Origin of the sequence: Vibrio sp. Vb1018 (assembly GCF_033338775.1) — a bacterium.
In the GTDB taxonomy this organism is placed as follows: Bacteria; Pseudomonadota; Gammaproteobacteria; order Enterobacterales; family Vibrionaceae; genus Vibrio; species Vibrio alginolyticus.
In genome coordinates this window covers 1-57,671 of record NZ_JAWOTI010000018.1, presented here as the reverse complement: position 1 = coordinate 57,671, position 57,671 = coordinate 1, and the positions used below count along the sequence as shown (strand labels likewise).

The window sequence follows — 57,671 nt, the reverse complement described above, 5'->3', positions numbered from 1 at the left end:
TCCATGGGTGGTGTCGCTGGTAACCAAACCGTCGCACTAGTGATTCGTGGTCTTGCTCTTGGTCATATCGGTGACTCAAACAAACGCGAACTGTTAATGAAAGAAGCCTCGATCGGCTTACTCAACGGTATCATGTGGGCGCTGATTATTGGTGGTATTGTTGTTGCTTGGAAAGGTAACTGGATGCTCGGAGGAATCATTTCCGCCGCCATGCTGACCAACTTATTGGTCGCAGGTATTGCCGGAGTAACGATTCCAATCCTATTGAAAAAAATGAACATCGATCCCGCTTTAGCTGGTGGTATGGCATTAACAACGGTGACGGATGTGATTGGTTTATCTGTCTTCTTAGGGCTTGCCACAATACTGATTACCTAACAGAAAAAACGAAAAAGCCTGATGAACACATCAGGCTTTTTTGATTCTGAATTGCTAGAAAAGCTTATTCACCCGCCACTTTCATGCTATCCAGTAGGATAGAGCCCGTTTGGATTTGTGAGCGCGTTTCAATATCACTACCAACCGCCACAATCTTGGTGAACATGTCTTTTAGATTACCTGCGATGGTAATTTCTGATACTGGGTATTGGATTTCGCCATTCTCAACCCAGAAGCCTGCGGCACCGCGAGAGTAATCACCCGTTACCACGTTCACACCTTGTCCCATGACTTCTGTCACTAGAAGACCAGTACCGAGCTCTTTAAGCATTTGCTCGAAGTTTTGGCCTGTCGACTTCACGTACCAGTTATGAATCCCACCAGCGTGACCTGTCGGCGTCATCTTCATTTTACGTGCGGCATAACTGGTTAACAGATAAGTTGCTAGCACACCGTCGGTAATGATCTCACGGTCTTGAGTGTACACACCTTCACTATCGAATGGACTTGATGCCAAACCACGCAATACATGCGGACGTTCTGAGATATTGAACCAATCAGGAAGCACTTGTTTGCCTAGATGGTCAAGTAAGAAAGAAGATTTTCGGTACAGGTTACCACCGCTGATCGCCATAACGAGATGGCCAATCAAGCCTGTCGCAACATCAGCCGCAAACATGATTGGGTATTGACCTGTTTTTAGACGCTGCGCATCTAAGCGGTTAACCGTATTCTCTGCCGCCTTACGACCCACCGTTTCTGGGGTCCATAAGTCATCACGATGACGTGCCACGGTGTAGCTGTAATCACGTTCCATCTCGCCGTTTTGACCAACGCCAATTACACAACAGCTAGTACTATGGCGGCTAGACGCATAACTAGCTAATAAGCCATGGCTATTGCCATACACTTTCACGCCATAATGACTATCATAACTCGCGCCATCACTTTGCTTGATTGCTCTGTCATAACTTAGCGCTTCTTTCTCAGCGGCAATCGCCACATCGGCAGCATAGTCTGGATCGGGTGCGTCAGGGTGGAAAAGATCAAGCTCCGGGATCTCTTGCACCATGTATTCTTTTGCTGCAGGGCCTGCAAATGGGTCTTCAGATGTGTAATGTGCAATATCTAGCGCCGCTATAACGGTTTGCTCGATTGCCGCTTCACTTAAATCAGACGTGGAAGCACTGCCTTTGCGTTGACCTCGGTAAACGGTAATGCCCAGCGCACCATCGCTGTTGAACTCGACATTTTCTACTTCACCCATACGAGTTGAAACACTTAAACCAGTGCTTTTAGTAATTGCGACTTCGGCGGCGTCAGATTTTGCCGATGCAAGCTTTAAGGCTCTTGCGACGGCTTGCTCTAGCTCGGTACGTTGCTCAGCAACCTGCTGTTTAATATCCATTGTCTTTCACATCTTGTCTTTGATGAACAATAGGATAACAAGAATTTCGCTTTCTCCCCATGATTCTTGTTAAAATAGTCATAATATTAATCAAAACACAGGCAACTGAAATGGCACGTAAGAATCAAAAAGCGCCATGGGAACCAGAAGAAGAGATCATCTGGGTAAGTAAATCCGAGATGAAGCGAGACATGGAAGAACTGCAAAAGCTAGGTGAGGAGCTTGTCGGCCTCAAACCTTCAGTTCTAGAAAAGTTTCCATTGAGTGAAGATTTGCGAGAAGCAATTGCTGACGCGCAACGCTTTAAAAATGAAGCGCGTCGTCGCCAATTACAACGTATCGGTAAATTGATGCGTTACGAAGATCCAGAGCCAATCCAAGCCGCACTGGATAAAATTCGTAATAAGCACTCTCAATTAACGGCGGTATTCCACAAACTTGAAGCGTTGCGTGATCGCGTAGTGGAAGAAGGTGACAAAGCCATTGATGACGTAATGGAAATGTACCCAGAAGCGGATCGTCAGCGTCTACGCCAACTTGCTCGCCAAGCAGCGAAAGAGAAAAAAGCTGGGAAACCAGCAAAAGCGTACCGCGAAATCTTTCAGATCCTTAAAGGTCTAAACGAAGAAGAGTTTTAATTCGACGGCTCAAGCAATGAGCATTCGATTTAAACGCAAAAAGCAGACGTCAATGTCTGCTTTTTTTATCTTTGGTTTTACTGTCAGCGTTACACTAAGCGATTCACGCGGTCTCCGCGCTCGAAAGCGTTAATGTTCTCAATCAAGATTTCCGCTAAACGTTGGATAGATGAGTCGCTGCCCCATGCAACATGCGGTGTAAGTAACAAATTAGGTAAACTCATATTGGCAATCAGCGGATTGCTCTCATCAGCCGGTTCTTGTGTAAAAACATCAAAACCAGCCGCTGCAATTTCTTGCTGTTTTAAGGCATCCACCAGTGCGCTCTCATCCACCAAACCTCCACGCCCTGTATTAATCAAAATGGAGTTGGACTTCATTTGTTGCAACTCTGCTTGACCAATTAAATTCTGAGTATGATCGTTGAGCGGGCAATGCAAGGTCAGCGCATCGGAGCGTTTTAATACTTCCTCAAACGGCACATAACCAGGCCGACATTCTGCCGCCCCTTTACGCTCAGAAAACAACACGGTCATTCCTAACGCTTGAGCCAGATTCGCCGTCGCTTGCCCTAGCGCCCCGCTACCAACAACACCTAACGTGCTACCACCAATATCCCCGATTGGGTGCGTAAAAAAACAAAACTGCTGGTTACGCTGCCACTCACCTGCGGCAATATCTTGGTGGTACCCAAATAAATTCCGTCTTAAAGCGAATAACATTGCCATCACGTGCTCGGGCACCGAACGCGTCGCGTAACCACGTACATTAGCAACCGCAATATCATGATTAGCACAGTAGTTCACATCGACGTTGTTAAAACCAGTTGCGGCAACCGCGATCATCCGTAATTTTGGTAGTTGCTCTAATACATGTTGGTCAAGCAGGACTTTATTGCTAATCACGATATCGGCATCTGCTAACCTTTCTATTACCTGCTCAGGCGCAGTTAGGTCGTACTCACGCCAGTGGTGCGGAAAGCCAGGTCGTGGGACCTCAATATGTTCTGGGATGGTCGCTCGGTCTAAAAATACGATGCTTGGCAAAGACATAACAACTCCTTGTTCACGGCTGAAAGACAGGATACATCAACCACAGTAACGAAATAGCCAAAAATAGCGAACTAGAAAGAACTGCTGTTGAGTGCAATTGGCATTAAGGGTGTGGCAACGTTTTATAATCAGGCAATGTACGCTCTGGCGAAAAATAGTTAAAGATCATCGCCTCGGCTTCAGAATAAAAGTCACAGGGTACAAAAATACTGCTCAGCTGATCCGTAGCTGGATGATAAAAACTTAGCTCCGCAGCGTGCAACTCTAAACGTTCTGAAAACTGATACGCCTCTTCGCTTGCATAAAACTCATCACCCACAATCGCATGACCAATCGCCATCAAATGCACGCGTAACTGATGCGATCGACCAGTAATGGGGAGTAACCGCACAACGGTTGTATGGGTGCCATCAGGGTGCACTTCACGCTTCACTACTTGGAATAAAGTTTGAGATGGTTTGCCGTCGTCAAAACATACTTTTTGTCGTGGACGATTTGGCCAATCACAAATTAATGGAAGATCAATATTCCCTTCTTGCGGCTCAACATGCCCCCAAACACGTACGTAATACACCTTGTGAGTGAGGCGATATTGGAACTGCTTTTTTAATGCTCGCTCCGCGGGTTTGTTTTTCGCCAGCAACATCAACCCTGATGTCGACATATCCAAGCGATGCACAACTTGAATTTCTGGATGCAACTCTTTGAGGCGGCTCCACATGCTGTCGTAATGCTCTGCAAGGCGACCAGGGACAGACAGCAGCCCTGATGGCTTATTCACTGCCAGAATGTCGTCATCCTCAAAAACGATATCAACCCAAGGGTCGGTGGGAGGGGTATATTCAAGCATTGCCATGGGAGATCTCTACAAAATAAAAACGCCACGATTATATACCCAAATAGCACCCAGATGCAGGATTCTGAAGAAAAGTTCAACCCAATAAAACAAAGTCAATCCTTTAGCATAAAAACTAAAAATAGCACGTTGTAAATTTAGTTTGACAACAAGACGCATAACTGAATAGAGTGCTAGATGCACACAGCATGATATTCGCAAAGAATACTTAAAATAAATACACCAAAACACAGCATTTAAAAGACATTACCGTTGCGCAGTATAGGGCGTTCGCTCAGCTTGTCATGTACTGCGGTATGTATCTCTTTAGAAAGATACATAAGATAAAAAGGACAATAAGCAATGGACTCCGCCGTTATAGATAAACCCCAATCCAAACTTTCCTTATTTTTTCGTTCGCTAGGCCCCGGCATATTAATGGCATCTGCTGCGGTCGGTGGCTCTCACCTCGTGGCATCAACCAAGGCTGGTGCGATTTATGGTTGGCAATTGGCTGCACTGATTCTGCTCGTAAACCTGTTTAAATACCCTTTTTTCCGAGCGGGCGTACAGTACACCATGGGGACAGGGCTGACCTTGGTTGAGGGCTACGCGAAATTAGGTCGGCCTTATCTATGGCTATTTCTATTTCTGAGCGTGGTATCGGCCGTCATCAATACCGCCGCTTTGTTGATGTTTAGCGCTAGCTTGCTGGGCTACTTCATTCCGTTTTCACTATCAATGGCATCACTCAGCATCATTGTGATTGTCACCTGCCTGATCATATTATTTGCTGGCCATTACAAAGCGCTCGATACGCTATCTAAGGTGATCATGTCGGTGTTAACCATCGCGACTTTACTCGCTGTTTCTATCGCCTTTGGTAACCCTGTTGAGCAAGTAGCCAACTTCGAGCCGCCGTCACCTTGGTCTATTGCGGCTATTGGTTTTATCGTCGTGACAATGGGGTGGATGCCTGCACCGATAGAGATCTCCTGTTTAACCTCAGCGTGGCTAAAACGCCAATCAAGCCAGCAAGAAGTAACATACCGCTCTGCTCTATTTGACTTTAATGTCGGTTATATTGGCACGGCGTTTCTTGCCATTATCTTTGTATCGCTAGGCTCTTTGATGCTTTATGGTTCTGGCGTTGCGCTTGAAAGCTCTGGCGTTGGCTTCTCCCACCAATTGGTTGGCTTATATGCGGCAACGATTGGCGAATGGTCTCGTTACTTGATCGCGGTAATTGCGTTTTTCTGTATCTTTGGCAGCACGATTACCGTTATTGATGGCTATTCGCGCGTTATTTCGGATTCTCAACGCTTACTGCGCTCGCAACCAGACACTAACCCTAAAACCACTTCAGCGATCATGCTGGTAGTCTCCTTACTTGCATTGGGTATTGTGGTTTTCTGGGCTTCTGCGTTATTGCCTATGCTGAACTTTGCGATGATCCTCGCCTTTATGACCACGCCATTCTTTGCTCTGCTAAATTACACCTTAGTGAGCAAAACTGAGTTACCTGAGCCTTTGGCTGTTGGACCTAAACTAAAGTGGTTGTCGATTGCAGGCCTGATTTACTTGTTTGGCTTCTTGGCTGTATTTATCTGGTGGAAGTGGTTGATGTAAATGAGGTAGCTATCAGTGATTAATGCATTCCGCATAAAGAAACTAAACCGTAAATAAAGAAAAAGGTCTTCAACTGAAGACCTTTTTTAATGAGCAATAAATACTTACTTAGTTGTGGCTCACCACAATCAAACGCAGCGAGTCGAGCTGAACCTGAGCTTGGTTGATGTAACCAGTGAGCTCTTTAATTTGTGCGTCGATAGCTTCAATTTCTTCGTCACGAATATTTGGGTTCACCGCTTTCAGTGCTTGCAAACGCTCAAGTTCTGCATTCAAACTGTGCTGCATATCTTGATGAGCTTGTTTGCGTACTTCTTCAACCTTCTCTTCAATAAGAACATCACCGGCTTCAATTAAGCGGTGTACATCTTTCTGTACCGACGTAACCAACTTGCTACCTAAGTGACGGTTTACAGGGCTGAGCTGGCGGTTAAAGCTTTCAAACTCCACTTGAGCAGACAAATCATTACCACGCGAGTCCATCATTAAACGGATTGGCGTTTTCGGTAAGAAGCGCGCGATACCACTGCGTTTTGGCGCTTGCGCATCTACCGCGTAAATCAACTCAAGAAGAATAGTCCCGACTGGTAACGCTTTGTTTTTCAATAGAGATACCGCAGACGTCCCCACCCCTTCACTCATAAGAAGATCGATACCACCCTGGATCATTGGGTGTTCCCAACTGATAAAGTGCATATCTTCACGAGATAACGCTGTATCACGATCAAACGTGATCGTCGCTCCTTCGTATGGCAGACCTGGGTAGCTTGGCACCATCATGTGCTCAGATGGGGTCACAATCAGGGCGTTTTCACCTTTATCGTCTTGATTCAAGCCAATCGTGTCAAAAAGAGAAAGTGCGAAGGTGACCAGATTGGTATCGCCGTCGGTTGATTCAATTTTCTCAACGATTTGTTGTGCTTTTTCCCCGCCATTTGAATGCATTTCTAATAGGCGATCACGGCCTTGCTCCAATTGGGATTTCAGCTCTTTATTCATTTTTGCTGACGCTTCAATGATCTCATCTAGCGTGCTGGTATCACCAGAGGCAAGAATTTCAATCAGATCATCGGAGTACTTATCGTAAACAGCACGGCCTGTTGGGCAGGTTTCCGCAAAAGCGTTCAGGCCTTCATCGAACCAACGTGCTAGGATCGCTTGCGATGTGCCTTTCAGGTAAGGAACATGAATGTCGATATCGCGATTTTGACCGATACGGTCCAAACGACCAATACGTTGCTCAAGCAAGTCTGGGTTGAATGGCAAGTCGAACATGACAAGTTGGTTGGCAAACTGGAAGTTACGACCTTCAGAGCCGATTTCGCTACAGATAAGAACTTGTGCTCCACCTTCTTCTTGCGCAAAGTAAGCCGCCGCTTTATCACGTTCAAGAATCGACATACCTTCGTGGAAAACAGTGGCGCGGATACCTTCACGCTCACGCAGTGCTTGCTCCAATTGCAGCGCGGTACTCGCACGAGAAGCAATCACGAGGATTTTCTCGCTGCGCTTCTCTTTTACTTTTTCAAGCAACCAATTCACACGCGAGTCAAACTGCCACCAGCTCGCGTCATCGCCTTCAAATTCTTGGAAAATTTCTTCCGGGTAAAGGTTCTTCATCGCACGTGCTTCAGAACTCATCTTACCGCCAATCATCCCAGCAACACGCATTGATGTAGTGTATTGCGGTGGAATATCCATTGGCATCAGATGCACGTTACGCGTAGGGAAGCCTTTGATGGCCGCGCGCGTGTTACGGAACAGAACACGCCCTGTACCATGGCGATCCATCAAGTTATCGATCAGCTCTTGGCGTGCCGACGCTTTAGCTTCTTCGTCCGCTTCACTTTCGATAATGCGGAAAAGTGGTTCTACGTCTTGTTCAGACAATAACTCAGTGATCTGGTTTTTTGCTTCATTAGGTAGCTTTTCACCGGAAAAGAGTGAAGTAATCGCATCAGCTACGGGCGCGTATTGCTCTTCTTCCTCAACGAATGCTTCGTAATCATAGAAGCGGTCTGGATCCAACAAACGCAGACGAGCAAAGTGACTCTCACGACCAAGCTGCTCTGGCGTTGCAGTCAGTAGCAACACACCTGGAGTACGTTCAGCCAAGCCTTCTACCACTTGGTATTCACGGCTCGGTTTATCTTGGCTCCATTCAAGGTGATGCGCTTCATCAACAACCAGTAGGTCCCATTCACCTTCCAGTGCTTGTTCAAAACGCTTGCGGCTCTTGCGTAGGAAATCCAAAGAACACAGCACATATTGCTGAGTATCAAATGGGTTTTCTGCATCCGCAAAAGCTTCGATACAGCGCTCTTCGTCAAAGATAGAGAAATGCAGATTGAAACGACGCATCATCTCAACCAGCCATTGATGCTGCAGTGTTTCAGGCACCACAATCAAAATGCGTTCGGCACGACCAGACAGAACTTGTTGGTGGATGATCATGCCCGCTTCGATGGTTTTACCCAAACCTACCTCATCCGCCAACAAGACGCGTGGCGCGTGACGACGGCCAACTTCGTGCGCGATGTAAAGCTGATGAGGGATCAAACCTGCACGCATACCACATAGGCCACGCATTGGGCTCTTATGCTGCTCAAACTGGTTGGTTAGCGCACGGTAACGCAGAACAAAGTTGTCCATACGGTCGATTTGACCGGCGTACAACTTATCTTGAGGTTTGTTAAAACGAATTTGGTTGCTAAGGAAAATCTCACGCAGAACAACAGCGGTTTCTTGCGTGTCTTCACGAGTACCGAAATAGGTGTAAAGACCTTCATCTTCCAGTACTTCTTCTACTTTTAGAGACCAACCTTCTTGGCAATCGATGACATCCCCAACATTAAAGGTGACTCGGGTAACAGGTGCATCGTTACGTGCGTAAACTCGGTTTTCCTCTGACGCTGCAAACATCAATGTCACAGTACGAGCATCCATTGCTACAACGGTACCTAAACCTAAATCGCTTTCCGTATCGCTAATCCAGCGCTGCCCCAAAGCAAATGTCATGAATTGACTACCTCGTTATTAGTTCTTGATTCGTATTTCTTGTTGGTCTACTCATGCCCGTGGGCATGGATAATAGTTTAGATCTGATTCTGGCTTCTGCTATGCCGATAGCATTCGTCATTTCAGTATGAACTGAGTATTTTTTAAGCCAGCTCAACATGATAAATCGGACATAGCCTATACGCAGAAAAAGGTCGATAATCTTACTTGAAGCTGTGATTTAGGTCACGCCGAAACCGCACCAAGCAGAAACTTTTTTTCCCAAACTCTAAATGCAATCAAATTGTAAAATACTCATGCCAATTATTAAGTTGTAGAACGTAAATATTACGTATACTTCTAATGAGGGGCGTTTAAAACCATTGCATATGATTTAAGCGCGTTAGTACACGATTAGGATCAACACGGGTTTGCAGTAAGTTGTCTTGCTACTCGGTTGCACACTAGCCGACATCAGCCCGACAACCTCTATTGCAAGCAATCAGAGTTAGGTCACTTCACACCTATTTGGAAACGACCTAACAACTCGCATGCAGAGCCGTACTACGGCAAGGAGACGCTATGGGCGATACCGATCGGAAACTGTTTGTACTCGATACCAACATTCTTCTTCATGAACCCTTTGCCATCTTCTCTTTCCAAGAACACGATGTCGTTATCCCCATGACCGTGTTGGAAGAACTCGACCGAATCAAAGACAGTAAGCGCGACGTTGCAAGAGATGCGCGCGTGGCTATTCGCACCTTGGAAGATTTGTTTAAAGAAGCAACGCCAGATGAAATCTCTGAAGGCATTCCTGTTTCTAAAGACAACCCCGACCAAGGTACTATTTCCATTTTGGCGGATTTTGAACTGCAGGAAACTGTCAAAGCCTTCGCCGACAAAGCCGGTGACAACCGTATTCTCAACGCGGTGCTTTATCTGCAAAATAAACGTGCACCACGTGAAGTGGTACTGATCACGAAAGACATCAACATGCGTCTGCGAGCCAAAGGGGCTGGTGTACGCTTTGTTGAGGACTATAGAACCGACCAACTGATTGACGACATTCAATACCTAACCAAAGGCTTTCAATTGCGTGAAGGTGATTTCTGGAGCGGTATTGAGGAAGTAGAAAGCTATGCTCTGGGCGGAAAAACTTACCACAAACTCAGTCGCGAACCCTTCGACCCAACCTTTATCAACCAATACGTTATTGATGAAGACAGTGACTTTGCTGGTCGCGTAGAAACCATCAATGAAGACAAGCTAACGCTTCTCGACCTGAGCCGCGAACGTCTAATGCATCGTAAGGCTTGGGACATCACACCTAAAAATATCTACCAGGGAATGGCGTTAGATGCCTTACTCGATCCAGAAATTGACTTGGTGATTCTAACGGGTGCGGCGGGTAGTGGTAAGACATTACTGGCAATGGCAGCAGCATTGGAGCAAACCATTGAAAAAAGCATGTTCGATAAAATTATCGTAACACGTAACACGCCAGATATCGGTGAATCCATCGGCTTCTTACCCGGCTCCGAAGAGGAGAAAATGATGCCGTGGTTAGCGGCGGTGACCGATACCTTGGAAGCACTACATAAACACGATCACTGCACTGAAGGCTCATTGAAGTACATCTGCGATAAAGCCAACATTCAATTTAAATCGATCAACTTTATGCGTGGCCGTTCGATTCAAAATGCGTTTGTACTGCTTGATGAGTGTCAAAACCTCACTGCATCACAAATCAAAACCATCATTACCCGCTGTGGCGAAGGAACCAAAATCGTCTGCTCCGGTAACTTGGCGCAGATTGACTCTCATTACCTCACCCCAGTGACATCAGGATTGACGTACATGGTTGAGCGCTTCAAGAACTTTGAAGGCAGCGCAAATATTCACCTCAACGGCGTGGTTCGTAGCCGCTTGGCGGAATTTGCTGAAGAAAACCTGTAATTGACACCGACTCACAAAGCAAAAGAGCGCTCTAATGAGCGCTCTTTTTATAACGATTCGACTGAGTTACTCCGTGCCACCCACTGTCAGTGAGTCCAGCTTCAAGGTCGGCTGACCAACACCAACTGGCACACTTTGACCTGCTTTACCACATACGCCAACGCCCTTGTCGATACTTAGGTCGTTACCGACCATAGACACTTGCTGCATTGCTTCGATACCTGAGCCAATCAACGTCGCACCTTTAACAGGGCGCGTAATTTTACCGTTTTCAATCAAGTACGCTTCCGATGCAGAGAACACAAACTTACCCGAAGTAATGTCCACCTGGCCGCCACCAAAGTTTGGCGCATACAACCCTTTCTCGACCGTCGAGATAATTTCTTCTGGCGTATGTTCACCTGGAAGCATGTAGGTGTTGGTCATACGAGGCATTGGCAAGTGTGCATACGATTCACGACGACCGTTACCCGTTGGATTTACACCCATTAGCCGCGCGTTTAGCTTGTCTTGCATATAGCCTTTCAGCACACCATTCTCGATAAGCGTGTTGTACTGACCGTTTACCCCTTCATCATCCACATTCAGTGAACCACGAAGGTCTTTTAACGTGCCATCATCGACGATGGTACACAACGAAGACGTCACTTGTTGACCCATTTTGCCAGAGAAAACCGAAGATTCCTTCCGGTTAAAGTCACCTTCTAGGCCATGACCTACCGCTTCGTGTAGCAACACGCCAGGCCAGCCAGAACCCAATACCACTGGCATCATGCCAGCTGGTGCGGCTTCTGCTTCAAGGTTGATTAACGCCATGCGAATCGCTTCGTCTGCGTAATGAAAAGCTTGTTTCACACCATTGCTTTCCGTTAAAAAGAAATCGTAACCGAAACGGCCGCCGCCACCAGCACTACCGCGTTCACGTCGTTCACCTTTTTGTGCGAGCACGCTAATAGACAAACGCACCAAAGGACGAATATCGCCTGCATAAGTACCGTCTGTTGCCGCAACAAGCATCTGCTCATGCACACCGCTGATGCTGATCGAAACTTCTTTAATCAATGGTTCTTTAGTGCGGATGTAAGCATCTAGAGATTTGAGTAATTCTGTTTTTTGCTGCTTTTCCCATTCAGCTAGTGGATTCACAGCCGCGTAGTACGCTTGGTTTTCGGTGCGTTTAAACGCTTGGACTTTGCCATTTTGCCCTTGCTGAGCAATACCGCGCGCCGCCATTGCACTCTGCTTCAGGCCTTCAGGCTGGATTTGATCAGAGTAGGCAAAGCCTGTTTTCTCGCCAGTTACTGCACGGACACCAACACCACAATCAATGTTAAAAGAGCCATCTTTGATGATGCTGTCTTCTAGAACCAGAGACTCATGCCAGCTGGACTGAAAGTAAATGTCCGCATAATCGATCTGGCGCGTCGCAATGCTGGCAAGCGTGTCAGCAATGTCTTGTTCTGTCAGACCATTTGGGGCAAGGAGTGCCTGTTCTATTTGGTTTGTGCTCATAGTTAGCTCTTTTATTTCCGTCTCAATTCATTTTGAAAGCGACTGTGTTGAGTCAGCGGCATATTCTGCCTTACTTGTTGGCTTTGTGACAAATCTATCTCAGTCACCAATAAACCTACTTCATCCTGAAGCTGTTTATGGATACGTCCCCAAGGGTCAACGACCATTGAGTGTCCCCATGTTTTTCGTCCACATGGATGCGTTCCAGTTTGTCCGCTTGCCAAAACCCAACATTGTGTCTCAATCGCTCTAGCTCGCAATAATACTTCCCAGTGAGCTTGCCCCGTCACAGCAGTAAACGCAGCGGGCACCACAATGATATCCGCCCCTTCTTGACGCAATACTTTATAAAGTTCTGGGAAACGTAAATCATAACAAATACTCAATCCAACACTGCCGATATCAGTTTCCGCAACGACTATTTGATTACCCGCCATAAACGTATCCGACTCACGATAACTACCATAACCATCGGCTACGTCGACATCAAACATATGCAGTTTGTCATAGTGAGCAATGCATTTACCGTGCGGCGGAAATACAAGTGTTGTGGTGGTGACACCTTTTGCGGTTTGAATGGGCATGCTTCCGACAATTAGCGTTAACTGGTTCTTTCTAGCGATTTCACAGAGCCGCTGTTGAATCATGCCACTGCCAAGTGGCTCTGCATGTTGATGATAAGCTTCGCGACTGGAAAATAGCACTGTATTTTCAGGAGTAAGAACAAGTTTGGCACCTTGCTTGCTCGCTAAAGCACACTGTTTTTCAATGAAGTCCAAATTCGCGTTAATATCCGGACCCGAAGTCATTTGAATAATGCCAACACGCTCCATGTGTTTCCTCCCTATTCCATTATATTCGGTGAGTTATTTGGCCTGTTCACGCAGTTTTTCTGGCAGCTTGTATTCATCTTTACTTCGCGAAATTTCTTTCACCGTTGGTGAATCTAGTGGGCCTTTCACTTCATAATTGACTTGAGTGAAGACCTCAACCACCGGAGATATCACCGTAGAGATGGCCAAGACATACAAAGCAGTTTGAGGCGCAACGGCAAACGCGGTCAGCATTGGTAGGCCTGATGTGATGTCTGGTGTGAATTTCACTTCCGCATCAACCATTCTGCTGTTCATATTAGCGATGCCGCGGATTTGCATTTCCCCTGCTAACGCATCCATTACGATATCATTGGTGATAAACACACCGTCTTGGATTTTGCCCGTTCCCGTGATCGAGTTGAATGCCATGCCTTTATCGAATACGTCGGTAAAGTCGAGCTGCATCTTACGGATGATAGAATCCAAGCTAAACAAGCCTAACAAGCGTGCCGCACCACTAACTTCACTGATCACGCCTTTACCAAATTCCGTTGAGACGTTTCCTTGCAAGGTTTGTGTCTTCATTGACCAAGGTGCGCCGTCCCATTCCATATTGGCATTGATCTCAAATGGTGCTTGTTGAATGCCTGATGTAATACCAAAGCGCTCCATAAGATCGGTGTTGTTATCACCTTTCATTTTCATGGTTAAGTTGGAATGACTACTCTCTTTCGTCAGGTCCCACCAACCACTCATATCAATGCGGTTTTTGCCGCTACTAAAGGTGATATTTTTCCACTCCAAGCGGTTCTCGCGACGCTGCAAATCAACATTAACTTTGCCCACTTTGTAACCTTGCAGCCAAAAATCATCGATGTTCAAAGTTAAGTTTGGCATCTCTGCGTGAAACTTGCGGTCAAAATTGGTAATCAAAGGTGCGTTTTGATCTTCACTCGCAAAGATTGAACTGCGCTCTTTGGTCATCTCTTCAAACCCTGGGATGTACAGATGCAAGTGCTCTAGAGAGACCGATAGATCATAGGGTTTCAGATAGTTAGCTTTCCCTTTAACCTCTTGACTGTCCACATCGAGTTGCCAACTCAAATTTTTCTTGCTTGCTGAAAAATCCACATCATGAAACTCAATCCCACCGAGCCGTAAGTTTGGCGTTTCAACTTCAATGCGTGTCGGCAATGGAATGGTCGGCGTTTTCATGCTTGCCAAAACAGACGATGAAGGCTTGCTCTCAGAGACCTGCGCAAGCTCCGCCCATTGGTCTAAATTCAGTTCTTCGACACGCACCGAAGCATCGTGCCCGACAATAGGACTAATCCGGAAGCCACCTTTGCCAACCATTAAATGAGTCGCAGTCAGAACCGGGACATCGCCAGCGATATCTATCTCAGTTTGATACTTCACATTTGGGATCTGTAGTCGTGCTGAAATACTCTCTTGGTTGCCGGATGCTTGCAGTTTCGCTTGTCCAGACTCGCCAATTTGTTTAGCTAAAGGATAAGGATATTGACTAGCCAGACGATTTAGCTGCGCCAGCACTTCAAGCTGATAAGTGAAACCAACATCATTGAGTTGCAAGTCAATGTCCATTTGCCACGGCGCATGGCCCGAAACAAGGTTTAACCAACGCTCACCGACATAGGGTTTGAGAGGCTCGACATCCCAATCTCCTAATGTATTAATTGTCACGTTGTAGCCTTGCTCCGCACTCTCTCCATGGAAATCAAGAGAGATAGGCTGTTGTAATAATTCGGCCGACAAACCCGATGTGGTAACCACATCATTGTCGAAGGTGATACGCCCTGTGGCGTTTTCAAGCGTCATTGGCGGCGCTTCAATATCAACACGATTTTCTGTTAAATCTGCATAACCCCAAGCGCGAGACTCTTTCTCAAAATCAAACGGTATATTGAGTTGAAACTCAGAGTAAACGGGACCACTCACTTGCAGCGCTGTCAATGCGGCACCGACTGAATCCACTAATGACGTCGCCATCATGTAGTCACGGACTTCATTACCCGGCGCGCTTGCTTTCGCTTCAATCTCGATGTGTCCACCTTCTGCCAACTCAGGGATTCGCCCAGTGATACGCTTAGCATGAACGCCATTTAGTGTGGCTGATTTTGAATCCAAATACATGGCATCATTTTCAAACAGCAAGTCTAGCTGCAAATCCGTGATGGTTGGCCATGCCGTATCAAAGCTAAATTTCGCGTCTTTTAATCCAACCCAAGCTTGGAACATGCCATTATGTTCTTTGTAAGGAAAATCACCTAACTCGCCATACCACAACAATTTCGCTGTATTCACTTTTCCGCCCTGAATCGCGGTCGAAAGATAGTCGGTCAAGTCTTGTCCAAGTGCCAGAGTCGGTAGATAGCGCCATGTTTCACCCGCGTTGTAGAGATCCGCTTCGGCATAGAACGATAAAAATGGGCTTTGTTCTTTTGGAAAATCAAGACGGAATGCCCCCAAGACTTGAAGATCAGGCGTTGCTGCCGTCACTTTATCCGCCCACAAACGCCAACCCGCATCATCTTGCTGCCAGATAATATCGACTTCACCTTGTTTGATATTCAGCGGAGCTTGGAATACATCGCCGTACGGAAAGACATCATCAATGACGGTGACTTTTGCTTTAGCTTGATTCACATCCCCCGATACGCTGCCCTGTACGTGATGAAACCCGGGTAGGAGCTCCCATTGTGTCATCGCGAGTTCATCCAGTTCAGCCGAGTAGCGTAAGGTGTCTAAACCGCCGTTCATTGACAATCGGACATCTTCGACCCGACCTTTCGGTGCTAGTTTGTTAATAAGGTCACTGGTCGACTCTGACTCTGGAGCCAGCTTAATGAGCGGAATGAGTGCTTCAATGTCGAGTTGAGAGAGATTAAGCATCCAGCCGTTTGGTTGCCAATCAAACGCGACGTCTAGCTCTGGCCAAGGGGTATTATCGGTTCTGATCTGAAGTGAGTGGCCATTTACTTTCCAGCCTTGTTTATCTGGTCGAAGATTGAAAATTCCAGACTCAATAAACAGCTCATGATGTCCATCTTCATTCCACACCAACTCGGAAGGCAGCAATTCAACATAAGCATCATGCGGTTGGCTATGTTTGAGCGTTAGCCAAGTATTTAAGCTGACTTTACCCGACTCTGCTCCTGACTCTTCTTGCATGTAAGTGGTCAGCCAAGGTGTGACCGAGACATCTTGAGCACTCACGTAAAACTCACCAGATACATCGCGCAACGAGCCATGATCTTTAAAGTTAGCGCTTACTAACAACGAGTTCAGGCGAACATCGGCAATGCTAACCGTGCCTTCGGCTACGTGACGTTTCCCTTGATTGCTCCAACGAAGGTGCTCAATATCTAAACGGCGAGTTTCACCAGACACCGACTTATACCAAATCCGTGAATCGCTAATAGTGAAGTCTTCGAACTGACGTAAAAGAAGTGAGTCGAGTTGGTCAATGAGTTTCACTTCGCTCTTATCCACTTCAGGCTTCGATTCTTGACGATGAGAAGTCGGCAGAATGTCTACCGTGTGAATGTCTAAAGCGAGGTTATGAATGGTAAGGTCTGCAACTACAGGTTTAAGTTGAAAAAGAGATTGAATAAGGTCGAACTCAATTTGGACTTCTTCAACAGCGAAGCGTGCATCTTGCACGTTTGGTAGATTTGCCTCTAAACCCAGTAACGCAATTGAGGGATGATTATTGCGCCACGTCCCTGCGACATTGGCAATAGAAACGTCAAAACCTGTGCCTTGTTTGACCCAGGTTTTGATCTCATCTTGGAAATGGTTAAGTTGCGGCAGTGTGACGCGAAGCGTGGTTACTAATATGGCTAATAACACCAATACAGTAACTAAACTCCACGCACAAAAACGCCCAAAACGGTTAACACCAGAATTCACAAATGTTCCAAATTACATCATTACGACGTCAAACTGTTCCTGAATGTACAGGGGTTCAGCCTGAACTCGCACTTGCTTGCCAATAAATACTTCGAGCTCAGCCAGCGCATGAGACTCATCGCCCAATAGCGCTTCAGCAACAAACGGCGATGCGTACACGACAAAATTATCGGCGTCGTAAGCACGGTTCACACGAGTAATCTCGCGTAATATCTCAAAGCATACGGTTTCGACCGTTTTCACGCTGCCACGGCCTTCACAAGTAGGACAGCCAGAACACAAGATATGTTCAATACTTTCTCGTGTGCGCTTACGCGTCATTTCAACTAAGCCAAGCTGGGTAAAGCCGTTGATGTTGGTTTTTACTCGGTCTTTCGCCAGCGCCGTTTCCAGTGAGGTAAGTACTCGCTGACGATGCTCTTCGGATGCCATATCGATAAAATCAATAATGATGATACCGCCAAGGTTACGTAAACGTAGCTGACGCGCAATAGCTTGCGTTGCCTCTATATTGGTATTGAAGATAGTCTCTTCGAGATTACGACGACCAACAAATGCACCCGTGTTGATATCGATGGTGGTCATGGCTTCGGTTTGATCGATGATCAAATAGCCGCCCGATTTTAGCTCGACCTTGCGCTCTAAAGAACGCTGAATTTCGTTTTCAGTGTCGTACATGTCAAAGATTGGCTTGTCACCTTCGTAAAGCTCAAGCTTATCTGTTAACTCCGGTACATACTCAGAAGTGAATTCTTTCAGGTTTTCATATTCAAGGCGGGAGTCGACCATGATCTTATCGAGCTCTGTGCCAACAAAGTCACGCAGAATGCGTTGAGCTAAGCCGAGTTCACCGTAAAGTGTTGAACGCGTTTTGTATTTTGAGCGACGCTCCATGACTTTTAGCCACAAACGCTTTAGAAATGCCGCATCTTGAGAGAGCTCTTTTTCATCAGCGCCTTCTGCCGCGGTACGAATGATAAAACCACCGTGCTCATCGCAGTAATGGTTCACCACCTTTTTCAAACGCTCACGTTCTTTCTCACTTTCAATACGCTGCGAAACACCGACATGGCTGGCCCCCGGCATAAAAACAAGATAACGCGAAGGTAAGGTGATATCCGTCGTTAAACGCGCACCTTTCGTGCCGAGCGGATCTTTGACCACTTGCACAACAATGTCTTGTCCCTGGCGTACCAGTTCAGAGATATCACGGACTTGAAACTGCTGTTTTTCGTTTTCTGCCACACATTCGGTATGAGGAACAATATCTGACGCATGTAAAAACGCCGCTTTATCTAAACCAATGTCGACGAAAGCCGCCTGCATACCTGGTAACACTCGGCTTACTTTGCCTTTGTATATATTGCCCACAATACCGCGACGCGATTCGCGCTCGATATGTATTTCTTGTAGTACTCCACCTTCAATCATGGCCACACGAGTTTCACTCGGGGTCACGTTAAGCAGCAATTCTGCACTCATGTGCACACCTCAAAACAATTATAAAAATTCTTGAATTAGCTGATCGGTTTCGAACAAAGGTAAGCCTACTACAGCGTGATAACTGCCTTCGATTCGGGTGACAAATCGTCCTCCGAGTCCCTGAATACCATAACTTCCAGCTTTATCGCATGGCTCTCCTGACTGCCAATATTGTTCGATTTCTTCGTGAGTCAGTGGTTTGAACCACACGTCAGTGGTAACGACCACTGAATGTTGTTGTTCCGATGATACAACGCTCACCGCAGTCATCACTTGATGACGACGACCCGATAAGTCAGTAAGCATACGCTTTGAATCTTCAAAACTTTTTGGTTTTTCTAGCACACGGTCATCGCATACTACGACCGTATCAGAGCCCAATACAACGGAATCAGGCTTAGCCAACGCTAAGCCTGCCTGAGCTTTTTCCAAAGAAAGACGCAACACGTAATCTCGTGCTTGCTCATGAGCCTGTTTGGCTTCCTCAATATCAGGCAATACGATCTCAAAATCATAACCCAGTTGAGCAAGCAGCTCTTTTCTTCTCGGAGAACCCGATGCGAGAACGAGAGATAAGCTTTTCTTCACCGCTTTACCTTACGTGCCATGCACGACGAACTCGTCGCATTAATAAAAACATCCATGGCCAAAGTATACAGTTTATTGCCGCCGTCCACAGAGATAATGGATTAAATACTACGTCCTGGTTCAAATATTCCCCACAGAATATCAAAACTTCCAATAACGCAGTAAAAAAGGCAATTAAAATCGACTGTTGCCACAAAGCCATGTTGCGAATCAACAGGAAATTCAGCGCCACGAGGTAGATAACGATCGACATCATCATGCCACGAATTCCAAGCGTTGAGCCGATCAAGATATCCCACAATAAGCCCAACACTAGCGCAGTTCCGACGTTCACTCGGTGCGGTAGTGCCAACACCCAATAACACGTAACAAGGAACAACCATGAAGGGCGTAACACATCTAACACACCTGGCCATGGAATGGTTTGCAGTACCAGCGCAACGAAGAAACTGACGCCAATCACCATTCGGCTACTCAATACATTATTGGCCATCGGTTACCTCTTGTTCTTGCTCTAACCCTTCATCTACATTGGACCGCAGTACTTTGTGTTGACGGTCTTCATTCGGCCAAATCAGCAGTAGGTAGCGTAAGCGATCAAACTCCACAACCGGCTCAGCCTTGATTGAGGCGAACTCTTGACGCGTATCGTGATCCACATTGGTAACCGTCGCGACTGGATATCCCTCAGGGTAAATGCCACCTAAACCGGATGTCACCAATAAATCACCAACCTGAATATCTGTGCTGGTTGGAATGTGCTCCAGTTGGATTTCATCCATTTCACCATTGCCCGATGCGATCACTCGGATATCATTGCGGATCACCTGGACAGGAATTGCATTTTTCGCGTCCGTTAGCAGCAGAACACGTGCGTTGTGCGCTGCGACAAACGTAACCTGACCGACGATGCCTTTCTCGTTGATAACAGGCTGACCAACGTAAACACCATCAATACGGCCTTTATCGATCACCACTTGATGACGATAAGGTGAAGTATCCACCGCCATTACTTCTGTCACGACTTTCTTTTCATCACGGACAAATGAAGATCCTAACAACTTACGTAAGCGTTGGTTTTCTTCTTTATATTGGTCGAGCAAGATAAGCTCGCTTTTCAGGCGTAGCACTTCTCGCTTTAAGCTGCGATTGCCTTCAACCAATGCCTGATGAGAATTAAAACGTTCAAATACGCCATCGAACATACTACGAGGCAAATTCGCTGCGTACTGAATCGGTGCAACCATACTGTTTAGTAGGTATCGAACGTTGGAAAACGTATCTAGACGACTATCGGCCAGCATTAAGCTCGCCGACACGATGACAGCAAAAAACAGACGTAATTGCAGAGACGGACCTCTGCCGAAAATCGGTTTCATCTTGTTTTTGACCTGATTGCTTCCATGATTATTGAGCCTTACTTGGCAACCTAAAAGAACTTAACTAAATACTTTTAGGTATGGAGCATGTTTGAATTACAGAGAGAGCAGAAATGAAGGTGAAGCCCGACATGAGCTTCACCTAAACCTTTATTCTTCAGAGAACAGATCGCCACCGTGCATGTCGATCATTTCTAGTGCTTTACCGCCACCACGCGCAACACACGTTAGTGGATCTTCCGCGATAACCACAGGAATACCAGTTTCTTCCATTAGTAGACGATCGAGATCTTTCAGTAGTGCACCACCACCGGTTAGTACCATACCGTTTTCAGAAATGTCTGAAGCAAGCTCTGGAGGACACTGTTCTAGTGCAACCATGACTGCTGATACGATGCCAGATAGCGGCTCTTGAAGCGCTTCTAGGATCTCGTTTGAGTTCAAGCTAAAGCTGCGTGGTACACCCTCTGCAAGGTTACGACCGCGAACTTCAATCTCTTGAACTTCATCACCAGGGTAAGCAGAACCGATTTCGTGTTTGATCTTTTCAGCCGTTGCTTCACCAATCAAGCTGCCGTAGTTACGACGTACGTAGTTGATCACCGCTTCATCAAAGCGGTCACCACCGATACGTACAGACGATGAGTAAACCACACCGTTTAGAGAGATAACGGCAACTTCAGTTGTACCACCACCGATATCGACCACCATTGAACCTGTCGGCTCAGATACGCGTAAACCAGCACCAATTGCCGCCGCCATTGGCTCGTCGATTAGGTAAACTTCACGAGCACCAGCACCAAGTGCTGATTCACGAATTGCGCGACGCTCAACTTGGGTAGAACCACAAGGAACACAAACAAGAACACGTGGGCTTGGCTTTAGGATGCTGTTATCGTGCACTTGCTTGATAAAGTGCTGAAGCATTTTTTCGGTTACATAGAAATCAGCAATTACGCCGTCTTTCATTGGGCGGATAGCGGAAATGTTGCCAGGTGTACGACCAAGCATCTGTTTTGCTGCGTGACCGACTGCAGCAACGCTTTTTGCAGAACCTACACGATCTTGACGAATAGCAACTACAGAAGGTTCATCAAGGACAATTCCTTGCCCTTTTACGTAAATTAGAGTGTTGGCTGTACCTAAATCGATAGATAGATCGTTAGAAAACATGCCACGAAGTTTCTTAAACATACTCTTCGCTCATCCTGCAAAAATATAGAAGACAAAAATTGCTCTAAATGTACCAATGCCTCGCTGTCACAGCAAGGTATTGGTACACAAACATGAGCAGAAAGCCTCAATTTCTTGCAGTTTCCTAACTTAAGGGCAAAAACCTAAGTTGTTACTGTCCGGTTAACCCTGGCTCACCACGGTAAATCACGCGATCGTTACCACGGTGAATACCGAAGGTGACGACGGAGGATGGGTTTTCTTCGGAGCCATCATTGTCCCAGTCGTATTTGAGCCAAGGGAGGTTGTTAGAACCGCCTTCAAGCTGCAACCAAAGTCGAGATTGTTGACGTCCCACAGGGTTACATGTATTCGGATCTTGCCGAGCCGATAGCTCTCGCGTCGCACCATCTGTAACCGTGTCATTTCCTTCTAGCAAAATCGAACAATCGCTTTTGTAATCAGGCCAAATTGTCTCTGGATTTCCATCAAGCACTGAATAAATAACCGTTCCGTCATCATCTATATTTTGCACAAAGCGCTTACGATTATTATCCCAATACTCGACACGTAGTGGGATATATAGAGTCGTACCCTGATTACCACCGATATCATCTAGGTTAACGCGACCGAAACGTATGTCGGGTTGCTCAGAAAGAACTGGATCACCATATACCGCTATTGGGTCCGGCTCTATCGCTACACCAACTTTGATATCACTCGCCATTGTTCTGCTACCATATAGATTATATGGTCCATCTTCGTAACCTACAGCAGCGATTTTTTTCATCCAACATAAGCCTTCTATCGCATTACATTTACCACTTAATGGGGGAGTCAGTGTGAAGCGTTGAATACTTCCCAAAGCGTCTACCCAAGAAGGTGTTAAATTACCCTGAGCATTAAACCGATTCAACGAATCACTCAACTCAAAAGATGCTACATGTTCTTTGTTGAAGTATTTATAATTTTCTACTGATTTTGGAGCATCCCCACCAGTCAATACCTCTACTTCGTACCACATAGAATCAAAGTTTTGATTCATATAGTTAAAGCTTTGACTTCCTGCATAGTCCCAATGTTGCCCACGCAACTTGTAGAACTTCGGATAGAAACGCCCGAGAGTAATGGTCGCTGGTTGAATCAAGAATGAGCTCTTACCAAGGTAGAGAGACGTATTTTCAACATTACCTTCAGGAGCACTTATTGAAAATTTGAACGCACCTACCTCAGACACAGTTTGAGAAAATGACGTTTTGGCATCATCAGAGGCGATATGTTGATATGTATCTGTGAGAAGTTCTGCTTTTTTCCCGCCGGCGCTTATAGCAGGATATACTACTTCATTTGACACAACCATTTGTTCTTCTTTGTAATTTTTAGCTGGCATGCCACCTTTATCATCTTCACTATACTGAAAAGCAGTAATGCTTATAGTAAATTCCTTACCAGCGGCGATAAACCCTCTATCACACCCAGATTTACTACCGCACCACCCACTTGCCGTTGCTTGGAGGCGATGTGGATAGCTTACAAATGTGCCAACTCCTTTGGAGTCTTCGATTCCTTCAACAGATGCATTAAACGAAACTTTACCTACTTCAGGATAGGTAAACTTAAACTTAGCTCGACCATTATTATCAAAGTAAACATCTCTAAGATAGGCAGGATCATCCTCTGGGCCTGAAATAGTTTGGTCAGAGCTCCAAACAGGCGTACTATTCCCGTCGCTCTTTTTATAATTTAGCGTAACACTTGGTTGCTCTATAGGAGCAACGTCATACGTCATGCTCAACTTAATATCACGAGTAGTGTTTGTTGCTGAACTAGATGAACAAAATTCAAAATAGTTGCTATCTGAAGACTCCTTGTTAGCAATAACATCTTCAGCAACGATAGATAACGTATTACCATGGAATTCAATCTTACATTTTTCAGCCGAAAGCTCATCGCCATTAATTCGACAACGTGTATCCTCAAAACCGAACTGATGAACACCATGGGTATTTGCAATGCCGATGGTCACGAAACCCGCTTTTGCGCCTTGCAGCTGAAGGTGAGTTGACCCCTTAAAGCTAATCGGTGAACTTTGTACCCAATTAGCAACCTCATGAGCTGCACTAGGAGAAAGGGTCACTTGCAAATCTTCGGCATCGGTTATTGAACCAGGATAAAGCGTATCACAGTCTTTATCCATACATGCTCGTAGAATTACATCAGACGGCTGACATGTGCTGCCAACTCCAGAATAATCAAACTCAAAATGATGTATACCTTCTGTTAGTGGTTGGAACTCATCAGCACATATTTGAAAGTTATCAATTTCATGCACATTTTTTACTAACCCAGTAGAGCCCGCTACAGACACTCGAAATTCACTTGGAGCAGTCGATTGAGCAAAACCTTGCATGATATTGAAAGAATCAATAATGTCCTCCCAATTTAGGTTATCGCTTTTTAGTTTCCCTCTATCATCAACATCAACTTTGAGGTTACCTTGGTAGCTGGCTCTTTTGATAGAGACATAAACCCCGGCATCTCTACCATCGATAGCCCGTGAATCAATCGTCATCCGATAACGGTGAATTTCGTCCTTTGACTCATCATCGAGCCTGCCAACCTTACTGTTCTTTTTAATAAAGCGATATCCACCGAACCATCCTTCAGGGAACGTACCTATACGATGGTTGCTCGTATCAATATATTCGCCAGGGCCTTTTTTCTCACCCGAGCCTCGTATTGTTATTGAATGGTCATTCTGTCCCGGACTGCTATCAAGCGGATTTTTATCTTGATAATAGCTGCCTTCGTTAGAGAAATTACCATATTCATCAATACCAAAAGCAATCCATCCTCCAGCAAATCCTTCGATACCGCCGTCGTCAGGTTTCACTCCATACCCTAACGGCCCACCAAATGCACCAGTAGATGGTAGAACACTTGCATCCGAAAAAACAATCGCAACCCCGTCTGCACCAGTGTTGTTACGGTTACCATCGTACGCAAAATGGTCAAATTCAACTTCAACAATGTTGTTGCTTGATGGAAATATATAGTTGTATGCGCCAACCGCAGCTTGGCCCTGTACATTGTTGGTTATTCTCAACCGATTCTTGTGAATAAATGGTTTAGGCTCTGCACCATCCTGTCCATAATAATCACCGCTAAAGTAACCCATAGTTGCCCATTTTTGCTCAAGGTCATATTCTTGATCAAAGGCCTCAACATCAATACATTGTTTTGGATCGGGAAGTGGCTCTGGTTCTGGTTCTAGTTCCCAACCACAAATCGATTCAACATTTGAAACAGGGCACTTAGCAGGGGCATAATCGCAATCAGGTTCATCCACTCCACAATAAATGTCATTGTCGTTGACGTCGTAATCGTCAGATTGCGAGTTTACAGAACCACAAACCGTTGAACTTTTAACTGTAGCTTTTCCATGGGACTTAACCGCTTCAACAAGCGCATAAACACCTAGGTTGTCACCAAGTTTAGATTCAATCAACGATACCTCGTTATCTGTCGATTCTACCCGACCACAAACTAATGATTTTTTAATTTCAACTTTCTTTAAAGCGGAAATATTACCAATAATGGTATTCGTACCCGCATCGCCCTCGAGTTTTATCTCACCATCACTAGTTATTACATCACCTTCTACTGTGGTTTTTTTTAGCGTTATGTTCTCTTTGGCTTTCACATTACCATTGATGGTATTGGGGCCATCTTCGGTTTTTATCTCACCGCGACTGGTCACATCACCTTCAACTGTAGTTTGTTTAAACGTAATATTTCTGTCGGCTGTCACGTTACCATTGATAGTATTGATGCCAACTTCGGTTTTGATCTCACCGCTACTGGATAAGTTAATGGGAGCGTTTGAGTTGCCGACCTGACTATTATCTTTGAGTATAATCTGACCTTCTGCGCGAATAGTCATCTCACTATCAGACACAATGGTTCCGTTATTTAACGTGAGTCCATTCGGGCATACGTAGGTTGTAGGCCTAACAAAAAAATTAAATCGGTGTTGGTAACTACCGTTATCACACAAATACCTTGCATCTTCAGGTTCCCACCTCCACCTCCCCCGGTCCCAACTCGGCGTAATATCGTACTCTTTCGCGAGGACGTTAGCCGTACTCGTCATCCATATCAAGGCTAAGAAAATCAGTTTTTTCATTCTTATTATTACTCCCTTACCCAAATCTCTTGCTGTCGCTGAACTTTTGATAAGCCCGAGCCACAAACGGCCAGACTTCTAACAACATATAAACTTATATCTTTACCAATATTGGTATCCGGTAACTGACCAACAGGCTTGCATTTTAGAGTCGCCTCACATTTCGGATCTATCAGACTGCTAGGAATAGTGACACTGCCGCTACTTATAGCGGCACAGTTAACAGAAACCGCTGGCGAAAGACCCAGTGGATAAAACTTTGTTAACACCCAATCATTACTCGATTGGGCTGTAAACCATGCTTTTGTACCCAAAAAATCACGAGTTAAACCACTTTGGTTAGACCAAGTCACTTTCATTAGTGATGCCGCCAAATAACCCATTACGATAATGACAAAGAGCGTCACAATTAACACATTGCCTTTTTGCTTATTATGGAACATTCAGCACCTGCACATCTTGTTGATACACACTATTTTCACCGGACTGTTCAAACGCGAACCTCAGATGCACGAGCCCGCCTCGATGAAGCGATGTATCATCATATTTGAAATAGCTCTGAGATTGGTCATCAACATAAATAAGATTGTCGGCAATTATTTCGCCGTTACGCTGTATCTGTGTGCCTACAAAGCAATATTTCACTGACTTAGATGGATCATAGAGATAGTGTCGATTAGAAACGGAGCGACTAGTTACTGAACTAGCGCCGTTAATGATCTTGTATGATTTATTCGAATCTGGAGAAAGGGCTCCAACATCAACACTATGAGTGGATGAGGTTAAATCACTTAACCGTGTTGGGTTAATCACCATTTTCAAGCCACTATCAAATTCGGGAGCATTATTACCAAAAAAACCCACCACAAACTGTATATCATTACCAGAAATCGCATAAAAACCAGAGTGCTCTATAGGCATAAAAATCAGGCAGTTTTTCTCTTTCTCATCGATAAAAAAACTATTCGGCACCGCATGACGAATCTCTCGAGATATTTTCTCAATAACGAATTGCGCCTGAGTTTGTAGTCTCTGCCTATCAATAGTATCAGCATAGCCCTTTGCTCCTAACTGCAAATAACCAGCAATCCCGAGCATGATAAAACTACTAATCACAATAGTGATGACCATTTCTATTAAAGTGAAACCACAATTTTTCATTAGTAATTTCCCCTTATCGCAGACAGTGTTAAAGGCTGTGTTTGTCCGGCGTAAATAGTCATAGTGACTCGTTTATAAGGCGTGATATCTTCCTGTGAAGGATTATTGACACCCGTTCCATCTGATTCAACGTATTGCACTTTCACTTCAACTCGAAAGTTCTTGTAATCATTTGCCATAGACGTGCCAAGAACGTTACTCAGCTCGTATAACGGCGTAGAGTTACAGCTGGCCTTTGTACCTTGTGTATACCAGCAACCGATATAGTCATCGACATCATTAAAACTAGCTGGGTTTGATTCACCGCTATCTGCCCCAAGACTTGTGGAACAATCCTTACCACCAAGGACAGTCTCACTACAGCGTACTAAACCACCATCAAAGTCGCTGTTTTCATCGAAGCCTCGCGCCAATATCTGCGACATGAAACCTTGGCCTAATGCGGCCGCGCGGGTTTGATAATGAGGATTGGCAGAATCTCTAACCTGAGGGACAAGAAAAGAGGTGAATGCCACCATCGCTATGCCCATTAAGACAATCGCGATGATCATTTCAATTAAGGTCATGCCGCGAACTTTTCTCATAAGCATGATCCTTTGGAAACATAGCCTTGACTATTGATGTTTACTGCACAGCGGCTTTCGCCATTTTGGTCTTCAATTAAGATGTTTACTGCACCGCTTACAGGGTTACCTAACAGGTTAAACTCGATTGGGCTAGTTGCACCATTGATGATTGAAAACTTAGCCGACTTATCGATAACCACATCACTGCGAGCATCTTGTGCATTACCCGTCAATGAACATGCTGCTGTTGAACCAATACAAGCACTAGTTATTGATAAGCAAAAATTGGTATAGCTTGGATCTTCTTCTGATTTATAGCTACTTGGAAAGCATCGTTCTGGGTAAGGCTTATCAGGTATATCAATATTCGACTGCATTCGATTAACTTGTACCTGACGAATGACTGAGATGACTTGTTCCTGAAGTGCAAATGCAGAAAAACTGCCAGAGCCCACAAAACGGCTGGCTGCAAAAAGTGAAAGGATAGAGAGGAGAACAATCACGAGGATTAACTCCATTAACGTGAACCCTAATGCAGAGCTGCGAATTTTCATAACCCAACCTTAGGCTTAGAACAAGCGAGATAAGTATACGATGAAATTATGAGATTAATGATAGGTTTATAATTTTTCGATTCGAAGTGTGAACAGACGAACAAATAACCAATGTCTAGTTATTTTGCCCTTTTGAACGACCAATCTCTTCTTCAATTCGATCGTAAGTTTCTTTATTGCTCAGCGTTTCAGAAACGTGCTCAGCGGTCTGCTTGGTTTGCTCCCACTTCGCTTCGTAAGTTTCTGGCTCGAAGCTGATAAATCTTGGTAATACCACATAACCGATCACACCCAAGATAATCAGCACAACCACAAACTCTATTGCACTAAGACCCGATGATTTACGCATATGAACTATTCCGAGATTAATCAAAATAAAGAGATAAAGGCCAGACTAGCTGGCCTTCTTCATCTATTGCTTACAGTGAGTATCAGTTTCTGTTAGCTCTGCTTTACCCGCAGTATTTTCATTTGCAGCTCCGTAGTACACAACACATGCTTTCGTGTAACCTGCAATGCCCACGGCAGCAGCAGACACTGCTGTATCACCATTTGATGGAGTGTAGCTATCGATAGCTTTAATAAACTCAAAATCTTCATTTGAGCCTTTAACACCTAGACCTTCAACCATTCTCGTTAAGTTATCTACAGTTGGTGTCGGGTAGCCGTTTGAAGTATCAACATTACCACCAGCGGCACTTACAGGGCCAGATGACGATTCAATACCTTCAATAGCAGCTTTACCATAAATAATACCAGACGCGCCATTAATCGCACCAGCAAGCCCTTCTAAAGTTGCGTTGCGAGCATCATCTTGCAGGTTAAGGAAACGTGGTGCAGCAGTGACCGCTAGAATACCTAGGATTACAATTACCACTACCAATTCGATAAGGGTGAAACCACCTTGTCTTTTCATTGTTTACTCTCTCTATGTAAGCATGCAGTACAACTGCAAAGTTTTGTTTAGGTCACGCGACCATTTTGGATATTGTCAAAACGGTTTGGGGCAGCAACGTTCACTAAAACTGACCGTGAAGGGATACTGTATCTACCGCTTGAGCAGAATGACGATTCGCCATTATTCGGTTCATGCTGCAATGAGAAAAACACATTATTGTTTACCCACTATTACAGCCTGTTACTTATGGTAATGATTGCATTATACCGACTTTCAATACCAATTATAGTGATTAGGTGTCAAAAAATTCACTCCGCCGACATTTCGACGTCTATTTTCAGTTGATTAGCTGTTGAAATAACTACAATCGACTGACCATTTTCATAAGTGTATTGACAGACATAACGATCAGTTTTGATGACTCCACTGATATCTATTAACTTGTTGGTCATTATTTTACGTTGGGGGTAATGCACCGCTAGCCAATAACCACAATCTAATACACCTTGCTGAGTAAAGGGAGACACTAACCCGTCCTCAGTCATAGTAAGGTTAAAACCATCCATCAGCATATGTTCTGGCTCGCCTTGTACTAGCCAAGCTTGACGATAACGCTGAACACTATCTTGCATCCAAACTCTCGCTAACTTCGCTCCAGTTACTTGTGCTTGCTCGGTCACAGGACGTAATTTGACCGCCAAGCCAACAGCAATGATGGTAGCAATTACCCCAAAAACGATTAGCGTCGCCCGACTTTGATTTTCAACCACCTATTAGCCGCCTTTGATGATGTCGAGCATTCCCCACATTGGTAAGAAGATACCCAGTGCTAGCACCATGACCATGCCGGCGACAATCACCAAAAGTAGCGGTTCTATTCTTGCGGTTAGTGTTTTTAGATCGTAATCGACTTCTCGATCGTAAAAATCCGACACTTCTAGCAGCAGCTCATCAATACGACCGGTTTCTTCCCCTACTGCAATCATCTGAATCACCAAAGGGGTAAAGATTTTACTGTTGATAGCAGTCACTGAGATGGTGCTACCCGCTTCAATCGCGGATTTCATCTCAAGAATTCGATTTTCTAAAAAGCGGTTCCCCAGGGCTTCCCCGGCTAAAGCTAAAGACTGGTTAAGTGGAACGCCTGATTTCAGCATCAACGAGAAGGTTCTAGCAAAACGAGAAAGCTGCGCACGATTAACGATATCGCCTACAATTGGCAGCCGAAGCCGAAACTTATCGAACTTCTCCCGACCATCAGCCGTCGCCACCCACGCTCTGAACACCGTAAACGCGCCAATCATTGCTACAACCAGCAACACCCAATAATTAACAAAGAAATTAGAAGTCGCGATCAAAATACGCGTCGGCAATGGTAGCTCAACCCCAAAGCGCGTGAACATCGATGCAAACTCAGGGATCACCAAGATATTCAATACAAACATGGCGATGGTGATAAAGATAATGACAAACGTTGGATAACGCATCGCCGCTTTAATGCGTTTGCGAGTCTCAAGTTCCTGTTCGTAGTAATTCGCCAGTTGCAATAGCGCTTGGTCAAGCCGACCCGTATTCTCACCGACGTTGATCATAGAAACGAACAGTGGGCTGAATACTTTACTGTGTTGCTGCATCGCAGAAGACAAACCTCGGCCATTACTCAGTTCAGAAACGACATCTTCTAGCGCCTCTTTGAGCTGTTTGTTTTCGCAATTTTGCAACAAGCCACGCATAGAGCGCAGCAAAGGTACGCCAGCTTTAGTCAAACTAAACAACTGACGAGAGAAAAGAATAATTACTTCCAACGGAATAGCAGGCACAAACAGCTTAGATAAGCTCACTTGGCTTTTTGCCGACTCTTTCTCTAAACGTACATTGAGCGGGATGACCCCTTTGTTCATCAATGCTTCCGCCGCAGCTTCTGAGTTCACTGCTTCGATTTTGCCGTTAGTGGATGAGCCGTCTAGCGTGCGGCCTTGATAACGAAAAGTTGGCATTCACTTACCTATATGAAAATGGGATCAGTCTTACCAGAAGCATCACCCTCACCTAGGGTCATCACTTCGTCCAAACTGACGGTGCCTTGTAGCGCCAGTTCCATTGCAGAAGCAAGCAGTGGCTTATAGTTTTCTGAGCGGCGCGCGGCTTGCGCAAAGCCAACCGCATCATTAGCGCGCAATTTATCCATCATCTCTTGCTCAAGTTCGAGCATTTCAAACACACCGATTCGGCCTCGATAACCAGTCAAGTTACAGTTTTGGCAACCTGCGCCTTTATAAAAAATGGTGCTAACTTGATTTGGGAAACGCCCAGCTAACCACTGCTGGCGAGACTCATCTAAGTGGTCTTCTGTTTTACAATCTGGGCAAACTCGGCGCACAAGACGCTGCGCCACCACGGCTCTGACCGCACTAGCAACCAAGTAACCCGGCGCCCCCATATCGATCATGCGTAACGCACTGTCGACAGCATCGTTGGTGTGGAGAGTGCTCAATACTAAATGCCCCGTTAGTGCAGCTCGCAGACCAATTTCTACCGTCTCTTGATCACGCATCTCACCAACAAGAATTATGTCTGGGTCTTGACGTAAAAAGGTTCTAAGAACACGCGAGAAAGTTAGATCGATCTTACTGTTAACCTGTACCTGAGTGATGCGAGGCAGACGATATTCAACCGGGTCCTCTGCTGTAATGATCTTTTTCCCAGGTTCGTTGAGCTCACTCAATGCGCCGTAAAGCGTGGTGGTTTTACCTGAACCTGTCGGCCCGGTAACCAAAATCATGCCGTGCGGACGCGCCAACTGTCGACGTAAGCGAGCAAGCAAGTCTGGCGGCAAGCCCGACTCTTCTAACGGACGCAAACCAGCGGACTGGTTAAGCAGACGCATTACCACAGATTCTCCGTACTGCGTTGGTAACGTCGACATACGAATATCAATTGATTGGCCACGAACTTTGATATTGAATCGGCCATCTTGTGGCAAGCGCTTTTCAGAAATATCTAGGTGTGCCATCAACTTCAGTCGAAGAACCAAAGCCGATGCAATGTTCACTTCATTTAAGAGCGTTTCATGCAATACGCCATCAATACGCTGGCGCAAACGCAATACTTGATCGTCTGGCTCAATATGAATATCCGAAGCTCCAACCTGTACCGCATCTTCAAACATGGAATTAACCAGCTTTACAACGGTAACCTCTTCACTATCGGCTTCATCAATACCGTAATCAAAGCTTTGTACATCTTTATGCTCTTCATGCAGCTGCTCAGCAAAGGAGGCGATCTCTTTAGTACGGCGGTAATAGCGGTCAAAGCTTGAAATGAGCTGACGCTCTGAAGCCACAATGAACTCAAGGTTGTATTGGCCCAACAAGTTCATCAATGATTCTTGGATGAACAAATCCGCTGGGTCGCTCATAGCAACGCGCAGTGTGTCCCCATTTCGAGCAACGACCATCGCACGTAAGCGACGTGCGTGTACCTCAGGTAGAATCTGCACGGCTTCGGCATCCACAGGTGCACGACCAAGATCGATCAGTGGCAAACCAAGCTGCTGAGACAAGAAGTCCAACATTTGCTTTTCGGTAATAAAGCCAAGGTCAATTAACGCATCCCCTAGCTTCTGCCCGGTACTGCGTTGTGCGTTTAGTGCTTGCTGGATTTGTTCTTCAGAGACGATACCTTCCTCTACCAGAAGGTCGCCCAAGCGTTTTCTCAACTGAATTTTCATTGTGCGCTCTCCAACTCTTTCAAGATGCTCAAACGGTCACGGATAAATGCTTGCGATTGATTCGAAATGCCAACTTTACCCAGAGCTTGGTTGTAAGAGTTGATCGCGGTAGTAAAAGCCAGGGCACGCTCTTGTTGAATAGCTAAACCTAACCACCAGCGCGCGTTTTCCGGTTCACGCTGAGTGAGGAGTTGATAGCTCTCAAGCGCAATGTCATTTTGCTTGTGTTTTTGTGCCAATGCCGCACGCATCGCCAAGTAATCTCGACTTGGTACTGGAGGCAAATGAACAAGCGGGCTCAGCGCCGCTTCAGGTTGATTAGCTTTCACTAACAACTTAGACAAGGCCAAGCGGAGTACTTGATTGTTCGTATCTAGGTTGATGCCTTCTTGAATAATCTCATATGCTTTACGCGTGTCACCTTTACCAAAGTACAACGCTGATAACTTTTGACGCGTGTCTGCATTCATTGGCTCATAACGCAACGCCTCGGCATAAGCCGATAACGCCGTTTGCATATCGTTAGCATCGAGTGCCTTTTCCGCTCGACTAACTGCCTTAAGAGAAAGCTGACGATGTGTAAGCTCAACCTGCTCAATACGCATTGAGCTGTTTTCTGATGTCGTGTGGGTTACGGGATCGTATTGTTCCTCGCTCGGCATCGTTGCTAACTGCGCGAGTAAAACTGCCTCTTCAGAGGCGGTATTTATCTCAGATCTTGGCGTGAACCTATCAGTCTCTTGCATGTGAGGCTGTTGCGCTACTGGCTGCGTGGCTGGTTTGGTGTAAACCACATGAGTTGTATCGGGCGTCATTTTACTCGTTGGCGAGTGAGTGCGCTCCGATGAAACAATTGGTGAGACATTCACAGACGACAGTGGCATAGCGTCGGTTTGAAACTGTGATAGCTCGCCTGAAGGGACAGGACCGCGAGAGACCGCCCAGCTACCAACCGCAAGGCTTAACGAAAAACCGGCGACAAGCCAAAGCCAAGGTTTACTGCGTGAGACACTTGGAATCTCCGCACGAGTAAGCTCTGACGGCGATGTTTTTTCAGCAAGTTCTGATAATGCTTTATTGATGGCACTCAAGGTTGACTCCATCCCCAAAATACGGGTGTTTTAAACTTAGGTTTACGGGCATCAAACGTATCGTGCATAGCGGCGTAAACGTGATGATTTTTTAATAGTGTGCAACGATCATTAAATGCAGCAAGCAACGACTTGTGGCTAATTTGGTTTATCAAGCGCGGAATCCCCATGGATGAACGCCAAATCGCTTTTTTCTGTTCAATAGAAAAAATGTGCGCCCCATTGCCTGCTTTATCTAAACGATTATTGATGTAAGCCACGCCTTCATCGATAGAGAGAGGACGTAACTGGCAACTAAACGTAATGCGTTGACGAAATTGCCTTAGCTCATGGTTAGCTAATCTTTCATCCAACTCAGGTTGTCCGAATAACACCAATTGAATGAGCTTATCTTGTTCCGTTTCTAGATTGCCAAATAGACGCAATGTTTCTAAAGCTTGTGGGGAAAGAGCTTGCGCTTCATCAACGATCAAGACGGTTTTCTTTCCCAAGGCATGTACTTGAATCAAGTGCTCTTGAATGAGGGAAACGATACGCAGCGGATCATCGTTCTCGATACCCAACTCTCTGGCGACAGCAAACTGCAACTGCTCCCCATTCAACACTGGATTGGGTAAGTAAATAAGCTCAACTTCAGATTCAATCTGCTCGATCAGCTTACGGCATACCATGGTTTTTCCAGTGCCGACTTCTCCCGTCACCTTAATCACCCCTTCTCCCATTTGCACGGCAGCTAGGATGGTTTGGATCGCCTCATAGTGAGGGACTAACCCCAAGAACATTTCTGTATTTGGGGTTAACGAAAAAGGCTGAACTCGGAACCCAAAGTGTGACAAGTACATACTCGAATCACAAACCTATTGAAAAACAGAACCTTTCCCAGCGCTTATTGCGCATCTGGGAACCACTCTTGCAGCAGATCACGAGAGCGCTCTAGCTCTTTCTGCCAAGAGTTCACGCCAACTACGGTCGGTTTTAGCAAGATGACCAATTCTGTTTTCTCAGTTACGTTATTCACGTTGCGGAACAAATGCCCCAGTGCTGGTACATCGCCCAAAAATGGGACTTTAGAAACAAGCTCACGATTTTGCTGTTTCATCAACCCGCCGATAACCACAACATCGCCATCTTTAGCACGAATAACCGAGTCTGATTCACGAATAGAGCTTTTCGCTAATGGCAGTTGGATGTTTTGGAAATCTCCGCCCAAGTTCAATTGCTTCACTTCTTCCGTGACTTCAATAACTGCGGGGTGAACATGCAGGAACACATTGCCTTTGTTATCAATTTGCGGAGTCACATCGAGGGAAATACCCGAGAAGAATGGCGTCAGTTCCACTTCAGGAACTGCATTTGAGTTTTCACCGTTGCCTGCATTGCTCGATAGCTCGGTAACAAAGTACTCATCGGTACCCACTTTGATGACAGATTTTTGGTTGTTGGCAGCGGTAATACGAGGGCTCGAAAGGACGTTCAAGTCACCTTGCGTAGACATGAAGCTCAACACGGCATTGAAGTTACCATCCGAAATAGTCACGTTAGTTTGACCGCCCAATAGCGTGCCAATCGCATCCAATGGTGGTAATGTCGACGCAGGGCGGTTGACTACGATATTACCCGAGTTACCAATTGACGCCGATAAGTTTGACCAGTTGATGCCTTGTTGGTAGCCATCATTCAACGTCACTTCTAGGATTTTAGCTTCAAGAATGACCTGGCGCTGCATGCGCTCCTGCGATACACCTAAGAACTCGCGTACTTCGCGAATATCATCTGGAAATGCTCGAACCGTAATAACTCCCGCTTGTGGCGTTACAACCACACTTTGCCCTTTGCCTGAACCAATTAGATTCGCAACAGCTTGCTGCAGCATAGGCCAGAAGTCACTCTCAGTGATGGTTTCAATGCGTGTACCACCCGTAGATGTGGTCGAGCTATCGTTGTTGTTTCCATTGTTAGAGTCTGACGAGTCAGAACTGTCTGAGCTACCACCAGAATTAGACGTACCAGCCGAGGTTACAGAGCCCGTAACAATGCTGGTTAATGAGCGACCAGAACGCTTGAACTGCAGGTAATCGACTGGAATGGTCACAGTACGCATACCTGCTGGGTAGATTTGAATAACTTTGCCAGACTTCACCACGTCATAGCCATACATATTCTGTACGACATTCAGAACTTCATCCAATGTCACATCTGACAAGTTGACGGTGATATTACCTTGTACCGATGGGTGAATCGCCACGCTGTACTCAGTGCCTTTCACTAATGAGGCGAAAAAGCTTCTTGCATCGACCGCATTCGCCTGAATACGAAAACGCTTCGAGGTGCCTTGCTCTGATGCAACGTTCGAGTCTAAATTTGGCATTAAGTCTGCCTCAACAGAAGAAGGGATTTCTTCCAATGTGCGGCTGTTCGCTTGATTGATCGATTCATTGAGCGCTTCTTTAACTTCCACTGGATTCCGATGACCCATTGAACATCCCATTAAAGAAGCAATCGTTATTCCTACAACTAATTTGCGCATATCTGATCGGGCTCTGGTTATTATTGTTTTACGTTTAAATCAAAAAGCTCTAGGTCCCACTGACGGTTACCACGCTTTAAAGTTACAAATTCACTATTAATGCTCGCGACGCGATAACCCTTAAATAGCTCGCCTTTTTCGACAAGTTTGTTATCCATAATCGCGATACAATCAGTACTTGGCTTACACACAATACTGTTGAGCTTAGGCAGTCGGTACCGTTTAACTTTTGGTTTCGCTGACGTTTCAACCGCTGGCTTTTCCCAACCAAGTGGGGCCGTTGGGTCCTGGTTTGCCCAAGCGGTTCCTGCCGCTGCCATAACAAGCAATGAGATGATGAGTTTGTTAACCACCAATAAACTCCTCTCTAGATCCTAGTGTGTAGACTTCTAACACAAGCTTCGCTTTCGGGTACTCTTCGACTTTATAACTAAAGCTGCGCCAGTAATAACTCGCAGGAAGGCTCTCCAATTTATTCAGATAATTAGCAATAGAAAAATAGTCACCAGTCAGTTCCATACGAACAGGATGCACGTAGTAACCAGAGTATTGCGATGCTTCTTTATCTTCCGTTATTGGCTCAGATGGCAAGGTTTGCAGAGACAAAAGGTGAATGCCACTTTGCTGCTCCAACACATTTTCAAGCAGCTCAGCCATTTGCGAAGGTGTAATAAGATGCTCGATGATCTCCGCTAATTGCATCGAAAGATGCTGACTCTCAGCTAACAGATTAGATATCGCGCGATCAATCTCAGCATTTGGATCTTTCTTAAGTTGCGCCTGAATACGTAGCGTATCGATTTCAATCTTTTGATTGGCTTGCTTTAAATTACTTAGTTGCCTCTCATTACTGATGATCTCGTTAAGCTTTGGCTCCAATACCAGCGTAAAGAGCAACATGATCACGACAACTAAACCGCACAATGCGGTGAGCACTTTTTCACGCGTACTCATTTCGCCAAAGCGCCCTTCTAATGAGAGCCAGAATTCGTTCATTTCTCTTTATCCTCGCGCGTTTTTAGTTCAAACGTCACAATATCCTTATCATTTCGACCTATTTTGACGTCGTCAAACGTTCGGCCAACCAAGCTAATTTCATTTTTAAATTGGCTGACCCAATTTGGCACTGAGCTCGGTTTTTTCGCTAGTCCCTTCAGGTCTAAGGTATGGGTATTGATTCGAATTTCGGACAAAGAAATTTCTTGGTTTCCTAGCTTCGCTAATGATTGCATCACGCCAGAGTAACCCGTGCGTTGCGAGTCATCGTATTTCCCGACAGCTTTAAGCGAGTCTCGCTTCGCCTTGACTTCACGCTCTAAGCGGGCTTTAGCTGCCAGCTTATTATTGTCAGGTTGATGTTTACGTAGCTTGACTTGATAACGTTCAAGCTCTGACTTCATGATATCGCCTTTACTTTTTACAATAGCAATCTCATCTTCCAAACCGCTGCTCTGCCAAGTGACATAACCGTAAGAAAATAGAATTGCAGCCGCCGCAACGCCCCAAGATAACGCGATATTTTTTAGCGTCAGGAGCTCTTTTTTCGGCTTTAAGTAATCGGGATATAAGTTGACGCGTCGAGTATTTGAAGTAGCCGCAGTGTCAGCCAAAACATGTCCTGATAGCTCATGTTCTGGTGGTAATAACGGTGAAACCTTAGTACTTAAACGGTAGTTCAGAGCCTGAACAAGCTCGCTCTCATCCTCTTCATCACAGCACACTTTCAATTGATGTAATTGCACGTGGCGTAACTGAGATGAAAGATAGTCAATCGAACGTTGCAGTTCTAACGACAGACTGTCCATCTGTAAATCGCTAGACGGAACCCCCGTTAACGGTGGCGTCACACTGCGAATAGAGCGGTGGAACGCAATAGTATTTTCGACAAAAGCGCTTATACGGAAATGACCACGCACACTGCGTTGTAATAATAGGAAGTTTCCTAGTTCACCCGCAGTCTCTCCCCAAATATCGTCTTCAGGAAGAATGGCTTCTAATGGTAACTGGGCTCGACTGGCCAGTAACACAATCTTATCCAATATTTTTCGCGATAAGACGTATGCTTGCACTTTGGTTGAATTCGGTAACTCGACCGCATCGGCAATAATGTCGATGGCACGCTCAGAGATCAGTTCTTTCAACAAAAACGGTAATGCGGCTGGCCATTCTTGACGCGGCATGACCGGTTTGTCGATTTGGTACATCTGGTAATAGTTATGAGAAAGAACAACCGTTAATGAATCATACGCACTCGCTGCAACGCTCAATGCTTGCTCAACGGCTTTTTCCCAATTGGACTCAGAAATATCAAATTGGTATGGACGACTACTTTTGATTGAAGATGATAAATAAACGGCGTCTGGCTGAATAACCAAAAAGCAGGAGCGATCACCACTAGATGATCGCTTAAGCTTGTCGAATAGTGCTTTGAAATCCATGATTATTATCTTTATTTTTTCCGCCAGCGATTTCGTCTTCCCAATTTAACTTGGGATTCTGATTGAGAATTCGGCAACGCTTGGGGACGAGGAAGAAACTGCTGCTCCGCAGAAAAGTAACGCCCTTGCCCACCATAAACCCCGAGCTCAATTAATGTGTTGAGCTCGTTCTGATTCTCAATTCCCACTGCTATAATTTTAGTTTTACTGTTTGCCGCCGCACCTAGCATACTGCGGACAAATAGCTGGTTTTCATGTCGTTGGTCGATTTTTGCTACTAAACTGCGATGAAGTTTAAGGTAACGAATATCCACTTCTTTTAAATAGTGAGTGCTGACGATGGTACGCCCAGCCTGCCCAACCATTAAGTGGCACCCTAAACCGGCCAGCATTTTAGCGACTGGTCGCATAAAGTCTAAGTGTCTTACAAATTGTGCTTCAACAAACTCAAAACTGAGACACTTTCTCTGCTCACGTGACAACTGTAAGAGTTCATCACGAAACCATTTAAAGTACTCTCGGTTAGAAAATGGCGTTACATTCAAATTGAGCGCATACGATCTTGAGTTATCAAAATTATCCTTAAACTCTCTTAAGAATTTATTAATAACCGACTTATCCATTTGCGCTTCATAACCAACCTGTCTGATCGCAGAAATGAACCGAGACGCTTTAACAATCCCATTCTCAGGATCGCGAATCCGACATGTTAACTCTTCATATAATGATTTTTTATGCGTCGCGTCACTTATTGGGTGCACAGATTGTGCGTAGAGTATCACACTTTCTGGTGTAAGTGCTGTGTCAAATAACGTTCTCCATCTCACACTTCCGCGAGCTTCTTCATCGTGGTTCCATTTTTTGAAGCGACTCCAATTATTGTTATTTTGTAGTTGCGCACTACGCAAAGCAGTCTCGGCTTCATCAATGATTTGGCTGTGTCGCTCACCTTCTTTATAAGTGGTGATGCCAATATGGCACCAGTTGTCTGGATCAAGTGGCTCTGGCGGCATTAACTTTTCTAACTGGCGAATGCATTGCGAGGCAAGGTTAGCCACATCTTTCGCACTTTGGTGCGGTAGAAAAAGCGCAAAATCAGCATCGTAATAACGGGAAAATACAACATCTGGGTATCGTTGAACTAAATTGGACAATAAACTCCCAACTTCAACAATAAACTCATCCGTAATTTGCTTATCTTGCTCTTCTTCAACCAGTTTCCAGTCTTGAATACGAACTAGCAACACGGCGCCGCGAGCCCCGCTTTCTAGTAACGCCGATTCCAACTTGCTATCAAATAACACTCGGTTAGCGGTACCGGTTAGCTTATCAAGGAAGGTTTGAGTTCGAATAAAGGTATCAAATCGGCTTCGCTCTTGACGCGCATCTTGTAACTCTTCGATTAATACATCGAGCGCTTCACTGGCGGTGTAAGGCCATTCTTTTTTGTCACCTTTGGCATACTGCTCCACCCTACCAGCCAGGATCATTCTGCCTCGCTCTTCGAGCATTTCGGAGCCTTCTAATTGCTCCTTAAGCCATGCCACGCCGCGCATTAAGCAGAAGATGATCAATATAACGGCAAGCGTGATCGACCAAAGCGCCTGCATTGAGTAGCTGTAACCTAAGTAAGGGGGAATTGCTTTAAAGTGAATCGTGTAATCTTGATTGTGAGTCAGCTGATACTCTGCCTCAAACAAGACTGACGCTTCCATTTGATGAGAAGTATCTTTGAAGCGATAAACAACGGCGTTGTTGGTCGACAACGTCATTTCGACAATATTGGAAGCTTGCAGCATTTTCGGCATCCAGCGCTGCATAGAATAAGCGGCGTCAGGATCTTCCATCTCCTTGTCGACCACCTCTACGATCCCTTCTAAATAATGGGTGAGATATTCCTGCCCAAGACGTTTAAAAGAGAGGGTGCCACCGACAAACAAGATAAACATGGCGCAGATAACGATCATGGTGACAAAGGCCACCAGCCGTGTGCTTAACTTAAGAGTTGGGGTATACCTCATGAATACCAAATTCCTTTTTTATTCATCATATACCTTATTGAAATATTTATACTTGATAAGAGTTCATCAAACAATCGGATTAGTCTGATAGTGAGAGGCTGGAGCATAAAGAAAATCACACTCATTGATAAGTTTTATTGTTACGCCTAACCTTGCCAAGATAAGCCTGTGAGATCATCAGATTGCGACAATAAAAAAGGCCGCGATATTCGCGGCCTTTTCGATTCAAGCATAAGCAGAATTTAGAACGGGATATCGTCGTCAAAATCCATTGGTGGCTCATTGTACTGCTGCTGTGATTGCTGCGGAGCCTGTTGTTGTGGTTGCTGTTGCTGAGGCGCATTGTACTGCTGCTGAGCTGGCTGTTGAGGCTGACCCCATCCACCTTGTTGCTGCTGTTGACCGCCCATAGGTGCGCCGCCACCTTGAGCACGACCGCCAAGCATTTGCATCACACCATTGAAGCCTTGAACAACGACTTCCGTTGAGTAGCGATCTTGGCCACTTTGATCTTGCCATTTGCGAGTTTGCAGTTGCCCTTCAATGTAAACTTGAGAGCCTTTACGCAAGTACTCACCTGCTACTTCCGCAAGTTTGCCGAACAACACAACACGGTGCCATTCCGTTTTTTCGCGCTGTTCGCCAGTCGCTTTATCACGCCATGAATCAGAAGTCGCAATAGTAATGTTTGCTACTGCACCGCCATTCGGCATGTAACGAATTTCAGGGTCGTTACCTAGATTCCCCACCAAAATAACTTTGTTAATTCCACGGCTGGCCATGATGTGCTCCGTTTCACTCTGGATATATAAAATTTTAGCGCATTAGAATAGCACGCTTTAATGTTTTGATTAAAGTCTAATACCATTGTGATCTATTGAGTCATGCTCTAGAACCCAAATCGTATTTCAACTTACGTGTGTAGCATTTTTGATTCGCGTTGCAGACATCGTTTCGTGAAGCTTTGAATTCGAACGCATTTATTCAGTAAAGCGATGGTTATGGCCTCTCTTTAATGCCAGTTTATGGCTTCTATTGAACCCAGGGAGATTGGAACACGTGAGAAAGTCGGCTTACGCAAGAAAGCTATTTCTGATCAGTATGGAAGATAATGCGCAAAAAAAAGTGGCGGCACTCGAAAAGTACGTTGATATGAGCATCCCGGTGATTTCAACCGCAGCACTCATGGAAGCCAAGCCACAACACCGTAATAAAATTCTACTGATCGACTTCAGTGAACATAAATCACTTGTTCAATCGATCAAAAACTTGCCTCTTGTATGGAAAAACTTTGAAACCGTTGTCTTCAACGTGCCTAAAAGACTAACCACGGATGAACTTCTTTCATTTGGTCAATTAAAAGGTGTGTTTTATTCTGAAGATACGCTAGAGCAAATTGGAGAAGGGTTAAAAGGCATTGTTAACGGTCAAAACTGGCTGCCGCGTAATGTAACCAGTCAACTTTTACACTATTACCGCAATGTCATTAATACTCATACTGCACCAGCTACGGTAGACCTAACCATTCGTGAGCTACAAGTACTGCGTTGCCTACAAGCTGGCGCCTCGAACAGTCAGATGGCCGAGGAGTTATTCGTCAGTGAATTCACCATCAAATCGCACTTGTATCAGATATTCAAAAAGCTATCCGTAAAGAACCGAGTACAGGCAATCGCCTGGGCAGACCAAAACTTAATGTCTTGATGCAATGTGAGCGGCTCTGATAACTGAAATGACGAGTCGCTCATCTTTTTTCCGCACCGAGTCTCACATTTTTTCCTACTTTATTCATGATTCATTGATACCTCTCGTGTTAAAGTTATGCGCAGATTCTTGATAAAAACGAGATAGGATATTCCCCCAATGATAAAAAAATGTCTGTTCCCTGCTGCAGGCTATGGCACACGCTTCCTACCGGCAACGAAATCTATGCCAAAAGAGATGATGCCAGTCGTGAACAAACCGCTTATTGAATACGGTGTCGAAGAAGCAATCCAAGCTGGTATGAACGGCATGTGTATTGTGACAGGTCGTGGCAAGCACTCGATCATGGACCACTTTGATAAGAACTACGAACTGGAACATCAGATTAGCGGTACCAACAAAGAAGAGCTGTTGGTAGATATCCGTGAAATCATTGAATCTGCAAACTTCACTTATATACGTCAACGCGAAATGAAAGGCTTGGGCCACGCGATTCTAACTGGACGAGAATTGGTAGGCGATGAGCCATTTGCTGTTGTTCTTGCTGATGACCTTTGTGTGAACGAGCAAGAGGGCGTACTGGCTCAGATGGTGGCACTATTTAAGCAGTTCCGCTGTTCTATCGTTGCAGTGCAAGAAGTACCAGCCGAAGAAACGCACAAATACGGCGTTATCTCTGGTGAAATGATCAAAGACGACATCTATCGCGTAGACGACATGGTAGAAAAACCAGAGAAAGGCACGGCACCTAGCAACCTTGCTATCATTGGCCGCTACATCCTGACTCCCGATATTTTTGAACTGATTGAAAACACCGAACCAGGTAAAGGTGGTGAAATTCAAATCACTGACGCGCTGCTAAAACAAGCAAAAGCGGGCTGTGTATTGGCTTACAAATTCAAGGGCAAACGCTTTGACTGTGGTAGCGTTGAAGGTTACATCGAAGCAACTAACTATTGTTTTGAAAACCTGTATCTAAAAGATGAAAAAACCTCTGAGCTAGGTAAGCACGCAACACAAAAAGCAGTATAAAGCATCGTTATAGTACGAAATTACTGTATCGAAAGCCCAGCACAACGCTGGGCTTTTTACTTTACTGTTTTTTTATCCAGTAATTTTCTTTGCACATTTCTCACACTATGTAATACTTGCCCCACTTGGTTATACATAGAGCAAAAACGATGGATAAAATAGAAGTTCGCGGTGCCCGAACCCATAACCTTAAAGACATTAATCTTACAATCCCTCGCGATAAACTGATTGTCATTACTGGACTAAGTGGCTCCGGTAAATCCTCTCTCGCTTTCGATACATTGTATGCAGAAGGCCAACGACGCTACGTAGAGTCTCTCTCTGCCTACGCTCGTCAGTTTTTGTCTCTGATGGAAAAACCCGATGTCGACCACATTGAAGGGTTATCACCTGCGATTTCTATTGAACAGAAATCTACTTCTCATAACCCGCGTTCAACCGTCGGTACAATTACCGAAGTCTACGACTACTTACGTCTATTGTATGCTCGTGTGGGCGAACCCCGCTGTCCAACGCACCATGCCCCTCTTGCTGCGCAAACCATCAGTCAAATGGTGGACAAAGTCCTAGAGATGCCGGAAGGCAGCAAAATGATGCTATTGGCACCTATTGTCAAAGAACGTAAAGGTGAGCATGTTAAAACGCTTGAGAACTTAGCGGCTCAAGGCTTTATTCGTGCGCGTATTGATGGAGAAACTTGCGATCTTTCCGATCCTCCAACCCTTGAGCTACATAAAAAGCACACCATTGAAGTGGTGGTAGACCGCTTTAAAGTTCGTCCAGACTTACAACAGCGCTTGGCCGAATCTTTCGAGACCACGCTCGAATTATCAGGCGGAATTGCGGTTGTCGCGCCAATGGATGGCGACGGTGAAGAGATTATTTTCTCCGCCAACTTCGCTTGTCCACAATGTGGTTACAGCATGCAAGAGTTAGAGCCGCGACTTTTCTCATTCAACAACCCTGCTGGTGCATGTGGCACTTGTGATGGCTTGGGTGTTCAACAATACTTCGATCCAAGCCGAGTCATTCAAGATGATTCATTAAGCTTGGCACAAGGTGCGATTCGCGGTTGGGATCAAAAGAACTACTACTACTTCCAAATGCTCACCTCATTGGCCGATCATTATGGTTTTGACCTCCATGCCCCTTTTAATTCTCTGCCAAAGAAAACGCAAGATGTCATTCTAAAGGGCTCAGGTCGTACTGAGATTGAGTTTAAATACATCAACGATCGTGGCGATATTCGCGTTAAACGCCATCCATTCGAAGGTATTCTGAATACCCTAGAACGTCGCTATCGTGATACAGAATCCAACTCTGTCCGTGAAGAGCTTGCAAAATACATCTCCACTAAATCTTGTTCAAGCTGTGGCGGTACTCGTCTACGCCTTGAAGCACGTAACGTGTTTATTGCTGATACGACACTACCTGAGATTGTTGAACTCAGCATTGCTGATGCATTGGAATTCTTCCATTCCTTGAAACTGGAAGGTCAACGCGCCCAAATCGCTGAAAAAGTGATGAAGGAAATCAACGACCGTCTGCAATTCTTAGTTAACGTCGGTTTGAACTACCTAAACTTATCACGCAGTGCTGAAACCTTATCAGGCGGTGAAGCTCAACGTATTCGTTTAGCAAGCCAAATTGGTGCAGGTCTTGTTGGTGTCATGTACGTCTTAGATGAACCGTCGATTGGCCTCCACCAGCGTGATAACGAACGACTCCTAAAAACACTGACTCATTTGCGCGATTTAGGTAATACCGTACTTGTGGTAGAACACGATGAAGATGCGATTCGCTGTGCAGATCATGTCATAGATATTGGTCCTGGTGCTGGCGTACATGGTGGTAATGTTGTTGCGGAAGGCACCATGGAAGAGATAGTCGCGAATCCGAATTCTCTGACAGGTCAGTACTTAAGTGGTGTTAAAGAAATCGCAGTACCGAAAGATCGCACGCCGCGAGATCCGAAAAAAACGGTTGAGCTATTAGGCGCTACAGGTAATAACCTTAAAAACGTTAACCTTTCAATTCCTGTTGGGTTATTCAGCTGTATTACAGGAGTATCTGGCTCAGGTAAATCAACGCTGATTAATGATACTTTCTTTAAAATTGCGCATACCCAACTTAACGGAGCGACAACGGCTCAGCCTTCACCTTATAAATCGATTAAAGGTCTAGAGCACTTCGATAAAGTCATCGATATCGATCAAAGCCCAATTGGCCGTACACCTCGCTCTAACCCTGCAACCTATACGGGGATCTTTACCCCAATCCGTGAACTGTTTGCAGGCACACAGGAGTCGCGTTCTCGCGGTTACAAACCGGGCCGTTTTAGTTTTAACGTACGCGGTGGTCGTTGTGAGGCCTGTCAGGGTGACGGTGTTATCAAAGTAGAAATGCACTTCCTACCAGATGTTTATGTGCCATGTGATGTGTGTAAAGGTAAACGCTACAACCGTGAAACGCTCGAAGTACGTTACAAAGGTAAAACTATTGATGAAGTGCTAGAAATGACGGTCGAAGATGCACGCACCTTCTTCGATCCAGTTCCTGCCATCGCTCGCAAACTACAAACACTGATGGATGTCGGTTTGTCGTACATACGATTGGGTCAAGCGGCAACAACACTCTCCGGTGGTGAAGCACAGCGTGTGAAACTGGCGCGAGAGCTATCCAAACGTGATACAGGAAAAACCTTGTACATTTTGGATGAACCAACAACCGGCCTTCACTTCCATGATATCCAGCAGTTGCTCACTGTACTGCACAGACTTCGCGACCACGGAAATACTGTCGTGGTGATCGAGCATAACCTGGACGTCATTAAGACTGCGGACTGGATTATCGATCTTGGTCCTGAAGGGGGTCAGGGTGGCGGCGAGATAATCGCTCAAGGCACTCCGGAAGATGTGTCGCAAATCGAGGGTTCGCACACAGCTCACTTCCTCAAGCCTATGTTGAAGTAGAAAAAACAGGTAAAGTATCGAGACCAGCAAGTGCTGGTCTTTTTTCATTCAAAACAACGCAATAACTATGGCTACTATACATGTAAGTGGAACAAAGCTTTCTCCCGAAAAAGTACAGGTTCCCCTCAATCGCAAGTTTCTCATTGCCTTGGCAACACTATTTGTGTTGGCAATGCACTTTTTCATGCCCAACCCCGGCGGTTCGGGGCTTTCGCTTTCGTTCAATGCGACAACTTGGATTGCTTTTAGCTTTGCATTAGGCATTGGGTGTTACCAACTAGCGAATAATCGAGTGCTACGTTACTCAAAACTAACCATCGGCTTGTTCATTAGTGCTCTTATCATGACAGTGCCCATTCTGTACCCAAATGCGAATAGCAGCTTGGCAGCCAATAAGCTCATAGGCCTGTGGTGTGGTGTCCTGTTCTTTATTGTTTTACAACAATTTCATTTCAGTAATAAACATCGCCAACGCCTATTATGGTTCATTGTCCTTGCGGTTGTTATCGAAGCCATTTTTGGTTTGACACAATATCTGTATCTCAAACCAGGCAATCCGTTTGGTTACGACACGGTGGCCAATCGTCCTTATGGTATTTTCCAACAGCCCAATGTAATGGCCAGTTTTCTTGCGACAGGGTTGGTGATTGCCAGCTATTTACTTGCACGTCAGCCCTACAAATACGATCGTAAGTTAAGCGATGTTTACCTTCTCTATGCCGTACCAGTTTTAACTTTACCACTAATTGTGGCGTTGGCTTCACGCACTGGTTGGTTAGCCTCGGTCATCGCCGTGTTGTTGGTCATTCCATACATGTACCGCTTTGCAACCAAAGGGCGCTTTATCCGCTGGGTTGTGTCACTTGTAAGTGGGCTCTTACTCTCAGTCGTTGTCATGCATCTTGCCTTTCCTGATGGAGGTGGGTTAGCCGCAGAAAAAGTAAATATGGAGTCTCCTCGAGCGTATACTTTTCCGCAAACATTAGACATGGTGATTGAAAAGCCTTTTACTGGTTATGGATATGGTAAGTTTGAATCTGAGTACATGCTGTATACGGCTCGTCAACATGCCCTAAATGAGAATTACCCAGCTGGTTTGCCAGCCATGGATCATCCGCATAACGAGCTGCTTTACTGGGGAGTAGAAGGTGGCTTGCTGCCAATACTCGGCATCTTCTTAGCGATGGCACTGGTACTGTATCGAATCTATCAAGCCAAACGCGGAACTCGTCTTGCGTTGCTGGCCTTGTTTATACCTATCGTATTGCACTCACAACTGGAATACCCTTTCTACCACTCTCTCGTGCATTGGTTGATCTTCGTTATCCTACTGTACTGGGTCGATCAGCGCGTCTCTCGTTATCGACAAGTCGGCTTTAGTAATGTAACCAAAAGCTTGCTGCGTGTTTTTAGTTTGGTACTTCCCGTTGCGTTTACGTTTTACATGGTAAGCGCATTACATACGAATTATGTATTGACGAAGTTTGAGACCACTAGACCAACTAACCCTGATATTCTGAATCAAGTCAGTAACCCTGTAGTTTGGAAAGACAGGTTTGATTGGGATGTCTATAGCACGTTTTTAAACCTTGGGCTGTACCAACAAGACGCAACCTTGATTCAGCCTTATATCGATTGGTCGCTAAAAATCATCAAAGATAAGCCTCGCCCTGCATTTTATAATAATTTGATTTTGGCCTACCAAGGCTTAGATGACTCAAGTAAAGCGGAGCAAATTAGAGCTGAAGCGCAGTTTTTGTTCCCGAAGATTGATTTCAGTGACGTCAATTACCAGCCACCTTCTCAAGCAATATCTGCCTCACCAGCCCCCACTTCAGGAGCTGAGTAATAAATACCAAAAAGCGAAGGGATGACCTTCGCTTTTCTTTATCTCATTGCTGTATGATTTTATTCAGTGAGTGACTCTTCTAACGCTTTTAAGCACAGCGCAACGTTTTCAGATCGAGCGCCGTAACCCATTAAGCCAATACGCCACGCTTTACCAGCTAATGCCCCAAGGCCTGCACCAATTTCTAGGTTATAGGTTTCTAGCAAGTGAGCACGAACTTTTGCTTCATCAACTCCTTCAGGCACGTAAATCGCATTTAATTGTGGCAACCGATGGGCTTCGTCCACAACAAATTCAAAGCCTAACTTTTGTAAGCCATTTTTGAGTTTTTCATGCATCAGTTGGTGACGAGCCCAAGCGTTTTCTAATCCTTCATTTTTCAGTATCAATAAAGCTTCATGAAGCGCATACAAGCTATTAACTGGCGCCGTATGATGGTAACTACGCTTGCCTTCTCCACTCCAATACCCCAAAACTAAACTCTGATCGAGGAACCAACTCTGTACTGGTGTTGTTCTTGCTTGAATCTTTTCAATCGCGGCAGGAGAAAACGTCACTGGTGAGAGCCCAGGTACACATGACAAACATTTTTGACTACCAGAGTAAACCGCATCCAGTTGCCATTCATCCACTTTTAACGGCACACCACCAAGCGATGTCACCGCATCAACAATAGATAATGCATTATGCTGTTTCGCCAGCTTACCCAATGCTTGAGCATCACTGACTGCACCAGTTGAGGTTTCCGCATGCACAAAAGCAAGAATTTTTGTATCTGGGTGCTGTTCGAGTGCTTGCTCGACTTTATCAATGGAAACAGGCGTCCCCCATTCATCATCGACGATAACAACTTCGCCACCAGCACGGACGACATTTTCGCGCATGCGTTCACCAAATACACCGTTACGGCAGACGATCACTTTGTCGCCTTTCTCGATCAAGTTTACAAAGCAGGTTTCCATCCCTGCGCTACCAGGCGCTGAAACCGCAATAGTGAACTCATTGTCAGTTTGAAAGGCATACTTCAATAGCTGCTTGAGCTCATCCATCATACCGATAAACAGAGGATCAAGGTGACCTACCGTAGGACGGCTTAGTGCTTGTAACACTTGAGGATAAATATCAGAAGGACCAGGTCCCATTAAAATACGGTGAGGCGGAATAAAGCTTTGGATCGACATGTCAGCTCCTTGATTATCTTTTATCCTGAGCATTCTAAAAGTTCTATTCAATAACATGGCTCAGGTGTAGGGTTCTTCACCCTAATAGATTTTTCCTCTATCAGCAATTAGCCGTAAGTATGGAGGTCAAACCAGTGTCACAAAATCGTTAATAAAAAACACCATAAAGGTTGAAATATTGATTGACATTAAGGCCTCAAAACCGTTCAATGTTTGAGCTTTATGTAGAAGAGGAGCGCTACCCAGGTAGATGATTTGTGGAACCGCAATTCCAACACCAATCATTGAGGGGGAGTAGTGCCGAGGTAAGTCAAAGTTGCAGGATTTGACTTGTCGGTTGAATTGGGCTGAATCCCATCAACTGTCATCAGCGCAGTCTGATGAAGGGCTTCTGAGGGTAAATTTTTCAAATAGCATTCTAAATGCCTCTCTTTTTGCTCTGTTCCTTTTCTCACTAAACATTGGATGTACAATTTTTTAGGAAGTCGTGGGAGAACGCAGTGAGCGCATTTAACGTAGCTAAATTCGGTGGAACCAGTGTTGCCAACTATGAGGCAATGAGTCGTTGCGCCACCATTGTCGAAAACAATCCAAATACTCGCCTAGTCGTGAGCAGCGCTTGCTCTGGCGTCACCAACCTATTGGTAGAACTCGCCAACGGTATTCAGGATCAAACGCACCGTACTGAGCTACTGCAAAATCTGGCCAACATTCATGACGCCATTTTAACTCAGCTCGAAGACAGCACGAAAACTGCTGCCGAGGTGTATGGCATATTAGATACCGTAACCAGCCTGGCCGAGGCTGCATCTATCCAAGCTAGTGCGAAGTTAACCGATCATTTAGTCGCATGTGGTGAACTCATGTCGACGCACATTCTAACTCAGTTAATGTGTGAGCGAGGCATTCAAGCAGTGCGCTTTGATATCCGCGATGTGCTGCGTACTGATGACAACTTTGGTCGCGCGGAGCCAAACATTGAAGCAATTTCGACGCTTGCGCAAGATAAACTCGTACCACTTTGCCAACAATCCGTTGTTGTTACTCAAGGCTTCATAGGATCTGACGAAGCCGGTAATACAACAACATTAGGTCGAGGGGGCAGCGATTACAGCGCCGCCTTAATTGCTGAGAGCGTTAAAGCGGCAGGTCTAGAAATCTGGACTGATGTTCCGGGTATCTACACAACAGACCCGCGAATTGCACCAAAAGCCTCACCAATTCCTGAGATCAGCTTTAGTGAAGCTTCAGAAATGGCTAACTTTGGCGCTAAAATCCTTCACCCTTCTACGCTAGTACCTGCATTGCGCCACGACATTCCGGTATTTGTAGGGTCATCGAAAGAGCCTGAAAAAGGGGGAACTTGGATTCGCCACCAAGTCGAAAGCTCACCGTTATTCCGTGCGCTAGCTTTGCGTTGTAACCAAACCATGGTAACGCTACGCAGCGCCAATATGTTCCACGCATACGGTTTCTTAGCAAAGGTCTTTGAGATCCTTGCAAAGCATAAGATCTCTGTCGATTTGATCACGACATCTGAAATCAGTGTATCGTTAACACTTGATCAAACTGATACATCTGGTGGCGCGCCGCAGCTGCCGCAAGCTGCACGAGAAGAGTTAGAAGAGTTATGTAAGGTAGAAGTTGAACATGACCTATGCCTCGTTGCTCTCATTGGTAACAACATGAGTGAGAGTAAAGGCTACGCGAAACAGGTTTTTGGCACGCTAGAAGATTTTAACCTACGCATGATTTGTTATGGCGCTAGCCCTCACAACTTATGCTTCTTGCTCCATGAATCGGTATCGAAACAAGCCATACAAAAACTCCACACGGAGTTGTTTGAGAAGTAAGTTCAACTCAATAAAACAAAGGGCTGCGTATCTGCAGCCCTTTGTTGTTTCAATAGTTGTTACATTTGGACGAGGTAAACATCAATTTAACCGTTAATGTTTGGCCCTAACCATTTTTCAGCCTCGATCCTATCCCACCCCTTACGATCGGCGTAACTCTCTAGCTGATCTTCTTGAATCTGTGCGATCGCAAAGTAACGTGAGTCAGGATGAGAGAAATACCAACCAGAGACTGACGCGCCCGGATACATTGCATAGCTGGAGGTTAGAGTCATGCCAATATTCTCTTCCACATTAAGTAGCTCCCAAAGCGGTCCTTTTTCAGTATGCTCAGGGCACGCTGGATAACCTGGTGCAGGGCGAATACCTTGGTATTTTTCACGAATGAGATCATCGTTAGATAAATCTTCATCCGCAGCATAACCCCAAATTTCTTTACGGACACGCTCATGCAAATACTCAGCAAACGCTTCGGCTAGGCGATCCGCCACCGCTTGAATCATAATTGCGTTGTAATCATCTCCCTGTGCTTTGTATTCATCAGCAAGCTCTCGTTCACCAATACCACCAGTGACAGCAAATGCCCCTATCCAATCATGCTTACCCGACTCTTTAGGTGCGATGTAGTCGGATAAACAATAGTTGAATCCTTTTGGTTTCTCGGTCTGTTGTCGCAAGTTACGTAATACTTTCACAACGTCGGTACGAGTTTCATCAGCATAAACTTCAATGTCGTCCCCCACGCTCGCAGCAGGGAATAAGCCACACATTCCACGCGCTTTTAACAGGCCTTCTCGCTCAACTCGATCAAGTAACTCGTTGGCATCTTCGAATAAACGTTTTGCTTCTTCACCAACTTCTTCATGTTGGAAAATTGTTGGATACTTACCCACAAGTGACCAAGTCATAAAGAATGGTGTCCAATCGATGTATTGACGTAATATAGCCACATCAAAATCATCGAAGATATGAATGCCAGGCTTAACAGGCACTGGAGGAGTATAAGCTTCCCAATCGATCGCAACTTTATTCGCTCGAGCCGCTTCTAATGTCACTGGTTTGGTTCTCGGTTTCTTTCGATTATGTTGATCACGTACTCGTTCGTAATCAGCTTGAAGTTTTTCAACAAATTCAGGGCGACGTTCATCTGACAGAAGAGAAGTACATACGCCCACTGCACGTGAGGCGTTGTTCACGTAAACCACTGGATGCTTGTAATTTTGCTCAATCTTAACTGCTGTATGGGCTTTTGACGTTGTTGCGCCACCGATGAGAAGAGGTAAGTTAAAGTCGAGACGCTCCATCTCTTTTGCAACATGCACCATTTCGTCTAATGAAGGCGTGATCAACCCTGATAAACCAATAATATCGACGTTTTCTTCTTGCGCTACTTTTAAGATCTTTTCGCAAGGAACCATGACACCAAGATCGATAATTTCGTAGTTATTGCACTGCAATACAACGCCAACGATATTTTTCCCGATATCATGTACATCACCTTTGACCGTCGCTAGCAAAATCTTACCGTTTGTTTGACCCACCTGCTTTTCTGCATTGATGTAGGGCTCCAGATGCGCGACTGCTTGCTTCATCACTCGTGCAGATTTTACGACCTGAGGAAGGAACATTTTACCTTCACCAAACAAGTCTCCGACGACGTTCATCCCATCCATTAGTGGGCCTTCAATCACCTCTAATGGCTTTGAAGCGTTGACACGAGCCTCTTCGGTATCATCAACGATGAACTCAGTTATTCCTTTCACTAACGCGTGCTCTAAGCGCTTTTCAACAGGCCAAGTTCTCCACTCAAGTGCAGAGGCATCCTCCTCTTTACCTACCCCTTTGCCTGCATATTCCGCCGCGATATCTAACAATCTCTCAGTGGCGTCATCACGACGGTTAAGAACGACATCTTCCACAGCCTCACGCAATTTTTCAGGCACGTTATCGTAGATTTCTAACTGACCCGCATTCACAATCCCCATATCCATACCATTTTTAAAACAGTGGTAGAGGAACACCGCGTGAATCGCTTCACGTACATAGTTATTGCCACGGAAAGAGAATGAGACGTTAGAAACACCACCCGAGATCATCGCATGTGGTAAATCACGTTTGATATCGCCAACGGCTTCAATGAAATCCACCGCGTAGTTATTATGCTCCTCGATCCCCGTAGCAATGGCAAAAATGTTTGGGTCAAAAATGATGTCTTCTGGTGGAAAGCCCACTTCATCAACAAGAATTCGGTAAGCGTTGGTACAAATTTCTACTTTGCGCTCACGTGTATCTGCTTGCCCAATCTCATCAAACGCCATCACAATCACAGCCGCACCGTAACGGCGGATCAACTTAGCTTGTTCAACGAATTTCTCTTTGCCTTCTTTGAGAGAGATCGAGTTAACAATGCCTTTGCCTTGGATGCACTTAAGACCGGCTTCAATAACCTCCCACTTGGAAGAGTCAACCATGATTGGTACTTTTGAGATTTCAGGTTCTGACGCACAAAGGTTTAAAAAGCGAACCATACAAGCTTGTGCATCCAACATGCCTTCATCCATGTTGATATCGATAATTTGAGCGCCATTTTCAACTTGTTGACGAGCCACATCGAGCGCTTCATCGTACAGCTCTTCTTTAATCAAGCGCTTAAAACGCGCAGAACCGGTTACATTCGTACGCTCACCGACATTGATAAATAAAGAGTCTTTATCAATCGTGAGCGGCTCTAAGCCAGACAAGCGACAAGCAACGGGAAGTTCAGGTAATTGACGAGGGGCGATATTTTCAACCGCGAGTGCCATTTGGCGAATGTGCTCAGGAGTTGTACCACAACACCCACCAATCAAGTTTAAAAAGCCACTTTGAGCCCACTCTTTAACATGCTTAGCCATATCTTCTGGCGACAAATCGTATTCGCCGAATGCATTCGGAAGCCCAGCATTTGGGTGAGCGGAAACAAAAGATTCTGATATACGCGAGAGCTCTTCAACATAAGGACGCAGTTCATCCGGGCCAAGTGCACAGTTCAAACCAAACGAAATCGGTTTAACATGACGTAATGAGTTGTAAAACGCTTCTGTGGTTTGACCGGATAATGTTCTACCGGAAGCATCAGTAATAGTCCCCGAGATCATCACAGGTAACTCAATACCCATCTCTTCAAACACACTTTCAACAGCAAATGAACAAGCCTTAGCGTTAAGAGTATCGAAGATGGTCTCGATAAGAATAAGATCAGAACCACCTTTAATCAGCGCTCGAGTCGATTCAGAGTAAGCCTCAACTAACTCGTCGAAAGAAACATTTCGATATCCGGGGTCATTTACATCAGGAGAAATAGAACAAGTTCGGTTTGTTGGCCCTAAAACCCCTGCGACATAACGTGGTTTATCGGGTGTTTTTGCGGTCCATTCGTCTGCAACTTCACGTGCAAGCTTGGCAGCTGCAAAGTTAATTTCTTCACTTAGGCTTTCCATCTCGTAGTCAGCCATCGCAATGGTTGTTGCGTTAAAAGTGTTGGTCTCAAGAATATCTGCACCCGCTTCTAAATATGCAGCGTGAATTTCCTTGATAAGTTGAGGCTGACTTAGAACCAACAGGTCGTTGTTACCTTTTAGATCACAATGCCAATCCGCAAAGCGCGTTCCTCGATAGTCTTGCTCTTCAAGTTTGTACCCTTGAATCATGGTTCCCATACCACCATCAATCAAAAGAATACGTTGCTTCAATTGAGCTTCAATCTGTTGTCTTACGTTACTTCCCACAGTACAGCCTCATTCCTTTAGTTATCTTTCCATCCTATCACACAAACTTCAGGAGTCTAGACGTCTAAACGTGGAATTAATGATTATTTTATCTCCTTCTTAACTTACAAAATAATCACGAAAAAATGTTTGCTATTTAAGCAGCATCAGCCGAGAATTCCATTCATAAAATGTTACAAATAGAGAGCTCTATGTCGGTCTATCATACTTTATGTTTTCTATCCGCAGCTGCGATGCTAATTGCTTTTGTAAACAGCAAGATAGGAAAGATGCAAACCACCATTGCGATTACCGCAGGTTCAATGGTGCTTTCACTTCTAATCTTAATTGCGGGTCAAAACAACTGGTTCCATCTCACCGAAATTGCGACGGAGACGGTCACAAGGATTAACTTCGAAGATTTCTTGCTCAAAGGCATTCTTGGCTTCTTACTATTTGCTGGTGGACTAGGCATCAAACTCCCGAACCTTAAAGATCAAAAGTGGGAGATCACTGTTTTAGCCCTTGGAGCTACACTGTTTTCTACGTTCTTTATTGGATTTACGCTGTATGGGTTTTGTCAGTTAATTGGCATCCAATTTGATTTGGTCTACTGCTTACTATTTGGTGCTCTAATATCGCCAACTGACCCAATCGCTGTATTGGCTATTGTGAAAAAACTCGATGCTCCTAAACGTATCTCCACTCAGATTGAAGGAGAATCGCTCTTCAATGATGGCTTCGGTTTGGTTATCTTCGTCACTCTATTTACGATTGCATTTGGCACTGAGGCACCAACTGTAGGTAGTGTCACCTTACTCTTCATCCAAGAAGCTATCGGTGGTATCACATATGGTTTCGTCCTCGGTTTGCTATTCCACTACTTGATCAGTGCCACCGATGATCACTCAATGGAATTGTTACTTACCATTGGTGTCCCAACAGCAGGTTACGCATTTGCTGAATACATCCATGTATCAGGCCCACTCGCAATGGTTGTATCCGGTATTATGATTGGCAACTGGACACGCTTTATTGGCTTTTCAAAAGAGAGTGAAGATCACCTTGACCATTTTTGGGAGCTTGTTGATGAGTTCTTGAATGGCGTGTTATTCCTACTGATCGGCATGTCGATGCTGCTGTTTGAATTCCACAAAGAAGACTGGATCATGATGGCTATTTCAGTCCCTCTTGTACTAGCAGCTCGCTATTTAAGCGTATTTCTCTCGTACATTGGCTTTAAGCGTTACAGAAAATATAACCCGTGGTCAGTACGTATTTTGACGTGGGGCGGCTTACGCGGGGGCCTTGCATTGGCAATGGCACTTTCCATTCCATCTGGTATTTGGGTGATTCAAGATAAGTTAATCGATGTAAAAGAGATTATTCTTGTAATGACCTACTCCGTCGTTGTTTTCTCTATCCTCATTCAAGGCTCAACAATCACCCCAATGATTGAAAAAGCAAAAGCAGAAGAGAAGAAGATGGAAGAGAACAACCAAGCAATAACCACTCCGGAACATACGGAGCCAGTGGACTCTTAAAGACACGTAACTTAATAAATAAAAAGCAGCTACCTAGCTGCTTTTTTCATAACTAATTTTCAGACTCCCCTTCAAGGACGAATGCTCCTTATTCTTTGATATACCTTCAAATATACTAAGAATCGCTACGCTACATTTTCATAGATACTAACTATTGCCGATAGATAGTATTCATAGACGAGCCTTTTAATTTACCCATTTTCATCTGTATCCTTCTCTTCCCTTGGCAATATAGGCTCCTCGCAAATATCAAAGCTAAACTTCCACAATACTTAGCAATGAGCGAGTTTGTATTTTTATGAGAAAGAGACATTTAGGGTGAGTGCGTTCAGAACCCAAACAGGTTAGCAATCCCACCAAGATAAAACTGAGCTAGCATTCAGGTAGATCAAAGCCTTAACAGAAATGTAGCCCCTCTCCCTCTTGATCTCAGTGAGACTAAACTTGTATTCAAAGTAGTCCTGTTTTCAAATTAGAAACAAGCGACACTTCAAACAATTAAACTCTGTCACATAACTAGATTTTCTAATATCGAATAAAAGGAGCTTTGGTGAATGAAGAGGCTCAAAACTAGCGCTCGATACTAGGACCCGGTTCAGTAGAAACCACACAAAACTGCGTTCCACTTCACTCATACAGGGCTTAGAAAGCATAACCAGAGGGAAGCCGGCCTCTCGATGCAAGGTTTCAATATGAAAGTGGGTTTAAGCTAAGTCGGGGAACCAAAACGAAAAAAGCCTCAGTCTTTCGACTGAGGCTTAATATAAGTGGCGGAGTGGACGGGACTCGAACCCGCGACCCCCGGCGTGACAGGCCGGTATTCTAACCAACTGAACTACC

Annotated in this window: 42 protein-coding genes and 1 riboswitch (1 of these 43 running past the window's edge); of the genes, 10 read left to right on the top strand and 32 right to left on the bottom strand. The window is 45.1% G+C overall.

The genetic code is table 11. From position 1 onward, the window contains the following. A protein-coding gene (gene mgtE, locus R7Z10_RS17525; protein WP_005381121.1) for a magnesium transporter crosses the window boundary here: on the top strand, nucleotides 1–378 show its final stretch. It extends 981 nt beyond the left edge of the window; 378 of the gene's 1,359 nt are visible here — the last part of the coding sequence; its start codon lies off the left edge, out of view; the stop codon is at nucleotides 376–378. Nucleotides 379–442: 64 nt separating this feature from the next. On the opposite strand, the gene pmbA is transcribed toward mgtE, so the two are convergent. Then, complete coding sequence (gene pmbA, locus R7Z10_RS17520; RefSeq protein WP_213886868.1) at nucleotides 443–1,786, bottom strand: metalloprotease PmbA; 1,344 nt, start codon at nucleotides 1,784–1,786, stop codon at nucleotides 443–445. Nucleotides 1,787–1,896: 110 nt separating this feature from the next. Between pmbA and yjgA the strand changes: the two genes are divergently transcribed. Continuing rightward, nucleotides 1,897–2,424 carry a ribosome biogenesis factor YjgA gene (yjgA, locus tag R7Z10_RS17515; protein ID WP_005381124.1) on the top strand — a complete coding sequence of 176 codons (528 nt, stop codon included), beginning with the start codon at nucleotides 1,897–1,899 and terminating at the stop codon, nucleotides 2,422–2,424. A gap of 89 nt (nucleotides 2,425–2,513) precedes the next feature. Here the strand turns inward: yjgA and R7Z10_RS17510 are convergent, their stop codons facing one another. Together R7Z10_RS17510 and R7Z10_RS17505 are read right to left on the bottom strand one after the other, a co-directional pair. After that, nucleotides 2,514–3,476: a D-2-hydroxyacid dehydrogenase gene (locus tag R7Z10_RS17510; RefSeq protein WP_130545239.1), complete on the bottom strand. Its 963-nt coding sequence runs from the start codon at nucleotides 3,474–3,476 to the stop codon at nucleotides 2,514–2,516. 103 nt (nucleotides 3,477–3,579) lie between these two features. Next, nucleotides 3,580–4,332, bottom strand: a complete 753-nt coding sequence (locus tag R7Z10_RS17505; protein WP_213986821.1) for a pseudouridine synthase — start codon at nucleotides 4,330–4,332, stop codon at nucleotides 3,580–3,582. A 342-nt stretch (nucleotides 4,333–4,674) separates the two neighbouring features. Here R7Z10_RS17505 and R7Z10_RS17500 point away from each other — a divergent pair, with 342 nt between their 5' ends. After that, entirely contained in the window at nucleotides 4,675–5,940 is a 1,266-nt protein-coding gene (locus tag R7Z10_RS17500) for an NRAMP family divalent metal transporter (protein ID WP_005381130.1), read from the top strand. Between the two features lie 108 nt (nucleotides 5,941–6,048). On the opposite strand, the gene rapA is transcribed toward R7Z10_RS17500, so the two are convergent. Further along, nucleotides 6,049–8,958 (bottom strand): RNA polymerase-associated protein RapA, encoded by a 2,910-nt coding sequence (rapA, locus tag R7Z10_RS17495; RefSeq protein WP_005388434.1) that lies wholly within the window; start codon nucleotides 8,956–8,958, stop codon nucleotides 6,049–6,051. A 561-nt stretch (nucleotides 8,959–9,519) separates the two neighbouring features. Between rapA and R7Z10_RS17490 the strand changes: the two genes are divergently transcribed. Further along, nucleotides 9,520–10,896, top strand: a complete 1,377-nt coding sequence (locus R7Z10_RS17490) for a PhoH family protein (RefSeq protein WP_005381133.1) — start codon at nucleotides 9,520–9,522, stop codon at nucleotides 10,894–10,896. Between the two features lie 66 nt (nucleotides 10,897–10,962). Here R7Z10_RS17490 and tldD read toward each other — a convergent pair whose 3' ends face one another. The 26 genes from tldD to R7Z10_RS17360 form a co-directional block, all read right to left on the bottom strand. Further along, nucleotides 10,963–12,408: a metalloprotease TldD gene (gene tldD / locus R7Z10_RS17485; RefSeq protein ID WP_005381134.1), complete on the bottom strand. Its 1,446-nt coding sequence runs from the start codon at nucleotides 12,406–12,408 to the stop codon at nucleotides 10,963–10,965. An 11-nt stretch (nucleotides 12,409–12,419) separates the two neighbouring features. After that, a complete protein-coding gene (locus tag R7Z10_RS17480) occupies nucleotides 12,420–13,241 on the bottom strand; it encodes a carbon-nitrogen hydrolase family protein (protein ID WP_238764880.1) in 822 nt (273 codons plus the stop codon). Between the two features lie 33 nt (nucleotides 13,242–13,274). Further along, entirely contained in the window at nucleotides 13,275–17,156 is a 3,882-nt protein-coding gene (locus tag R7Z10_RS17475) for a YhdP family protein (RefSeq protein WP_318105400.1), read from the bottom strand. Nucleotides 17,157–17,168: 12 nt separating this feature from the next. Further along, nucleotides 17,169–18,638, bottom strand: a complete 1,470-nt coding sequence (rng, locus tag R7Z10_RS17470; protein WP_005381138.1) for a ribonuclease G — start codon at nucleotides 18,636–18,638, stop codon at nucleotides 17,169–17,171. Between the two features lie 18 nt (nucleotides 18,639–18,656). Then, a complete protein-coding gene (locus tag R7Z10_RS17465; protein ID WP_005381139.1) occupies nucleotides 18,657–19,226 on the bottom strand; it encodes a nucleoside triphosphate pyrophosphatase in 570 nt (189 codons plus the stop codon). 4 nt (nucleotides 19,227–19,230) lie between these two features. Further along, entirely contained in the window at nucleotides 19,231–19,719 is a 489-nt protein-coding gene (mreD, locus tag R7Z10_RS17460; RefSeq protein WP_005381141.1) for a rod shape-determining protein MreD, read from the bottom strand. Then, nucleotides 19,709–20,605 carry a rod shape-determining protein MreC gene (gene mreC, locus R7Z10_RS17455; protein ID WP_005381142.1) on the bottom strand — a complete coding sequence of 299 codons (897 nt, stop codon included), beginning with the start codon at nucleotides 20,603–20,605 and terminating at the stop codon, nucleotides 19,709–19,711. The genes mreD and mreC overlap by 11 nt, the downstream gene beginning before the upstream one ends. A 150-nt stretch (nucleotides 20,606–20,755) precedes the next feature. Further along, a complete protein-coding gene (locus R7Z10_RS17450) occupies nucleotides 20,756–21,799 on the bottom strand; it encodes a rod shape-determining protein (protein ID WP_005381144.1) in 1,044 nt (347 codons plus the stop codon). Between the two features lie 151 nt (nucleotides 21,800–21,950). Further along, complete coding sequence (locus R7Z10_RS17445; protein ID WP_318105397.1) at nucleotides 21,951–25,736, bottom strand: DUF6701 domain-containing protein; 3,786 nt, start codon at nucleotides 25,734–25,736, stop codon at nucleotides 21,951–21,953. 236 nt (nucleotides 25,737–25,972) lie between these two features. After that, entirely contained in the window at nucleotides 25,973–26,407 is a 435-nt protein-coding gene (locus R7Z10_RS17440) for an MSHA biogenesis protein MshP (protein WP_213901827.1), read from the bottom strand. Continuing rightward, nucleotides 26,397–27,125: a PilW family protein gene (locus R7Z10_RS17435; RefSeq protein WP_213901826.1), complete on the bottom strand. Its 729-nt coding sequence runs from the start codon at nucleotides 27,123–27,125 to the stop codon at nucleotides 26,397–26,399. The genes R7Z10_RS17440 and R7Z10_RS17435 overlap by 11 nt, the downstream gene beginning before the upstream one ends. Then, nucleotides 27,125–27,709 carry a prepilin-type N-terminal cleavage/methylation domain-containing protein gene (locus R7Z10_RS17430; RefSeq protein WP_213901825.1) on the bottom strand — a complete coding sequence of 195 codons (585 nt, stop codon included), beginning with the start codon at nucleotides 27,707–27,709 and terminating at the stop codon, nucleotides 27,125–27,127. Before R7Z10_RS17430 ends, R7Z10_RS17435 begins: the two co-directional genes overlap by 1 nt. Beyond that, a complete protein-coding gene (locus R7Z10_RS17425) occupies nucleotides 27,706–28,245 on the bottom strand; it encodes a type II secretion system protein (RefSeq protein WP_318105392.1) in 540 nt (179 codons plus the stop codon). Before R7Z10_RS17425 ends, R7Z10_RS17430 begins: the two co-directional genes overlap by 4 nt. Before the next feature lie 115 nt (nucleotides 28,246–28,360). Then, a complete protein-coding gene (locus R7Z10_RS17420) occupies nucleotides 28,361–28,594 on the bottom strand; it encodes a type II secretion system protein (protein ID WP_005388453.1) in 234 nt (77 codons plus the stop codon). 63 nt (nucleotides 28,595–28,657) lie between these two features. Then, nucleotides 28,658–29,161 carry a type II secretion system protein gene (locus tag R7Z10_RS17415; protein ID WP_318105391.1) on the bottom strand — a complete coding sequence of 168 codons (504 nt, stop codon included), beginning with the start codon at nucleotides 29,159–29,161 and terminating at the stop codon, nucleotides 28,658–28,660. Between the two features lie 290 nt (nucleotides 29,162–29,451). Beyond that, nucleotides 29,452–29,913, bottom strand: coding sequence for an MSHA biogenesis protein MshF (locus tag R7Z10_RS17410; protein ID WP_318105388.1), 462 nt, complete (start codon nucleotides 29,911–29,913; stop codon nucleotides 29,452–29,454). A 3-nt stretch (nucleotides 29,914–29,916) separates the two neighbouring features. Further along, nucleotides 29,917–31,140, bottom strand: coding sequence for a type II secretion system F family protein (locus tag R7Z10_RS17405; protein WP_005381186.1), 1,224 nt, complete (start codon nucleotides 31,138–31,140; stop codon nucleotides 29,917–29,919). Between the two features lie 8 nt (nucleotides 31,141–31,148). Beyond that, a complete protein-coding gene (locus R7Z10_RS17400; protein ID WP_005381188.1) occupies nucleotides 31,149–32,873 on the bottom strand; it encodes a GspE/PulE family protein in 1,725 nt (574 codons plus the stop codon). Then, complete coding sequence (locus tag R7Z10_RS17395) at nucleotides 32,870–33,964, bottom strand: lipopolysaccharide assembly protein LapB (RefSeq protein WP_258657000.1); 1,095 nt, start codon at nucleotides 33,962–33,964, stop codon at nucleotides 32,870–32,872. The genes R7Z10_RS17400 and R7Z10_RS17395 overlap by 4 nt, the downstream gene beginning before the upstream one ends. Then, a complete protein-coding gene (locus tag R7Z10_RS17390) occupies nucleotides 33,961–34,806 on the bottom strand; it encodes an ExeA family protein (RefSeq protein ID WP_005381192.1) in 846 nt (281 codons plus the stop codon). Before R7Z10_RS17390 ends, R7Z10_RS17395 begins: the two co-directional genes overlap by 4 nt. Before the next feature lie 44 nt (nucleotides 34,807–34,850). Then, the gene (mshL, locus tag R7Z10_RS17385; protein WP_025767598.1) at nucleotides 34,851–36,491 is read right to left on the bottom strand and encodes a pilus (MSHA type) biogenesis protein MshL; all 1,641 of its coding nucleotides are present in this window, start codon (nucleotides 36,489–36,491) and stop codon (nucleotides 34,851–34,853) included. Between the two features lie 20 nt (nucleotides 36,492–36,511). Continuing rightward, a complete protein-coding gene (locus R7Z10_RS17380; RefSeq protein WP_005381196.1) occupies nucleotides 36,512–36,844 on the bottom strand; it encodes a hypothetical protein in 333 nt (110 codons plus the stop codon). After that, complete coding sequence (gene gspM / locus R7Z10_RS17375; RefSeq protein ID WP_005381197.1) at nucleotides 36,837–37,487, bottom strand: type II secretion system protein GspM; 651 nt, start codon at nucleotides 37,485–37,487, stop codon at nucleotides 36,837–36,839. Before gspM ends, R7Z10_RS17380 begins: the two co-directional genes overlap by 8 nt. Further along, nucleotides 37,484–38,929, bottom strand: coding sequence for a hypothetical protein (locus R7Z10_RS17370; RefSeq protein ID WP_025767597.1), 1,446 nt, complete (start codon nucleotides 38,927–38,929; stop codon nucleotides 37,484–37,486). The genes gspM and R7Z10_RS17370 overlap by 4 nt, the downstream gene beginning before the upstream one ends. A gap of 11 nt (nucleotides 38,930–38,940) precedes the next feature. After that, entirely contained in the window at nucleotides 38,941–40,950 is a 2,010-nt protein-coding gene (gene csrD, locus R7Z10_RS17365) for an RNase E specificity factor CsrD (RefSeq protein ID WP_005381201.1), read from the bottom strand. A 242-nt stretch (nucleotides 40,951–41,192) separates the two neighbouring features. After that, nucleotides 41,193–41,732, bottom strand: a complete 540-nt coding sequence (locus R7Z10_RS17360; RefSeq protein ID WP_005381235.1) for a single-stranded DNA-binding protein — start codon at nucleotides 41,730–41,732, stop codon at nucleotides 41,193–41,195. Nucleotides 41,733–42,009: 277 nt separating this feature from the next. Between R7Z10_RS17360 and R7Z10_RS17355 the strand changes: the two genes are divergently transcribed. The 4 genes from R7Z10_RS17355 (at nucleotide 42,010) to R7Z10_RS17340 (ending at nucleotide 48,507) form a co-directional block, all read left to right on the top strand. Continuing rightward, nucleotides 42,010–42,654, top strand: coding sequence for a LuxR C-terminal-related transcriptional regulator (locus R7Z10_RS17355; protein ID WP_005381237.1), 645 nt, complete (start codon nucleotides 42,010–42,012; stop codon nucleotides 42,652–42,654). A 159-nt stretch (nucleotides 42,655–42,813) separates the two neighbouring features. Continuing rightward, nucleotides 42,814–43,686 (top strand): UTP--glucose-1-phosphate uridylyltransferase GalU, encoded by an 873-nt coding sequence (gene galU, locus R7Z10_RS17350; protein ID WP_005381239.1) that lies wholly within the window; start codon nucleotides 42,814–42,816, stop codon nucleotides 43,684–43,686. Nucleotides 43,687–43,835: 149 nt separating this feature from the next. Then, nucleotides 43,836–46,658, top strand: a complete 2,823-nt coding sequence (uvrA, locus tag R7Z10_RS17345) for an excinuclease ABC subunit UvrA (RefSeq protein ID WP_005381241.1) — start codon at nucleotides 43,836–43,838, stop codon at nucleotides 46,656–46,658. A gap of 67 nt (nucleotides 46,659–46,725) precedes the next feature. After that, nucleotides 46,726–48,507 (top strand): PglL family O-oligosaccharyltransferase, encoded by a 1,782-nt coding sequence (locus R7Z10_RS17340; RefSeq protein ID WP_047103670.1) that lies wholly within the window; start codon nucleotides 46,726–46,728, stop codon nucleotides 48,505–48,507. A 59-nt stretch (nucleotides 48,508–48,566) separates the two neighbouring features. Here R7Z10_RS17340 and R7Z10_RS17335 read toward each other — a convergent pair whose 3' ends face one another. Continuing rightward, a complete protein-coding gene (locus R7Z10_RS17335) occupies nucleotides 48,567–49,688 on the bottom strand; it encodes an alanine--glyoxylate aminotransferase family protein (RefSeq protein ID WP_033907426.1) in 1,122 nt (373 codons plus the stop codon). A gap of 220 nt (nucleotides 49,689–49,908) precedes the next feature. Next, nucleotides 49,909–50,087: riboswitch (Lysine riboswitch) on the top strand. Nucleotides 50,088–50,188: 101 nt separating this feature from the next. Between R7Z10_RS17335 and lysC the strand changes: the two genes are divergently transcribed. After that, nucleotides 50,189–51,541 carry a lysine-sensitive aspartokinase 3 gene (gene lysC / locus R7Z10_RS17330; RefSeq protein ID WP_318105381.1) on the top strand — a complete coding sequence of 451 codons (1,353 nt, stop codon included), beginning with the start codon at nucleotides 50,189–50,191 and terminating at the stop codon, nucleotides 51,539–51,541. An 86-nt stretch (nucleotides 51,542–51,627) separates the two neighbouring features. On the opposite strand, the gene metH is transcribed toward lysC, so the two are convergent. After that, nucleotides 51,628–55,308 carry a methionine synthase gene (metH, locus tag R7Z10_RS17325; protein WP_318105378.1) on the bottom strand — a complete coding sequence of 1,227 codons (3,681 nt, stop codon included), beginning with the start codon at nucleotides 55,306–55,308 and terminating at the stop codon, nucleotides 51,628–51,630. A 191-nt stretch (nucleotides 55,309–55,499) separates the two neighbouring features. On the opposite strand from metH, the gene R7Z10_RS17320 reads away from it, so the two are divergent. After that, complete coding sequence (locus R7Z10_RS17320) at nucleotides 55,500–56,831, top strand: sodium:proton antiporter (protein ID WP_171343301.1); 1,332 nt, start codon at nucleotides 55,500–55,502, stop codon at nucleotides 56,829–56,831. Nucleotides 56,832–57,671 lie beyond the last annotated feature (840 nt).

Bases quoted from the DNA above. Each gene is read 5' to 3' on its own strand.
- R7Z10_RS17425 (WP_318105392.1), bottom strand. From the start codon at position 28,245: ATGAAAATTCGCAGCTCTGCATTAGGGTTCACGTTAATGGAGTTAATC.
- R7Z10_RS17510 (WP_130545239.1), bottom strand. From the start codon at position 3,476: ATGTCTTTGCCAAGCATCGTATTTTTAGACCGAGCGACCATCCCAGAA.
- pmbA (WP_213886868.1), bottom strand. From the start codon at position 1,786: ATGGATATTAAACAGCAGGTTGCTGAGCAACGTACCGAGCTAGAGCAA.
- mreD (WP_005381141.1), bottom strand. From the start codon at position 19,719: ATGGCCAATAATGTATTGAGTAGCCGAATGGTGATTGGCGTCAGTTTC.
- R7Z10_RS17420 (WP_005388453.1), bottom strand. From the start codon at position 28,594: ATGCGTAAATCATCGGGTCTTAGTGCAATAGAGTTTGTGGTTGTGCTG.
- R7Z10_RS17320 (WP_171343301.1), top strand. From the start codon at position 55,500: ATGTCGGTCTATCATACTTTATGTTTTCTATCCGCAGCTGCGATGCTA.
- R7Z10_RS17415 (WP_318105391.1), bottom strand. From the start codon at position 29,161: ATGAAAAGACAAGGTGGTTTCACCCTTATCGAATTGGTAGTGGTAATT.
- R7Z10_RS17430 (WP_213901825.1), bottom strand. From the start codon at position 27,709: ATGAGAAAAGTTCGCGGCATGACCTTAATTGAAATGATCATCGCGATT.
- gspM (WP_005381197.1), bottom strand. From the start codon at position 37,487: ATGAACGAATTCTGGCTCTCATTAGAAGGGCGCTTTGGCGAAATGAGT.
- tldD (WP_005381134.1), bottom strand. From the start codon at position 12,408: ATGAGCACAAACCAAATAGAACAGGCACTCCTTGCCCCAAATGGTCTG.
- R7Z10_RS17490 (WP_005381133.1), top strand. From the start codon at position 9,520: ATGGGCGATACCGATCGGAAACTGTTTGTACTCGATACCAACATTCTT.
- galU (WP_005381239.1), top strand. From the start codon at position 42,814: ATGATAAAAAAATGTCTGTTCCCTGCTGCAGGCTATGGCACACGCTTC.
- csrD (WP_005381201.1), bottom strand. From the start codon at position 40,950: ATGAGGTATACCCCAACTCTTAAGTTAAGCACACGGCTGGTGGCCTTT.
- rapA (WP_005388434.1), bottom strand. From the start codon at position 8,958: ATGACATTTGCTTTGGGGCAGCGCTGGATTAGCGATACGGAAAGCGAT.
- mshL (WP_025767598.1), bottom strand. From the start codon at position 36,491: ATGCGCAAATTAGTTGTAGGAATAACGATTGCTTCTTTAATGGGATGT.
- mreC (WP_005381142.1), bottom strand. From the start codon at position 20,605: ATGAAACCGATTTTCGGCAGAGGTCCGTCTCTGCAATTACGTCTGTTT.
- R7Z10_RS17370 (WP_025767597.1), bottom strand. From the start codon at position 38,929: ATGGATTTCAAAGCACTATTCGACAAGCTTAAGCGATCATCTAGTGGT.
- yjgA (WP_005381124.1), top strand. From the start codon at position 1,897: ATGGCACGTAAGAATCAAAAAGCGCCATGGGAACCAGAAGAAGAGATC.
- R7Z10_RS17435 (WP_213901826.1), bottom strand. From the start codon at position 27,125: ATGAAAAATTGTGGTTTCACTTTAATAGAAATGGTCATCACTATTGTG.
- R7Z10_RS17340 (WP_047103670.1), top strand. From the start codon at position 46,726: ATGGCTACTATACATGTAAGTGGAACAAAGCTTTCTCCCGAAAAAGTA.
- R7Z10_RS17400 (WP_005381188.1), bottom strand. From the start codon at position 32,873: ATGAAAATTCAGTTGAGAAAACGCTTGGGCGACCTTCTGGTAGAGGAA.
- R7Z10_RS17505 (WP_213986821.1), bottom strand. From the start codon at position 4,332: ATGGCAATGCTTGAATATACCCCTCCCACCGACCCTTGGGTTGATATC.
- R7Z10_RS17390 (WP_005381192.1), bottom strand. From the start codon at position 34,806: ATGTACTTGTCACACTTTGGGTTCCGAGTTCAGCCTTTTTCGTTAACC.
- R7Z10_RS17500 (WP_005381130.1), top strand. From the start codon at position 4,675: ATGGACTCCGCCGTTATAGATAAACCCCAATCCAAACTTTCCTTATTT.
- rng (WP_005381138.1), bottom strand. From the start codon at position 18,638: ATGAGTGCAGAATTGCTGCTTAACGTGACCCCGAGTGAAACTCGTGTG.
- R7Z10_RS17450 (WP_005381144.1), bottom strand. From the start codon at position 21,799: ATGTTTAAGAAACTTCGTGGCATGTTTTCTAACGATCTATCTATCGAT.
- R7Z10_RS17440 (WP_213901827.1), bottom strand. From the start codon at position 26,407: ATGTTCCATAATAAGCAAAAAGGCAATGTGTTAATTGTGACGCTCTTT.
- R7Z10_RS17405 (WP_005381186.1), bottom strand. From the start codon at position 31,140: ATGCCAACTTTTCGTTATCAAGGCCGCACGCTAGACGGCTCATCCACT.
- uvrA (WP_005381241.1), top strand. From the start codon at position 43,836: ATGGATAAAATAGAAGTTCGCGGTGCCCGAACCCATAACCTTAAAGAC.
- R7Z10_RS17360 (WP_005381235.1), bottom strand. From the start codon at position 41,732: ATGGCCAGCCGTGGAATTAACAAAGTTATTTTGGTGGGGAATCTAGGT.
- R7Z10_RS17335 (WP_033907426.1), bottom strand. From the start codon at position 49,688: ATGTCGATCCAAAGCTTTATTCCGCCTCACCGTATTTTAATGGGACCT.
- R7Z10_RS17480 (WP_238764880.1), bottom strand. From the start codon at position 13,241: ATGGAGCGTGTTGGCATTATTCAAATGACTTCGGGTCCGGATATTAAC.